Raw genomic sequence first — 57,144 nt, forward strand, 5'->3', positions numbered from 1 at the left:
ACACCTTTTTTCTGCCAACTATCTGTTCTTGCTTCGACTTCTTGATCACTGATGGTTTTACGAACCTTGCGTCCGGATAAATGCCAATCAAATAATATCTGGGCGAATTCCTCACGGATATTAGCAAAAGCTGGGTCTTGGCCTAAATCATTTAATTCAAGCGGGTCGCTAACCATATCGAATAATTGTGCTGGATATCCAAGGTAATGGATGTATTTCCAATTTTCTGATCGGACCATCCAAGCCTTACAGCTATTTACATCTAAACCTAGTTCAAGTCTTGCGCCGCGATGGGAATAATCCAATTCACAAATTGCGTAGTCGCGCCAATTTGCAACTTTACCATCTTTTAATAGCTGGAGCAGGGATCGTCCTTCCAACCTTGGATTTGGAACTGAGCCTCCTAGACTGTCAACAAAGGTGGGAATAAGGTCGATTGCTTCGACAAGCTCATCTATCACTTGTCCTTCTGCTAAATCGGGGCCTGCGATAATAAGGGGGATTTTGGTCGAGCAATCATGAAAGAGTTCTTTTTCACCAAGCCAATGATCTCCCAAGTAATCTCCATGATCCGATGTAAAAACGATTAACGTATCGTCTAATCGTCCGTTCTTTTCCATAAAGCCAAAGAGGCGGGCTAGCTCGTCATCTAATTGCTGGATCAATGCCATATAAGCAGGAATTACTGTTTCTCGTGTTTCCTCGCGGGCGAAGTTACGTCCTTCGGCATGGTTCATAAATGCTTTTACCACGGGATGCGGATTATCTAGTTCATGATCTTGTCGATTAGCCTTAGGGATATCATTTTTGCTGAAGTTCGAAAAATAAGGCTCCGGCGCCATATAAGGCCAATGAGGTTTGATATAGCTAAGATGCAAGCACCATGGTTCATCACCTTGTTCTTCCATAAATTTCATAGCTTGATCTGTCATCCAAGGTGTTTCTGAATGTTCAGCCTTAATACGTGCGGGTTTATTGCAGTTACGCATATACCAACCCGACAGAATTTCACCATTTTCGCCTTCCGCCGCATTTGCCCAACTATGCCAAGGGTTTTCACCATCGTAACCTTGATTACGTAAATACTGGTTATAAGCCAAATCAGGGTTGGTTAGCTGGTCTGGATGCAGACCATCATCGCGGATATAAGGCTCAAATCCAGCTTGTGCAGTAAGAATGCCTTCGTAACTATCGGGTTCAATGGATAGTTTTTCCATACTTGCCATATCTGCAACCATATGAGTTTTACCCGCCAACGCGACCCGTAGCCCAAGAGGACGTAAATAATCGCCAAGTCCCCATTCGCCGACTGATAATGGAATTTGATTCCAGGTTGCACCATGTGATGTGACGTAGCGACCTGTATAAAAAGAGACACGGGAAGGGCCACAAATAGCGGATTGCACATAAGCATTGGTAAATCGGGTGCCACGTGCAGCTAGTGCGTCAATGGTTGGTGTTTTTAAAGTTTTATGTCCCGCGCAGCTAAGATAATCCCAGCGGAGTTGATCTGCCATAATAAAGAGAATATTTTTAGTTTTACTCATTTTTCTTTTATCCCGTATCCCGATAAAACTTTATGGGACAGAAAATAGGAAATAAAATCCATTCCGACCAGCAGATATTGAATTAAAATAATCTTTAACGGGAAAACAAATAAGTAAGGTCATTTACTTGCAATCAAAAATAAGTATAACAAGCAACACTTAATAACTAATCCCAATCTATTGGAGACACCAATGTCTGAAAAAACTACCGAAGTTCGTTTTGTCGTATGGCAGTTTGTGCGTTTGATGGTGCGATTGGAAGAGACTGTTGAGGCTGGTGCCGCAGGTGAAGTAAAAGATCTCTATAACAGCTGGGAAGATGTTTGGGTTGATCTGGATGCGAAGCTCGTTGATTTGGGGCGTAATGACCCGGAAGCTTTCGCCGAACTTATGATGGATCAAGAGGTTGTAACGGAACTGACCGCAGTTGAATGTGGTATCGTAGCAACCCAGCTTAAAAATGTTGTCGATGATTTGATTGAGAAATTGAAACATACAGATGACACAGAAGAAGTTGAAGATTTCTCTTTTGAACGTGATGATCTGACATCACTTGTAAACGAACTCAAAGCGTTATCCAAAAATTTGTAATAAGCTTTATGTAAGAAAATGCTGCGCTATCTCAATTATTGCAGATAGTTGCATTTTTTATTTTGAGTTTTTCCTCCAACGTGTTGAAATCATTTTGACATGAAAAAATAATATTGTTGTTCCACAGAGATGATATGGCTCTGTGAGCAAGAAAATTATATGTCAAAAGATCTAACTTTACGTAAGGAGTTTAAGATATGGGACGAGTTGCCGTTGTTACAGGTGGTACACGAGGAATCGGTGAGGCCATTTGTGTCGGATTAAAAGAAGCAGGTTATACTGTGGCTGCAAATTATGGTGGAAATGCGCAAGCGGCCGCCGAATTTACAGATAGAACAGGTATTTCTGCATATAAATTTGATGTATCCGACTTTGAAGCCTGTAAAGAAGGGATTGCGGCAATCGAGGCTGATTTAGGACCTGTAGAAATATTAGTAAATAACGCGGGAATAACCCGTGATGGCACAATTCATAAAATGACGCCAGATAACTGGCAGCAAGTCTTGGATACCAATCTTGGTTCCTGTTTCAATATGTGCCGTAATGTTATTGATGGTATGCGTGAACGCGGTTTTGGTCGCATCGTGAATATCGGATCAATCAATGGTCAAGCAGGTCAATATGGTCAGGTTAACTACGCAGCCGCGAAATCAGGTATTCATGGTTTTACTAAAGCCTTGGCACAGGAAGGGGCCGCAAAAGGGGTGACCGTAAACGCAATTGCACCAGGATATATTGATACAGATATGGTACGATCTGTGCCGCCTGTGGTTTTGGAAAAAATCGTTGCAAAAATCCCGGTTGGTCGTTTAGGTAGTGCACATGAAATTGCCCGTGGTGTCCGGTTCTTGGTCGCTGATGATGCCGGTTTTGTGACAGGGTCCACGTTGTCCATTAATGGTGGCCAACATATGTACTAAAACCAATGAGAGTTAATTGGTGAAATCAGAAAAAATATCTAAGCCATCTATTGGTATTGGGGTGGTGTTGCTTTGGGAAAATAGTGTTCTATTAATCCAACGCGGCACTCCGCCCAAACAGGGGGCATGGTCTATTCCTGGCGGTAAGCAGGAACTTGGGGAGACTATGAAGCAATCTGCCGTCCGCGAAGTTAAGGAGGAAACAGGGCTTGTCATTGAGGAAGAAAAACTTAAGCTTCTTGATGTAGCAGATATGATACAGCTTCCTCATTTTCATTATAGTTTAATTGATTTTTATGTAACTGAATTTTCTGGCGAGGTGAAAGTCGGTTCAGACGCCATGGATGCGCGCTGGGTGAAACTCACTGACTTGCCTGATTATCAGATGTGGGATGAAACCGCGCGTGTTATACGCTTGGCCATTGAAAAATTGTCTCAATAACTTTTCTCCTTGTTAGATATAAGAAAGCTCCTTAAGTAAGAAGTGGTATTTTCAAGGGGGATTTTATGTCTGAACTTCAAGCGACATTGATCGGTGGCACAGCGATCCTGCTATGGGGCGCGTTAGCATTGTTTACGGTGTGGACCGGCTTGGTCCCACCATTTTTGCTTGTTGGGATGACCTTCACACTTGCCTTCGGGTTGATGTGTGCAAAATGGCTGATATTTCGTGAAAACCCGCTTAAATATTTGCCGAAACAAAAAGCTGTGTGGATTTTAGGTGTTGCCGGATTATTTGGCTATCACGCTTTGTATTTTGTTGCATTACGTAATGCACCTGCAATGGATGCAAGTTTGATTGCTTATCTTTGGCCATTATTGATTGTTGTGTTTTCCGCGCTGTTACCGGGCGAAGAAAGATTGCGTTGGTTTCATATTGCAGGTGCACTTTGTGGTTTGGCGGGGTGTTGGATTTTAATCAGTGATGGTGGACAGGTCAGTTTTAAGGCTGAATATACAGTCGGCTATTTGGCGGCTATTGCCTGTGCGTTAACTTGGTCCAGTTATTCGGTGATCAGTCGAAAGTTTTCTCATGTGGCGACAGATACGGTCGGGTGGTTTTGTATGGTGACAGCTATTCTTGGTTTTGTTTTCCATGGATTGTTTGAAGAGACGATTTTGCCGACCGATACGATACAATGGTTGGCAATTGTTGGTTTGGGGTTAGGACCCGTTGGTATCGCGTTTTTCACTTGGGATATTGGAGTGAAAAAAGGAAATATCAAACTTCTGGGAGCATCTAGTTACGCAACGCCTTTGATTAGCGCCGTTTTATTGATCCTTGCAGGACGGTCTGAGGCGAGTTGGGCGATCGCAATCGCATGTTTAGGAATTGTCGGCGGTGCTGTTCTTGCAGCAAAAGAAATGATTTTTGGTAAAGGTAAATCAGCTTAATGTATGATTTAGTGATTTTTGATTGCGATGGTGTCTTAGTTGATAGTGAGGCGCTGGTCGCAGGTATCTATAGTGATTTTTTTAAATCCCATGGGATTGATATCACAGCCCACGAACTTGGCGAGCAATATGCAGGCAAAACGGATTTTAACCTGATGCAAGATATTCAAGCCCGTTTCAAAGTAACCTTGCCTGAAGATGCCCAAGCAAAGGTATCTTCTATTGCTAAGGCGCGTATGGAAACGGAACTTCAGCCGATTGATGGTGTGAAATCATTGTTGAAAAACCTTCCTTTCCCCAAATGTGTCTGTTCCAATAGTGGTTATAAAAGATTGTTATCTTCACTGGATATTACAGGTATCCTTGAATTGTTTGAGGTGGAGCATATTTTTAGTTCCAGTTTTGTTGAGAAACCGAAACCTGCACCTGATCTTCATATACTTGCTGCGTCTAAAATGGGATATGCACCAGAGAAATCACTTGTCATAGAAGATAGCGTGACCGGTATTCAAGCCGCTAAAGCCGCTGGTATGGATGTATTTGGTTTTACGGGTGCCGGACATGTCAGTGAAAGACAGGCGGATTTATTACGCGAGGCTGGTGCTCATAAAGTATTTACCCATATGGATGAGTTACGCACTTATCTGGTTGTGTAACTATTTTAATAATTAAGTTGTTAACTATCGTCAGATGCTTCTTCCATAAGCCAGTCGTGGAATGCTTGTACTTTTGCTCTATGAAAATTGTTTTCTGGACATACAAAGTAATACGCGAAGTCCCCCGGCAAGGTAAGTTCAAATGGTTTTACCAGAAGGCCGCGTTTCAAAGCATCTTTTGCAAGGAAGCTTCGACCCAGAGCAACGCCTTGACCATCAATCGCAGCCTGTAATACCAAATCAGAATAGTTGAAACTCATCCCGTGACTGGCATCCACATAATCTGCCACACCTGCAGCTTTCAACCACATACGCCAATCTGTCTGCATCTCATCATGCAATAAAGTATGGAAATAGAGATCACTTGGCTGGCGAAGGGGATGTTCGCCTTCTTCTAAAAGTTTAGGACTACAAACGGGAAAAATGTCCTCTGTCATAAAATGTACAGAGGTCAGGCCTGGATATTCACGACCGTCCCCCCAGCGAACAGCAACATCGACATCTTCACGTTCAAAGTCGGTGAGTTCAAAATTGGCGGAAATACGCAAATCAATATCAGGATGTTTCGCATGAAATCTTCCGAGGCGTGGCACCATCCATGTCGCGGCAAAGGATGGCATACAAGAAACTGTTAATGTACCCGTGCTGTCTTGTTCATGGAGCTTTTCCACTGCGTCACGAATAGTCTTTAAGGCTTCCCGAACGGCAGGTAAGAAAATCTGACCTTCTTCAGTTAACATCAATGCACGGTTCATACGTTTAAATAACGGCACGCCAAGGGATTGCTCTAACGTCTTAATCTGATGTGAAACTGCTGCTTGCGTAACGAAAAGCTCATCTGCAGCCTTGGTAAAGGAAAGATGTCGTGCGGATGCTTCGAAAGCTTTTAATGTATTTAACGGGGGAAGGCGTTTGGGCATGGGGCACCTGATTTGTGTAACTACTTTGTTACTATCGCATAAAAAAAACTAATGCGACACAAAAAAAATTATCTCTTGTAGAAAAAAATGAAAAAGCCTAAATACAGCTCATCAGAGACAACAGACGGGCTTGTCGAGAATATCCAAGTCGGTCGAACTTTTAAAAATGTAATTATATAACCCAAATTATTTACCGATGAAATCGGGTTTGGGTTTTGATGGAGAAGTTAAAATGGCTACAAACACACAATTCGTTGATACATTGGGCGGCACATCTGGTCTATTGGTAGACACAATGGCTGACATCATGTCCGGTTTTGGTTCTGCGGTTGCATCTGTAGTTGCTGCAGCACGTACATGGCAAGCTCGCGTTGAAGAGCGTAAGCATCTTGCTTCCTTGGATGCACGTTTGTTGGACGACATGGGCATGACACGCGCAGATGCATTGCGTGAAGGTAACAAGCCTTTCTGGATGTCTTAAGGATTACACTTTTCATAAGTGACCCCTGAGGTTCATTTTCCCCTGAATGAACCTACTCTGGAACCTGTCATCTCCCACTTGAATTTTATGCGGTTGGTAGCATTGAATTCTCGGCAGGTTCGGAAAATTCAAGCGCGGTGGATCGACTTGTCGGCACCGCGCTTTTTCTTTTTGTTTCAACTGTTTCATCTAAATCAACAATGTTATGCCAAGAAACGGGCGGACAGAGGGTTGGGAGTGATATATAACATTAATAATATTTCATAGATTTCTAATTAAGTATAAATACGAACGGGATTGGCAATGCAAAATGCAGCATTTTATTTACTTACAATTTTAATATGGGGATCAAGTTGGTTTGTAATTACTTTCCAATTAGGGGAGGTGCATCCCGTTGTTTCCGTGGCTTATCGTTTTGCATTGGCGGGAGTAATTCTTTTTGCTTTTGTCCATTTGTTTTCGCGTAAAAAAGAAGAAAAACAACTTAGCGTTAAAGATCATTTATTCATGGCTGCCCAAGGCTTGATGTTGTTTAGTTTTAACTATTCAACTTTCTATGTGGCGACTGGATATTTGCCTAGTGGATTAGTTGCTGTTGTTTTCTGCACAATTTCGATCTTGAATATCGTCAATCAAGCGATCTTCTTTAAGAAAAAAGTGGATGGTCGTGTTTTGATCGCCAGTATTTTAGGGCTGTTTGGTATTGGTTTGGTATTCTTACCGGAAGTAAAAATCTTATCCTTCGAAGATGATTCTATGTTTGGTCTTGCCTTATGTTTATTAGCGACCTTATTTGCATCCTTCGGTAACATGTTGGCGATGCGAAATAACAATGCTGGTATTTCTGTGAACACCTATAACAAATGGGGAATGACCTATGGCGCCATCGGGTCATTTGTTATTGTTTTATTGGCCGGGATTGAATTTAAGATCGACACCAGTTTCGATTATCTATGGTCACTTTTCTACTTAGCAGCAGTTGCATCTGTTATTGCATTTGGATGTTATTTGACACTGGTAAAAAATATTGGGGCTGATCGGGCAGCTTATGTGGCGGTATTATTCCCAATCGTTGCTTTGGGGATTTCTACCTTTTACGAAGGTTACGTCTGGACCTTGGAAGCCCTTGCGGGAGTCATCCTTATTTTAGTTGGCAATATGTTGGTGATTAGTAAGCCGGGCCAAATTAAAAAATGGTTACGCCTTAAGGCATCATGATCAGCGTTGTTTCAGGAAGAGTTTTCCGAAACTATTCATTACGTCAAACACATAGCTAAAGATATTTTGGAAGGCAAAGACGTCGGGTTGCCCCGGTAAACGTCGTCGAATGTCTTCCAAGCTGCTTTTCCCATCAATAGTACGTAAAATCAGGGCGGCATGTGGTGGTAGGGTCGGTTGAAACTTTAATCTGTTTAGCGTGAAGTTCGGTTGAACGCCTTGTGGCATGGATCGAAATTGCTGTTCTGTTTGGCTATCGCGATATACAGGTATCATATTCATATTATTCGGTTTTGCTGTGATTGCTTCCTCACGCAAGTTTGGAACACAATACAAAGTATGTTTATGCATATTGCCAGATAGAAGTTCACAAAATTGGGCACGCTCTTCTAACGATTTCTCCTTTAAAACTTCTCTTGTCTGGTCGGGTAGAGGATAAAAATCCGGATTGTAGGGAGCAGGGTCAATATAGGTAACCAGTTTTAATCCTGCATTTGATAATTCCTGATTGAGTTCCGGCACCGTATAAGAGCGATCTTGCGAATGAAGCAACAAATCAAAAATCCCTGTATCTGAGACTTCATGATCATTGATACCATCATTTTGATTGAGCCAGTTTGTGGTAGGGAGCTTTTCCAGTATTTCTTTAGTATGTTCCACACGATCATATGAAGACCCATCCGATGCAACCATTCTTAATGCTTCTTGCATTTGATACACACCGGTCCGTCCATAGGTACCATAGACCATTAAGCCGAAACCGCCGTCTGGCTTCAACGCTTTTGCTAAAGCCTTAAATCCATCTTGTGGGTTAGGCAGATGATGTAATACGCCACAACAATCAATGTAATGAAAATCACCAAGATCTGCTGCGTCTAGCAGAGAGCCTGTATGAAATGTGATGTTTTTAAGCTTTCGCGCTTTAACCCGTTTTTCAGCGATGACACGTGATGCTTTGGAAAGATCAATATAATGAATATCAGCTGCAATATTCTCATCAGTTAATTGTTGGGCAAGCATTACAAGCGCATCCCCAGTGCCACCACCTGCAATTAGGACACGGAAATTACCGTTTTCGTCTTGGGGCAGTTTACCGTTGAATAACGTATGTCGTAACTCAACGAGATGTCCGGGGGATCCGGTGATCAATCGTTTGCGCTCATCTTCTGGGCGACGCTCTGGATAAGGCAAATCTTCGTATTGAGTTTTGATCGCTTTGGTCGCTTTTTTTGCGCCTTTACCTGATAGCGTTTGCTTTTTCTTCGCCATGGGAAGTTTAATCCATTGTGATGATGACTTTGCCTGTTGCCTGACGGCTTTTTAGAAAATCTAGTGCTTCAGCCGTTTTTTCAAGGGGGAAAGTCGCGGAGACATGTGGTTTGATTTTGTTTGTTTGATATAATTTGTTTAGGCGTTCAAAGGATTTTGTAACTTTCTTGGGTGTATATTTAATGTAATCCCCCCAATAATATCCTTGAATATCGATATTTTTGACCAATAGATGATTAGCTGGGATACGTGGTACATCTCCTGAAGCAAAGCCAACAAGTAAGATACGTCCTAACGAATTCATCACACGAAGAGACTGATTAAAGGCATCGCCGCCAACTGGATCATAAACAACATCGACATTGCCAACTAATTCTTTTACGCGTTTTTTGATGCTTTCATTTTTATAATCAATGATATGATCCGCGCCATTCTCTTTGGCCAAGGCACATTTTTCTGAACCGCCTGCTGTAGCGATAACAGTTGCTCCCATTGCCTTACCAAGTTGTACTGCTGCCAATCCAACGCCACCTGCGGCGCCATGAACCATCAAGGTTTCACCTTCTTGCAATCTTGCACGATCAAAAAGTGCAAGTTCTGAGGTCCCATAGGCGACAGGATAGGCCGCTGCCTCAGGTGCGCTTGCGCCTTTCGGGGCTTGCCAGATATTAGAGCAATGTGTGACCAGTTCTTCGGCATACCCACCTGCATTGACGAAAGCGACCACATCATCGCCAACATAAACACCATCCGCATCGTCTGATACTTCGATCACTTTACCCGTGGCTTCCATGCCCGGAATAAAAGGTAAGGGAGGAATTGATTGATAGGTGCCTTTTAGGACAAGCAAGTCCGCAAAATTTAATGCAGCGGCTTTAACTTTGATACGCACTTCACCAGATGCCAGTGGTCGGGATGGTAGATCAATCATCTTTAACTGATCAATGCCACCATGTTCTGTGATTTGTAATGCGCGCATAAAAGATTAAAACCCTTAGAATGTGAAGTTTTCACCAGCTGGACGTATTTCACCGATCTGGAAGTCTCGACGGTTTGTCAAAGGAACAGAAATATATTGTGCGGCCTTTTCAAGAGAATCCCCGTCCAGAACACCAATTTGACGTAATGTTGCGGTGAGCATGGCTTCGGCGCCACGGGTGGAACCATCATCGCATTTTAGCGCAATACCAAGGCCATATTCTGGAAGGGCAGCACTAAAGAAACCTTCTGCACCTGTTTTTAGAAATACTTTATCTTTTAGTATCTCCATCATGCCGGTGCAATAACGGCCCGTGCCAGCCACATTAAATGGATGCTTGAACACGGAAGAGGCAATGCGTTGGCATGCTTCTGCTTTTGCAGGTGGTAAATCATCAGGAACTGCAAAGCGGGCAAATCCATAAGCCGTATTTTCAAGTGGTACTGCCCAAGTTGGTGCAGAACATCCATCTCTATCTACCGCTGCGCCATTTAATGAAATACCACACATAAATTCCATTGTGCCTTTGATGCGTTGTTGTACAGCATGTGTTTGTTCCACATACCCCTTTGTATCAACACCAAGCTTTTTTGCTAACGCTAGCATACCAGCATGTTTACCGGAACAGTTATTATGCAGTTGATTTGGCGCTAAACCTTTTGCGGCTAGTTCGCGCGCAGCTTCATCAAGCATTGGCCAATGTGCGCCACATTCCAAATCATCTTCATCTAGTCCCATTTTTGCAAGCATGCTTGCTGCAGTTTTAGTATGAACTTCTTCCCCGCCATGAGACGCAACAGACAATGAAATTTCATCGTCACTAAAGCCAAATTCGTCAGCTGCACCTGTTTCCAGCATCGGTAGCGCTTGGAACGCTTTTACAGAAGAGCGCCCATAAACAGGCTGGGTGATATCACCCCATGCGGCTTGAACATTACCTTGAACATCAACAACAGCGATGCTGCCACGATGACGACTTTCGACAATGCCACCACGTGTCACTTCGACCAAAACCGGGTTGCAGCCGGAAAAATCCAGTTTCAAATTGGCACGTTTTTCATCAGGCAAGTTATCATTGCTCATGTCTTTAGGCTCCATCACCGCGAGAATTTAGTGGTTTTTGTTCTTTTATTGCTTCGAAAGCTTTTTATTCATTGGCTAGAACTTGCCTTTTTAGGGCAAAATATGCAAGAACCCTCTGCAAGAAATCATTTCCTTTTATATTGATATAGAATTCAGGTCTGAAGGAGGCCTTATCCTTATGCGTGGTTATTTCGGTTTAGGTGTTGAAGGTATTTCCAAACCAAGAAATGTTGGCAGTCTTTATCGTTCTGCCCATGCCTTTGGCGGTAGCTTTGTGTTTGCGGTTGCGCCAGCGGTGAATGTGCGTGAGGTTTATCAATCTGACACATCCGAAGCCGCAAAGCATATGCCACTTTATGAATATGGAAATGCGGATGATATTCAACTGCCAAAAGGCTGCAAATTAGTTGGTGTAGAATTATGTGATGATGCGGTTTGGATGCCAAGTTTCCGCCATCCATTGCAGGCAGCATATATCCTTGGCCCAGAACGTGGTTCTCTGTCCCCTGAAATTCAGGAAAAATGCGATCACTTGGTGAAGATTCCGACTAAATTCTGTGTGAATGTCGGGATTGCAGGGGCGATTATGCTTTATGATCGCCAAATTAGTCTGGGTCGTTGGGCCGATCGTCCTATCCGTCCGGGTGGTCCGACAGAAGCTTTACCTGAACATGTGCATGGCGGTCAGATCATTCGATCTCGTGAATATACATATGATGATAAGGGCGAATAGGTTTCTACTTTCCTTCGACCATAGAATCGCCATAGTTTATGTCTAGATTTTAATTTAATCGCCTCCCTTTGATTCGAATTGAATTTGGGGGCGTTTATCTATGAAATGTTTGGATGGAGACTTCAACGCATGATGTCACGCGTATTAAAAGCAACTACATTGCTTCTTGGAACAGGCCTTTTAGTAGCATCCCCGGCTTTGGCTGCGGGGGATAAAGACCTTGGTGTATTTAAGAAATGGCAAGCACATTCTTATACCGAAGGTGGTGGCAAAGTATGTAATATGTGGTCCCGCCCAACCAAACATGAAGAAGGCGGTAAAGCACGCGGTGAAATCTTTGCCTTTATCACTCATCGTCCAAATGACAGTCGTTACCATGAAGTAAGCCTTGGTATGGGGTATCCTTTGAAAAAGGACTCTCGTGTGAAGGTGAAAATTGGCGGTAAGAATTTCGAATTCTTTACCCATGGGTCCGTGGCTTATGCCTTTAAGAAAGATGATAAGGCGATTGTAAAAGCTATGCGCGGTGGGAATACAATGGTTGTTTCTGGCGTATCGCAACGTGGTACAAAGACCAAAGATACCTATTCTTTAAGTGGCTTTAGTAAAGCAAATAATGCCGTGAATAATGCGTGTAACGTAAAGAAGCCTTAGTTCCTTAAGGCTTCATTTTATCTTTAAAATTTAATCTTCAACCGTTAAGGCTTTGTCCAATTCAGCTTCAAGTTTGATGAAGTTTTCCGGAATTGGTAAGCCTTCGGCGCGCATCATTGAAATCTTCTGACGCAAGCGGATCTGAATTTCATGCACGTCATCTGGTTGCTTATTCATTTCTTCGATCAGAAGGTTGGCTTCTGCGGTATAATCAACTGTTTCTTCGGTCATGAAGGTATCTCCTTGTTTATATAGATATAATACCAACCCTAGAAAGTTTTGGGAAATGATTTAGAACAGTTTTTCAGAAACTTTCATAATTGATACTCAACGCTTTAAGTAATAACGCTTTCTTTTTTATGCTAATAATGTTACATACGCGCCAACTGAGAAGATGTTGGTAAATGCCTTATTGTAATGCGCGAAACAGATGCGCCACTTCTTGGTTTTCAAAAATTGATATATGATGGATCGACTTAAATGTTTCGGGCTGGATGAACAGCACCGAACTGGAATTATTGAAAATGTCTGAAGCTGAAATTTTAAACGTTGAAGAAGCGCCTAAAACTTCCTGTCCAAAGGTTGCGCCTGCTCATAAAGAAGGGCAACAGGCAGAAGTAGACACGCGTAAAAACCTTATTGGCATGGATAAAGAGGATATGCTGGAAGCTGTCCTTGAAATGGGCGAGGCCAAATTCCGTGCGAAGCAACTCTTCCAGTGGGTTTATAACCGTGGTGTGACTGATTTTAATGATATGACCAATATGGCGAAGCCTTTGCGCGCTAAAATGGCTGAACATTTTAAAATTGAACGCCCAACGATTTCTGTGCATCAAAAATCAAAAGACGGCACTCAGAAATGGTTGCTGAAATATGACGACGGGAATGAAGCAGAAACCGTTTATATCCCCGAAGATGATCGCGGTACCCTTTGTGTGTCTTCCCAAGTTGGTTGTACATTAACCTGCACCTTCTGTCATACAGGTACGCAGAAACTGGTTCGTAACCTGACGCCGGGCGATATTGTAGGGCAGGTGATGTTGGCGCGTGATGCACTTGAAGAATGGCCAGCATCCAGTATTGACCGTCGTTTGACCAATATTGTGTTTATGGGGATGGGGGAACCTCTCTATAACACAGATAACGTGATCAAAGCGTTAAAGATTTGTATGGATGGGGAAGGCATAGCACTTTCCAAACGTCGTATCACTGTCTCTACCTCTGGTGTGGTGCCGGATATTGCCCGTATCGGTGATGAAACAGGCGCACTTTTGGCGATTTCCCTACATGCCACAAATGATGAATTACGTAACAAAATCGTGCCGATTAACCGTAAATGGAATATCGAAAAGCTTTTGGAAGCAGTGCGCAATTATCCAGGACTTAGCAACTCTTCCCGTGTGACATGGGAATATGTGATGTTGAAAGATGTGAATGATAGCGAAGATGACGCACGTCAGTTGCTTAAACTTCTTAAAGGCATTCCATCAAAAGTAAACTTGATCCCGTTCAACCCGTGGCCCGGTTCTGAATATGAACAATCCACACCGGAACAGATCAAAAAATTCGCTGATGTAATCTGGAATGCAGGCTATAGCTGTCCGGTACGTAAAACACGAGGGGAAGATATCTTGGCGGCTTGTGGCCAGCTAAAATCTGAAAGTCAACGCGTGCCACTACGCTTACAAAAACAGTTTGAAGCACAACGCCTTGAAAAAGAACGCGAAGCGGGTTTGCCTTCAATTTAATGTATTTTGGTTTAAGTCAAAAATGTCAGTAACTGAAATTCTTAATCGACAGTTAAATATTATAAATCTAAGCGTAAATGAGTTTTCGGCTAATAAGATTGGATTAGGCAGATTAATTAACGTTCTAGAAGGAACCTGTTTAGTCATATCGGATTTTGAGACGATATTATCTGATCGAATTATGGAGATTAGTAGTCAATTGGAAAGTATATATGCATGTGCTTTAGCAGAAAAAGAGAGTGGTCGAAATTATGATGACTATCTACAGAGCAATGCAGATGAAATTAAAAAAAGTATTGAGCAACTAGAGGCTCTTCTGCAATAGGGAATTTTCTGGCGATATTGAAGAAACAGGGCTTGTTCAAAGCCGCGTTTTCCCTATACTCGCCTTCCAGTTTTAAGAGACAGCTTTCGGGCTGTTTGGAAATCTCTTTTTGAGGGGCTTTAAGCATATGTCTAAAGATGTGAAAAAAGTTGTCCTTGCCTATTCCGGTGGTCTGGACACATCTATTATTCTTCGTTGGTTGCAAGACCATTATGGTTGCGAAGTTGTAACTTTTACCGCTGACCTTGGTCAGGGTGAAGAGTTGGAACCGGCACGCCAAAAAGCTGAGATGATGGGTATCAAAGATATCTATATTGAAGATTTACGCGAAGAATTCACACGTGACTATGTCTTCCCGATGTTCCGTGCGAACGCACTATATGAAGGCACATATTTATTGGGCACTTCTGTGGCACGTCCATTGATCTCCAAACGCCAAATTGAAATCGCGTTGGAAACAGGTGCAGATGCTGTATCCCACGGGGCGACAGGTAAAGGTAACGATCAGGTTCGTTTCGAACTTGGTTATTACGCGCTTAAGCCAGATATCAAAATCATTGCGCCTTGGCGTGAATGGGATTTGACCAGCCGTACAAAGCTGATCGATTATGCTGAAAAGCATCAAATTCCTGTTCCAAAAGATAAGCGTGGCGAAGCACCATTTTCACAAGATGCGAACCTGCTTCATATTTCTTCAGAAGGTAAAATCCTTGAAGATCCATGGGTAGAAGCAGAATTGGATCATATCCTATCCCGTATGGTTTCTCCATATGCGGCACCGGATAAGCCAGAAGAAATCACAATTGATTTTGAAGCTGGTGATCCAGTTGCGATCAATGGTGAGAAAATGTCCCCTGCGACCTTGCTTGCGAAACTAAACGAACTTGGTGGTCGTAATGGTGTTGGTTGTATCGATATCGTGGAAAACCGTTTCATCGGTATGAAGTCCCGCGGTATTTACGAAACACCGGGTGGCACAGTGTTGTTCCACGCACGTCGTGCGATGGAAAGTCTGACTTTGGATCGTGGCGCAATGCACACCAAAGATGAATTGATGCCGAAATATGCTGAGCTTTTATATAACGGTTTCTGGTTCTCTCCAGAACGTGAAATGCTTCAGGCGGCAATTGATAAATGTAATGAAAAAGTGACAGGTACAGTTCGCATGAAATTGTATAAAGGCAATGTGATGATCACAGGCCGTAAGTCACCATATAGCTTGTATAACGAAGGCATGGTTACATTTGAAGAAGATGACGTTTACGACCAACGTGACGCAGAAGGCTTCATCAAATTAAACGCCTTGCGTTTACGTCTTCGTAATATGCATGGTAGCGATTAAGTTAGTCACATTGCTATGCTATGATGTATGAAAGGCGGGGAGCAATCCTCGCCTTTTTTAATGGGTGATATATCGTGTTGTGAGCGTTGTTGCATTTCGAACAAAGCAAATATCATCGTCATTCCATCGCATGCATTTGTTTTTGGTTTCTACGCAGACAACACCGATGGGCTGCAAGTTTTTATGTAAGGTATAATCAAGCAATGATTGAATACCATAAACGTCAAAGTAGTTATCGACTAGCTCTCTTAAAGCGTGATGATTACGCACATCTGGTGCATTAAGAAATACATTTTCACAAATTTCTTTAAAGTAACCTGGGCAATCTTTGAGGTCATCAGCAACAATAAAATTATCTATTTCCACATCATAAAATTTCTGCGGAACTAATTTGTCTTTTGCCTCATTGAAATACCAAACACTTACATAATCAGCATCAAGTTTTTGTGCTAAGGTTATGCAAAGCGTTTCATAAAGTTCATCTTGGGAATAGTAGCCATCTTTTCTAATTTGGTCGAGTAAAGTAACGAGTTTATCCATATTTTTCTTCCCCAAAGTAGAATAATTCTAAGGCGGAAGTTTTTGGAAGTCTATAATTATGTCCGTAAATAACGCTATTGTGACTTAAAGAAGCGTTATCATGAGGCTATAGGCAATTAGCCACATTACAATACCAATGCCGAAATCAAGGATTTTCCATGAGATGGGTTTTGCAAAAATTGGCGCTAACCATGCCGCACCATAGCCCAAGGTATAGAACCATGCCATTGATGCAATCACCGCACCACCAGCAAAATAGATGCGTTCATCTGTCGGATGTTGACCTGCAATGCTGCCTAACATCACCACTGTATCCAAATATACATGTGGATTAAGCCAAGTTAGGGCCGCGACAAGTGCAATTGCTTTCCATAAGGATTTAGGACTACTTTCTTTTGAGGCAGAAAGACTTTCTCCCTTAAATGCAGACCGAAAGCTGTTAAAACCAAACCAGATGAGGAATAAACCACCGCCAATTGCAGCAATTTTTGTGAAAGTTGGATTACTGGAAACAAGTGTTCCCATACCGGCTGTTCCGGCGACAATTAGAAGCGCATCCGATAAAAAACAAAATGTACTAAGGGCAAAGACATATTCCCGCTTCAAGCCTTGCTTAAGGATAAAAGCGTTTTGGGCCCCAATTGCGATGATCAGGCCAGCACCAAGCAAGAAGCCCTGAAGGGCTGCTGTATAAAGCGGAGACATATTCTAATTCCTTGAAAATTATTCAGGTAAGATCAATGAAAAACTGTCATAAAGGCTATCGGGAAGATTGTCATCTCCAAATGCATAACCTTCACGTCGCGGGTCTGTACCAGAGCGATAGGAGCCGTTTTTTAATCGTTCAATAATATGGACCCCACTTACCATCTGACGCGTGGAAACCTTGTAACCCCGGTCCCGCATATCTTCTACTAACTCCGGGACAAAACCATTTTCTTCCAGTTCCAGTTTTGTGTTCCGGTGCAAAAAGCGCGGCATATTGGCTGCTTCCTGTGCAGTTTGTTGCCAATCAAGCATAGCAACAAGGCTTTGGGCGGTATAGCCGATAATGCGGCTGCCCCCAGGAGATCCGGTAAGAACCTTTAGGTTACCTTCTTTGTCTAACACAATTGTTGGCGCCATTGAACTACGTGGCCGCTTTCCTGGCTCAATACGATTGGCAATTGGTTGACCATTTTTAAAGCCCGTGATGGCAAAATCGGTCAATTGATTGTTTAACAGAAAACCTCCGACCATTTGATGAGATCCAAAGGCTGTTTCAATACTGGTCGTCATGCTTGCAGCATTGCCATATTTATCAACAACGACTAAATGAGTGGTAGAGGGGAGCTCAATTGCATTATCAGCAGCTCGGTTATAAGCATGATCCAGAACGGGTTGTCCCGCTTCTGCTTTTACTTTTGGGTGGCGGGAGAGGTCCATTTCAAGTGCACGTGTGTGAAGATAAGCTTCGTTAATAAGCTCATCAACAGGAACTTCCACAAAATCTGTATCGCCGATATAATGATTACGATCTGCAAAAGCTAACTTCATAGCTTCTGCAAATAGCTGAATTGAATCCGCACTTGCTGGTTTTTGTTGATCTATATTGGTTGCGTCCAAAATTCCCATGATCTGGGCAACAGCGATACCACCAGAAGAGGGCGGAGGCATGCCGCAAATATCGTATAGATCCCTATATTCCAAACAGGTTGTGTTACGTATTTTAGCCTTATAACGGGCCATATCAGATAGATTCATGCTGCCTGGATTTCCGGGGGCTTGTTGTACAGCGCGGACAATTTCTTTGGCAATATCACCTTGGTAAAATGCGGCCAGACCGTTATCCGCCAGATGGTGCAAGGTATCTGCATAAGCTTGATTTTTTAAAATTTCACCAATGGCTGCTGGTTGGTTATTCGTCCCATAGAAATAGGTATGAGCTGTCATACCTGATGTGAAATACTTATCATTGGATAAAAGCTGATGTAAACGCGGACTGACAGGAAAGCCATCTTCAGCCAATTTAATTGCAGGCGCCATGATTTCGGATAATGGCAGGATTTCGTATCCTGAGTTTTGCGCCTCCTGACGCGCAAGTTCAAACATACGTAATAGGCCTGGAACGCCAACAGAGGCACCACCAACCACGGCTTCCATAAATGTTTTTGCATCTCCATTAGGGTAGAAGAAGAATTTAGGGTCGACGCCAATTGGGGCTGCTTCCCGACCATCAAACGCTTGAATTTTTTTTGTGCTTTTATCCCAATGAAGTAAAAAACCGCCTCCACCAATACCGGATGATTGGGGTTCAACTAAGTTAAGGACAAGCTGAGCTGCTAATAATGCATCAATTGCGCGTCCACCTTTTTTCAAGATTTCTGCCCCGGCATAAGATGCGGCTGGATGCGCTGTTACAATCATGAAATCGTTTGATGTGGTTACAGGTTTAGCAGATTGACCTGTATAGAGCTCGGGTGCGATCGTTTCTTTCCCACCAGTTTTATCTAATGGGTTAACCGCATGATTTTGGGATAAGGTTTGATTGAGGTTTTCAAAACTTTCACTTAACAACGCCCCGCCAAGCAGACTGCCTCCACCAATAAGGAGTGTAAGTGCTGTTGCTGCAAAGAGACCTCGTTTTTTGAATTTCATCAACTTACCCCTATAAAACCACATTGATTTATACCTATATCATAAGTGTGGCGGAAAAAGGGTGAATATCAAGAGAAATTTACAACTTATCGAGTAACTCTTCAAAGCGTTTGATAAATGCGTCCTTTGCCTGTTTAGGGGATTGTAAATTAATTTTATAATCATCTATTATTTTTGGCTTTCGCCATAGTTTGTTTGCCTCAGAAGTCGTGAAACCTGCTAGTTGTATGGCTTCAAAATATGCAGAAGCCCGATCTGCCCGTTTGATTAATTTTTCAATACTCTCCGGAATTTTGGGCGGGAGGCCAAAACGGATATGTATTGCTGTTTGGAGGCGATGTTCCAAATCTCTATAATTAATTCCAATAGCGGATTTAAATGGTGAAATCATATCACCAACCACATATTCGGGGGCATCATGAAGTAAACTTACCAATCGCCATTTTATCGGCAGATCTGGTTTTAATCTGCCAACAAAATCTTCTACGACTATACTATGTTGAGCAACAGAGAATGCATAAGCTCCCTCTGTTTGACCATTCCATCTTGCTACCCTGGCAAGACCATGGGCAATATCTTCAATTTCAATATCCACGGGGCTAGGGTCTAAAAGATCTAATCTACGACCACTTAACATACGTTGCCAGGCGCGTGGTTCCAATTCAGCTTTTCTCATTTTAGGAACCAGTTTTAAGATTTAAATTAGGGCGCTTGATTGATCTTAGCGGCGTACCTTCTTGTTCCTCAATATGGGGTAACAAAAACTCTAGATAATGTGCACAAGTCATCATTTCCGTGGCATTGGCGTGTAAGGCAATATCATTACCATCATAAATAGCCACATGACCTGGCCAAAACAAAAGATCCCCAATTTGAATGTTATCTAGTCCATCGACCTCTTCTTCAAAGAAAGCCTCCTGCATATCTGTATCGCGGGGAATAATGTGGCCTGCTGCATAAGCCGCCATTTGAATAAGGCCTGAACAATCAACACCAAGATGTCCGTTTCCACCCCAAATATAAGGACTGTTTAGATAAAGTTTTGCTGCAGCTTGAAATGGTAAAGTGTATTCATTTAGGGAGATCAAATGTTTTGAATATACCCATCCACCACAGGATAACTGGCTGAATTTTCCATCTGTATTAATGACCTCTACTTCACTATTGAGTGACAGTTGGTCTATGATCAGCGTTTTTAGACTTGCTTCTTTAAAAATCGAACTACGTAATACATTAACGCGATGGGTCAAATTAGGCTTTTCTTTAGTAAAGCATTTTGCTTCGCAATAACCTACATATCTGTCCCGTAAGCTTTGGACCCAGCACCAACCATTTTTTTCTTCGAATATGTGAACTTCTTCACCTCGAAGTAACTCTTTATCTACCGGATGTTCACAGCCAGGGCCACGTCTTAAACTGGCAATAGATACAAGGGTTGTTGCCATTTCTGCTTGGATAAAGCGAGATGCATCTACCTTGCCTTTCAAAGTAATATCAGCAAGATCAGGACGCCATGCATTAAGTCTCTTATCCAATTGAATTGTCATGAATATATATATCCTTCATGAAAGTATGTAGAAGGATAAGTATCACAATCTCTTTGGGGATAATCAATAGGTGAGGGCGTTTTATTTAATAGTCTGAAAATTTTACGGTAACCATGGTGCCAACATTTTTTCGGCTTCTAAATTCAAGTTCTGCACCCATTTCATCCACTAGTCGCTTTACGATAGGTAAGCCTAGGCCACTTCCTTGATCACCACGTTTTTCCATATCTTCGATTTGTGCGAAAGGCTCCATGATTTTCAAGATATCTTCAGCAGATACACCAAAACCGTTATCTTTCACGACAAGGATTAAAGCACCTTCTTCGCGGTCAACGATTGCTTTCACACATACATGACCGCCTTTGGGGGTAAACTTAATGGCATTGGAAACAAGATTATGAAGGACTTGACGCAATCGCGCCGGGTCGGTTTTAAGAATTGGAAAATCTTCGTCAATTTGGAATTTTATATCAACTTCCAACTCATCTGCGAGGGAAGATAAGCCTGTTATAGTAGTACCAATAACATCATTCACATCCACGTCTATCTTTTGAGCTGGAAGTGGTTGCGCATTTACCAGATTTTGATTCTTACTTTCGGTAAGTTCGCGTTCACATATCTGCAGAAGATGTTGTGTTGATTCATATATGAAGTCTGCATATTCTTTATACCGTGGATCAGAATGAGCACCAAATTGCTCATTTTTGAGGATCTCAGAAAAACCCATCATAGAATTAAGCGCATTTTTGATTTCATGAGCAATTTCACCCATGCGCTGTGCATTTGACAGGCGGACACGTTTATTTTCTTCGATTGCAGCTTCTAACGCAGTCTCGGCTTTCTTTAGAAGTGTCTTTGATGATTTGTCAGTCATCTACTCAATCACAGTTTTATAATTAGCTTATATTAATATAAGTCTTTGACAAGAAATGTCTATTAATTAAAGCCAAGAAGTTATTCCAGGTTAGGATCCCACCTCTTCACGATGGCGTTTTTTTAATATCCATGCTGCCACAGGTATCCAAGCCAACCCAGCGATAGGATAATATGCCAGTTCAATAAAGTCTGAATCTACTGGGATAAAACCACCAATATACCACGCAAGAAGAATATAAAAGATGATCCATGAAACCAGCAAAAATGCTGTTACAGCTCTATAACCTGCAGACATAGTCGTCCTATAAAACGAATTAAAATTTAGTCGAATAATTTATCAATATCATCCTGGGAAATCGAAGTTTCCTCAGGTAGGGCAGGGCCGTTTAACAAAGCTGCATCACCTGTTGGTTCATCATCTTTTGCAAAACCAACGGCCATATCTTCAATTTCATCGCGACCCCATAACTCTGTCAGCGCATCAACACGTTGCTCAACAAATTTCATGGAGCGAACAATCTTAGTTACGCGTTGACCAGTAATATCTTGGAATGTACATGCTTCCATTGCGTGCATCGTGTTTTCAGAAATCTTATCACATAACTCATTACGTTTCGCGTCGTCAGATGCATCGCGCAAACCATCGATGACACTTTCAATATTCTCGACTGATTCAAGAATTGAGTTTGTTGCACTTTCTGTTGCACCAACGATCTCATCTAGTTGATCAGACATGCTTTCAAAGCGAGTTTGGTCATTTTCACGTTGTACCATATGGGCAATTTCTTCACGAAAACGACGGATATATTGTACAAGGCTTACAATTTCCGCTTTTAGTTTATCATCATTTTCGTTGATATTTACCGTGGCTACCATTTTAACTCTCTGTCAAATCTTTATATTTTATTGAATCGATTGCTTACTATCACTTTCTAAAACAGACTTGTCAAACTAAGAGAAGGCTTTAAATGTGATAATTGTGAATGTGTCTTTTACGCCAGGTAAAATTTGAATCGCCTCGTTCACAAAATGACCGATATCTTCATCTTTTGGCAAATAACATTTCATCATCAAGTCATAATGCCCGGACGTGGAATATACTTCTGATACTTGCTCAACTTCGCTTGCTGCGTCAGCTACTTCATATGCACGTCCTAGCTCAGCTTTCACTTGGATGAAAATTGTTTGCATAAGTTATCCTCGTCTGATCAGAAAATCATATTTAAATTTATTTAAAGCTTCTTAAAAGGAAGGCTGGTACATTCGGAGTTTGCCCAAATGGCATATCAAATTCAGGTTCAATTCCGATTTCGAAATCCTGATCACGATATTTTTTGCCTCTTTTACGGTTTCCGCGATCTTTGCGGTTATTGTTAGAAGCTTGCTTGGTTATAGCAGTATCATCTGCGTTTCTATCCTCTTTACTGCGGGGTTCCATCCCTTCCAGAACGGGAAGTGCAGAGCCAACAATTTTCTCAATTGCGGATAATAATTTCTCATCATGATGAGTTACTAGCATATAAGCAGTACCTTCGCGTCCAGCACGACCTGTACGTCCAATACGATGTACGTAATCTTCGGCATTCACAGGAACATCGTAGTTAAATACGTGACTCACTGCCGCGATGTCTAAGCCGCGAGCAGCAACATCGGAACAGACCAGGAATTTTACTTCACCAGTTTTAAACTTTTCTAGCCATTCCATACGTTTATGTTGATCCATGTCACCATGTAGGGCGCCAACAGAAAAACCTTTTTTCTCTAAACTCTTATGCAGGTTTGATACATCACGTTTACGGTTGCAGAAGATAACACCATTTTGAATATTATCTTCCTTCAACCATTTCTCCAGAACACTACGTTTCTGGCGTGGCCCTACATGGGCAATACCTTGTGTAATTGTTTGTGCGGTGGAAGAAGGCGGATCCACTGTTAATTCTTTTGGGTTTGACAAAAATTTGTCAGCCAAATTACGGATTTCCTTTGGCATTGTTGCGGAAAACATAACTGTCTGCCGCATGGAAGAAACCATACCAATAATTTTTTCCACATCAGGAATGAAGCCCATATCAAGCATGCGATCTGCTTCATCAATTACCACAATTTTGGTATCGGACAATAATACTTTGCCGCGATCGATATGGTCCATAAGACGGCCAGGAGTTGCAATTAACACATCAGCACCACGATCTAGAACTTTTTCCTGTTCGTTAAATGATACGCCGCCAATTAATAAAGCCATTGATAGCTTATGATACTTACCATATGTCTCAAAATTATCAGCTACTTGTGCGGCAAGTTCGCGTGTAGGTGCCAAGATAATGGATCGAGGCATCCGCGCACGCGCACGGCCATGTGCCAAGATGTCAATCATTGGTAAAGTGAAGGATGCCGTTTTACCCGTCCCTGTTTGTGCACATCCCAAAACATCCCTGTTCATCATAATGAAAGGAATAGCCTTTTCTTGGATTGGGGTCGGGGTTGTATAACCTGCATCGCTTACCGCACGCAGAACTTCAGGACCAAGTCCTAAATCTTCAAAGCTTGTCGCCATAAAGTCTCGCTTCTAATTGATGATATAGCCGACGCCATCAATGAGGAGGCGGATATATATCTTGAATATTTCTGAAATACCTAACTTACAGTTTACACTGAAAGCGAAGGGGATACTAGGGTCTGGTGGCAATCTGTCAATCTTTCCTGCAGAAAAAACAGTGATATTCATGTTTTTCCTATATAAATATTGTCAAAACGTTGCTTTTTCGCAACGTGCCCAATAGGTTATCTAGAGAATTTGACAGAAGTTCTTGTGTTTGAGGAGGTTCATGAAATGTTAATGAATACTAATTCTTCATCTTTATTAGTTGTGGATATACAGGAGCGGCTCCTATCCGCAATGTCCGAACCTCGAAAAGTTATTGATAATACTCAAATTTTACTTCAAACCGCCCTGCAACTTAAAGTCCCTGTCTATGTGTCGGAACAATACCCAAAAGGGCTTGGTCATACGGCACAATCATTGGAAGGGTGTCTTAAAGAAGCAAACGCGCAAGTTTTTGAGAAAATTAATTTCTCCTGTTATCGAGAGGCCAATATCCGAGAAGCGATTAGTCAGAAATCTGAAAGAAAACAAATCGTCATTTGTGGAATGGAGGCGCATGTCTGTGTTTTACAGACAGCAATTGAATTCCAGCAAGCTGGATATAATGTGTTTTTGGTAACAGATGCAATTTCGTCTCGAACCGAAGAAAGCAAAAAAATTGCCTGTATGCGTATGCAAGAAACAGGTGTGACATTGGTATCCACTGAAATGGTAGCTTTTGAATGGATGGGCAAGGCAGGTACAGATAGTTTCAGATCTGTATCTGCGCTGATTAAATAAATAAGAAAGAGATGAAATGTCTAAAACGCCTTTGGTAATGGTGCCGGGTTTATTATGTGATGAACGTCTTTGGGGACACCAACTTAAGTATCTAGCTGATGTTGCAGATATGCAGGTGGGGGATACCATACAAGATGATAGTGTTGAAGGTATGGCTAAGCGTATCTTAGACAATGCGCCGGACAAATTCGCATTAGCTGGCTTGTCTATGGGCGGGTATGTGTCTTTGGAAATTTTACGCCAAGCACCTGAACGCGTGCTGAAACTCGCGTTAATTGATACTTCTTCCAGACAAGATAGTGATGAGCAAAAACGTCGTCGTCGTGGATTGATTTCTTTAACTTCAAAAGGCCGTTTTAAGGGGGTGACCCCACGTTTATTACCTATGCTTATACATCCTGATCGCATGGAAGATGAAGCACTAACAACAACGGTTATGGATATGGCTGCGCAAGTAGGGCAAGAAGCTTTTGTGCGTCAACAAACAGCTATTTTAAACAGACCAGATAGTCGTGATGATTTATCCGGTTACAATATACCATCATTAGTTATTTGTGGTCGGCAAGATGAAGTTACGCCTTTGGCGTTATCTGAGGAGTCATCTAGTTTGTTACCAAATTCGCGTCTTTGCATAATCGAGGAATGCGGACATCTTGCTACTTTGGAGCGCCCATTTGCGACGACTGCGTTAATGCGAGATTGGCTAGAAAACTGGTGAACCAAAAGTTTTAGCATCGTGTTGCAGGTATACCACAACCATTGAATGGATTGTTGCTTTTATATAAAATACTATGTGCAGCAAGGCCAATAGCATCTTTAAATTCATTAGATGTAGCCTTCACAGGTTGATTAAACTCAGTTGTAATATAGCTCCATGCTTTATCTTTGCGACAAAATGCAAGCTGAGCGGACTTAATTGAGTTTGCATCAGATGAATTTTGTAATGAAGGTGTATCTTCTGAGCAAATATCCCATGCAGAGGTGTTTTTTGTCGGATTCACATTGATGACAAAGGAAATTTCTTGTTGGTCTTTGGCATCGATCGCAGACACAAAAGTCGCATGCCTGAAGCGATGCATACCTGAATATTGTTCAGTCATAACTTCGATTATATCAGCGCGCATGTCGTTATTGGAAACCCCTTTCGCATTCAATACCATAGGGTATTTTTCTTTTAGAAAAGCGAAGTCGGAGTTGTTAAAACGACTGGTGATACTTTGATTATATGAAATCGTTGTTGAAAAGCAGCCGGAAAGAAATGTAGCGGATACTGCGAATATCCCTATTGTAGTTATAAAAGAACGCATAGCATCTTCCTTCAATTACCCATATTAGTAAGATATGGGTAACTTATTATGAGATCACAAGTCTAAATCTTCAACAAAGGCTGCATTCTCTTGAATGAAATCATAACGTTTTTCTGGCTTTTTACCCATAAGGCTATCAACCATATTCGCAGTTCTTCGTGATTCTTCTAACTCATCCTCATTTCTACGATTAGGCACCTGAACCTTGATCAATGTACGCTTGCTTGGGTCCATTGTGGTCTCTTTAAGTTGACCAGGAGGCATTTCACCTAGACCTTTAAATCGACTAATATCGATTTTTCCGCGACCCTTAAATTCAGTCGCGATTAACTCATCTTTATGATCGTCATCACGGGCATACATAGTCTTACCACCTTGAGAAATCCGATATAGCGGTGGCAGCGCCAAGAATAAGCGACCTGCTTCCACAAGGCCGGCCATTTCTCTATAGAAATATGTCATAAGCAGGGAGGCGATATGTGCACCATCCACATCCGCATCAGTCATGATGATGACACGTTCATAACGTAGATTTTCAAGCTTGAAGTCACCTTTTGTACCGCATCCCAATGCTTGACCAAGATCTTTAAGTTCTTGGTTTGCTTGCAATTTATCTGCGCTGGCACTGGCAACATTCAGGATTTTACCACGTAGAGGAAGGATAGCTTGATTTGCACGGTTACGTGCTTGTTTAGCGGAACCACCCGCAGAATCACCCTCTACCAAAAATATTTCGGTGTTATCTGATGATTTACTAGAACAATCAGCCAATTTGCCAGGAAGACGCAAACGACGCGTGGGTGTCTTGCGGCGTTGTTCTTTTTTAATACGACGGTTTTGACGCTCAGCAACGCGCTCAAGAACATATTCTAATAAGTCGTTGGCACTGGCAGGGTCTTCTGTAAGCCAGATGTCGAAGCGATCCTTAATCGCAGTCTCAACCAATTTAGTTGCTGCAGGTGAAGCTAGTTTATCTTTCGTTTGTCCTTGGAATTGTGGATCGCGGATAAATACAGAAAGTAAACTACTGGCTTCACCCATCACATCTTCACCAGTGATTTGAGAGGCTTTCTTATTGCCAATCATCTCACCATAGGCACGTAAGCCTTTACCGATGGAGGAACGCAAACCAGCTTCATGACTGCCACCTTGTGGTGTTGGAACAGTGTTACAATAAGAGCTGTTAAAACCATCACCATCATGTGTCCAGCTAATGGCCCATTCAACGCGCCCTACATCGTCTTCTTCACGCATTTCACCAGCAAAGGGACGTGGTACGACAGTGGCACGTTGGCCAATAGATTCTTGCAAATAATCAACCAAACCACCAGGGAAATGTAAGCTGTCTTTTTCTGGTGTTTCATCACCGTCTTTGATCAATTCAGCTGCACAAGTCCAACGAATTTCAACACCTTTAAATAAATAGGCTTTTGAGCGAACCATACGATGCAAGGTTGCTGGTTTGAAATGTGCGGTTGCGCCAAAAATCTCATGATCGGGTAGGAAGGTAACGCTTGTTCCTCGACGATTTGCAATTGCACCCATATTTTCAAGGGCAGTTGTAGAATGACCACGGCTATATTTTTGACGATATAGTGTTTTATCGCGCGCAACTTCGATGACCAGATACTCTGAAAGGGCATTTACGACGGAAATACCAACGCCATGCAAGCCACCTGACGTTGCGTAAGCTTTGCCTGTAAATTTACCGCCTGAGTGCAAAGTCGTTAAAATAACTTCGAGAGCTGATTTATCTTTATATTTTGGATGTGGATCAATCGGAATACCACGTCCATTATCTCGAATAGTCACGGACCCATCAGCATTAATCATCACTTCGATACGTGTTGCATGACCCGCCACGGCTTCGTCCATGGAGTTATCGAGAACTTCAGCGACCAAATGATGTAGGGCACGTTCATCGGTTCCCCCGATATACATACCCGGGCGGTGGCGAACTGGTTCCAGGCCTTCTAGAACCTCGATATCTTTTGCTGAATAGCCCTCTTGGGTTTCAGCAGTGGCGGTATTAAATAAATCAGACATGCGGTATATTATAGAGACGCTCTACTAGTAGACAAGCATCATAATGTGTAAAAATTGTTAAACTATACACTATCTTGTGGATAACCCTCTTGTGAGCCACTTATTCCCCCGATAGTATCCTTATTAGTTCGGAAGGCTAGGGGGATTCTTTAGAGAATGAAAGAAAATCACGATGGATAATGTGACAGAACCGAAAGGTGAACTTGTTTTAAGAACATTGGCTATGCCAGCAGATACGAATCCGGATGGCGATATTTTTGGTGGATGGCTTCTGTCTCAGATGGATATTGCTGGTGGAATTGCAGCTAGGCAAGCTACCAAAGGACGTGTGGCAACGGTGGCAGTGGATGCTATGGTGTTTCATAAACCCGTTTCAGTGGGAGATGTGATGTGCTGTTACGCGTATAAAGAGCGAATCGGGACAACATCCATAACATTTAGTATTCAAGCATGGGTATTGCGCAGTCATGGAAGCAATGGTGTTGAGGCACGTGAACTTGTAACAGAGGGCAAGTTTACCTTTGTTGCCTTAGGCGAAGATCGCAAAAAACGAGTGATTGAGAAATAGAGAGATTCATTCAAAGCGCGACCGGCGAGCTAATACATACACTAGTTATGCAACATCGCGCTTTTGACCCATTTGTCTTCTGCAACATAGCGCGGCCAATCTTCCCAAAAACCTTCAAAAACACCAGTTTGTTGATGAGTGAAACGGCCATGTGTGCGTTTTAACAAGATATGTCGAACACTAAATGTATCGCCTTGCCGGAAACAGATATACCAAACACCAATTCCTTCAAAATCCATATCAATAGGTATATCATCGGGATTAATTAATTGTTTTCTTTCATATTGATCGAAAACAACAGGGCCTTCTTCTGGCATATTTAGGTCATAAACGGAATAAACCATGACATCTGCAAAGCGCGCCTGCTTACGGATTTCTGCGGCCAGGCGTTCTTTTAGATGGTCTCTGTAATTTTTGGTATCTTCGCCCATAAAGGTAAAACCCTAACATGCTGAAAAATGATGCATTTAATCTAGGTGATTCGCTAATCTGATTTCAATAGTCAGAATTGAAAATATGAAAGAGATACGCCTAACGTGTTCGGCGTAAATTCATACTGATCCGATGTTTTGGTGCTTTTGACCCACCATTTCCACCATCATCGGGTCCTTCGGGATCGTCATCTGGTTTCATGTCGGTTAATAAAACTTTCGGCTGTGTCGAAGCTGGTCTAGATTTGTAAGTCTTGCTTTGTTTATGGGACCGCAACATAGAATGATCCATTGTTGGACGACCATATAAATAGCCCTGACCGAAATCGATTTCCAAAGATTCCATCAGGCGGGCTTGGTCTGGATCTTCGATCTGCTCCGCAATCAATTTACAGCCCAATTGTTTACCATTTTTTATAATGGATTTCAGCATGGCCATATCGCGTGGATTTTCCGCGGCCTCACGCACAAATTTGCCGTCAATCTTTAGATAGTCGACTTGTAGATCATATAAAGACTGGAAAGAGGTAGAACCAGCACCTACATCATCCAGACAAACTTCGATACCTTGTGCACGGAAGTCTTGTAAGGTTTTGTTAAGTTTTTCAAAATTACTAACTGCCACTGTTTCGGTAAGTTCAAGCATCAATTGTTTTTTTACATTTTCAAATGGCTTTAGAACTTCCTTAAAACCATCAAGGAATATCTTACTGGACATGGAACGCGCAGAGATATTAATCGCAACTTTGGGGCGCCAGCCAGATTTGGCATGATTATCCAGATCATCCAATACTTTTTGAGCTAAGGCTAAGTCAAAATCTTCGATTAATCCGACTTCCTCAGTAAAGGTAATAAATGACTGTGGAGAAGAGAGGCCTGTTACGCGTGTAAGCGCTTCCAAATGATGTGGTTCTTCCATGTATAGATCTACAATTGGCTGATACACCACATCGAAGTTTTTCTTTTCAATGATTTCACGCACGTTGCTGATACGAGATAATGTATCAGACATCATTTCTTTCGCACTGCTTTGTAGGGAAGAGATTGAGAAATTCGCAGGGTCTTCTTCAACAAACTTCTTGATGGAATAAGAAAGTGCTTTTGCCGCATCTTCTTCATCCAACTCACCTGGATCGAAATCAATGGCAAAAGATTTTGCTTCTGTTGCACCGTCCAGCTCTTCTTCAACTATTTCATTGATGCGTGAACGTACTTCTTCTTCTGTAACATTAGCACCATGAAGCAAACCGAATTTCTCAGTATCGAATTGTGTTGCTGTACCGCCATCAAGTGATATTGCACGCATATAAGCAGCGATTTTATCAAGCGCACGTGATAGGGCAAAAGGGTCACCTGTTTTACTGATCTCTTCCAAGCCATCGATCACAAACATGGTCAGCTTGCTTTCTTGCCCCATCCGATTGGAAGTTTCCAATTGTTCTTTCGCAGCATCTGCAAAAACCTTTTTATCCAAAAGGCCTGTTTCTTCATCTTTTTTATGATGACTACTTGCACCGACAGATTTCGGTGGGATGGTGAAAGCTAAATTAATCGTGGAGGGACTGTCTGGCATAATAAAGCCACCAACCATCAATGTGATTTCGTGACCACTAGCTGTGTTCAATTTAAGTGGGCGCGGATCAATACGATGATGAATAAAGAGATGCTTTAAAATTTCTTTAAAATAATCACGATCCGCAGCCACAATAAATTGAATAAATTTTTCACCCAGAAGGGTATATGCTGGGCCTTTTCTGAGGGCGCTAGACGCACCAGCAGCATAAGTGATCGTACCTGTACGGTCGACTTCTAAAAATAAATGTGCAGAAGCAAAAGCGAAGGCAATATAGCGGTCACGATTTTGTTTGATTGTTGAAATCAAATTTTGCGTGCTTGTTGCCAAAGATGTTTTTTTGGATGCGCTCATTCTCTGCCTTAAATTATTATTTAGAATGTTTGCCATGTCAGATAATTACGTTATCTAACATTTGAAATGAAATTTCAATTCAATATTACTATAGTAGTCACAAATATTAGTAAAAGTTAATTATAATATGTCTTAAAATACAGCCTATCTTACAAGTGGTAATCCAAAATGGAAAGTCCCGATCTAATGGAAATGACTATATTTTGTGCAGCCTGACATCGTATAAGTGACAGCGTATATAAGGTAGGAATGGTTAATAAATCGTTTATAGGATTATTTTTTTAAAAGAAAAACCCGGCCAATTTGACCGGGTTTCCTCTGTATCTACGATAGACGTAAGCCGATATTAGCAGCTGTAGTACATGTCGAATTCTACAGGATGAGGTGTCATTTCGAAGCGTTGTACTTCTTCCCACTTCAAGTTCATGTATGCATCCAACATTTCTTTGTCCATTACGTCGCCTTTCAGCAAGAACTCGTGGTCTGCTTCAAGTGCTTCTAGAGCTTCACGTAGGGAACCTGCAACTGTTGGAATGTCTTTCAATTCTTCTGGTGGCAAATCATATAAGTCTTTATCCATTGCTTCACCTGGGTGAATTTTATTTTGGATACCGTCAAGACCAGCCATCAACATAGCTGTGAACGCCAAGTACGGGTTTGCTGTTGGATCTGGGAAGCGTACTTCAACACGTTTGCCTTTTGGATTTGCAACATATGGAATACGGCAAGAAGCAGAACGGTTACGTGCGGAATAAGCCAACAATACTGGTGCTTCGAAACCTGGAACCAAACGCTTATAAGAGTTTGTGGATGGGTTTGTGAACGCGTTCAATGCTTTCGCGTGCTTAATGATACCACCGATGTAGTATAGGCAAGCTTCAGACAAATCAGCATAACCAGAACCAGCAAACATGTTTTCGCCGTTTTTCCAGATAGATTGGTGACAATGCATACCGGAACCGTTGTCATTCACGATCGGCTTAGGCATGAAGGTTGCTGTTTTACCGTAAGAATGTGCAACCATGTGAGTTACATATTTAAAGATTTGCATCTTGTCGGCAATGTCGATCAATGTGGAGAATTTCATACCCAATTCATGCTGGGATGGCGCCACTTCATGGTGGTGCTTTTCCATTTCCAAGCCCATTTCGATCATAACGGAAACCATTTCCGCACGAATATCTGTGCCAGAGTCAACTGGTGCAACTGGGAAGTAACCACCTTTATGACCAGGACGGTGACCCATATTGCCACCTTCATATTCTGAATTGGAATTGTATGGGCCTTCTTCGGAATCCAAAGAGTAAGACATTTGTTGTTGTTCTGTGGACCAACGTGCATCATCAAAGATAAAGAATTCTGCTTCTGGGCCAAAGTATACTGTATCGCCGATACCTAGGGATTCTGTATAAGCCAAAGCTTTTTTCGCGATGGAACGTGGGTCACGATCATATGGAAGACCTGTGGAAGGTTCCAAAATGTCACAGAAAAGGATCAATTGAGGTTGTGCTGTGAATGGGTCCATAACAGCTGTTTCTGGATCTGGCATCAAAATCATGTCTGATTCATTGATTGCTTTCCAACCAGCGATGGAAGAACCGTCGAACATTACGCCATCTTTGAAGATGTCTTCGTCAATGGTGCAAACATGCTGTGCTGTATGCTGCCATTTACCACGTGGGTCTGTGAAACGGAAGTCCACATATTCCACGTTATGTTCTTTGATCATGTCTAGTACTTTTTGAACCGCGTCAGACATATTTTTATCCTCTTAATGTTAAGTGTGGTTGCCCACATTTGACCCTGTTCGTCTGGGTCGGGTTTTACCTTAACTTATCCTTAGATCCCACAAGGATAAGTCACTGTTCGTATTTCTATAATTAGATCGCATCCGATCCTGTTTCGCCTGTGCGAATACGGATCACTTCATCAATTGTAGAAACAAAAATCTTACCGTCGCCAATGCGACCTGTATGTGCAGCATTCTGGATAGCTTCAACAGCATTCGCAGCCAGCGCATCATCCAAAACGATTTCCAATTTTACCTTTGGTAGGAAATCCACAACATATTCTGCACCACGATATAATTCGGTGTGACCTTTTTGACGACCAAAGCCTTTTGCCTCAGTAACTGTAATACCTTGGATGCCTACGTCATGTAGGGCTTCTTTTACTTCATCAAGCTTAAATGGCTTGATAATCGCTTCGATCTTTTTCATTTACATTGTCTCCAGCTAGCCGGGCCAGTTCTTCTGTTCGTCATATAATCTTGAAAGAATATCTTTCAAATTTTCTCACTATATGGCAAGTCCTGTGCCAGTTTTTATCATATATTAAATTATTGATTTATAATGATAAATTTTTGTGATGGTTAAAATATGTGCAGTGTATTGTGCCTAAAAATTAATCATTTGTTCAATTTTTACTCAGAATATCTTTTTGCCTGATGATTTGACTCATAGGTTGCGAATAAAATCATCAATTCTCTTTATCGCCTCTTGAATATTCGCCAAACTATTGGCGTAGGACAGGCGGATATATCCTTCGCCATAGTCGCCAAAGCTCGTGCCGGCTATAGAGACGACATGGGCCTCGTTAAGAAGGCGGTTTTGCATTTCAAGCGCGCTTAACCCGGTTTTCTTAATATTTATAAATGCATAAAAAGCGCCCGCAGGTGTGATGCAGCTGAGTTTAGGAATTTGATTAATCGCTTTGGCGATATAAATCCGTCTTTCATCAAAAGCATGGAGCATATCGTCAACGGCATCTTGTGGACCATTTAAGGCTTCTAATCCTGCATATTGTGCGGCTGCATTGATGCAGGAATGGCTGTTGATGCAAAGGCGTGTTGCATGGTCAATTAACTTATCAGGCCAAACGGAGAAACCCATTCGCCATCCGGTCATGGCATATGTCTTGGACCAGCCATCAAGTAGGATGGCTCGATCCCTTAGATGCTCATATTCTAAAATGGACTTATGTTTCTGCCCATTATAAAGCATGCGACTATAAATCTCATCCGACATGATTGCCACATTCGGAAAAGCTTTTAAGCCTTCAGCCAGTTTATCTAACTCTTCTATCGGTGTAACACCGCCTGTTGGGTTGGCAGGGCTATTGATGATAATAAGGCGGGTTTTGTCTGTAATCCGTGACAGTAAATCATCCGCAGAAAAAGCAAACTGATTTTCTTCCAATAAAGGGTAGGGGCATGCGGATGCACCTGTATAATTTATTGCGGAGGCATAAATGGGAAAACCCGGATCCGGGTATAAAATTTCACCGCCCTTTTCACCGAATATTAAAATAGCGAGCCACATGGTAACTTTGCCGCCTGGGACAATCAGCACATTGTCCAGGTTAACATCTGTTTTATATTGGCGGTGTAAATAATGTGCCACGGATTGACGGAGTTCAGGGATACCATTGGCTGCAGTATATCCGTGGGCGCCATTTTTTAAGGCCTGAATGCCTGCCTCAACAATATGATCAGGGGTAGGGAAGTCAGGCTGGCCGATGCCAAGGTTGATCATATGATGTCCCGCTGCTTCGATCTCAGCTGCTTGGGCCATTACAGTGAACGCGGATTCGGTCCCAAGGCGGGAAAGATTCTCGGCAAGTTGCATAATTTACCCCTGTCTTTTGAATATGTTGTTATAATGTTAGGGGTAAGCTAACTGCTTTTGAACGAAGAATGAAAGAAAAAGTGGGGAAAAATAATTTTTCCGTTATAGAATGCATAAAAATGTAAATTCGTCTCTTGACGTTAAGGGGCGCAGCAAGTAAAAGCCCTCTCACGCGAGCGATAGATGCTCCGAACAAATATACAGTGGTGGCTATAGCTCAGCTGGTTAGAGCGCCGGATTGTGATTCCGGAGGCCGTGGGTTCAAGTCCCATTAGCCACCCCACTTCTCCCATAAAAAATAAAGATTATTTTTCGACATTCAATTTTATATTGAATTGATTTTTTGTGTTTGATTCTATCTCTACTGCCAGTTTTTTGTACTCTGCTGTGATATGTTAACTTAAGATAGATTTGTCATAAGCTTTTTTTTGGGGGGTATTTCATGACTATCAAGCATGAATGGCGCAAAGCGGAGAAGGGTGTTTATTTACCTAAAGCCAAACCTGTTTTGGTTGATCTGGCACCTATGAATTATATTACTATTGAGGGTGCAGGAAGTCCTGAAGAAGAACGGTTTGGTCGTTGTATCAGTGTGTTATATCCTTTGGCTTATGCGATTAAAATGAATTTAAAGAAACTAGATAATCCCCCGAAAGGTTATCTGGATTATACCGTCTATCCACTGGAAGGGTTTTGGGATTTAAATGAGACGGCACAACAGAATTTCACCGGACAAGTGAATAAGGATGATTTTGTTTACAAATTAATGTTGCGCCAACCCGATTTTGTAACTCGTGAATTTTTTGATGAAATGAAACGGGTGGTTAAAGAAAAACTTTCCAGGAAGGGGGAGGAGACAGATTTTGTGGAGCATGTTGTCTTTGAAACGATCTCAGAAGGTCGATCATTACAGATGTTACATGTGGGCAGGTTTGCAGATGAAGACCAAAGCTTTAAAATCATGGAAGATTATGCTGATGAGAATGGTTTGACCCGCCAATCAAAAGCTCATAAGGAAATTTATCTTTCTGATTTTAGAAAGGTACCAGAAGAAAAGTTAAAAACTGTGCTGCGTTTCAAGGTGGTTTAGGCAGATGGATCAAAAAGTTCAAAATCTGTTAGAAGATATAAAATTAAATTCTGACGAAAAATTTCAAATGGTGGAAGGGATAAGATCGCTTTTCCTGAAATCGGGTGCTGACTTTAATGAGGCTGTAAAATATGGCGGGTTAACTTATAGCCTTGCAGATGATCTTGCGGGAGGCATCTTTATTTATAAAGAGCATATTTCTATTGAGTTTAGTCATGGAGCTAGCTTCTTAGATGAGAACAAAATTCTTGAAGGCGGTGGTAAATATCGTCGGCATATCAAAATCAGAGAAATGCTTGATCTTGAGAATAAGCTGGTCGCATCATTTATTCAGCAAGCTATCAAATATTTAAATTAATTATCGATAAACGATAATTATATATTGTAATAAGATAATTTTTATATTAACTTTTAATCCTTCAAGAGATTAAGAGATATATGATGATGTCAAGAATTCAACGAACAAGTTACTGGGTGAGTGCGGTGTTAAAAGTGGCAAGATGGATCTTGCCGATTGGTATTTGTTATCATTGGTTAACCATTGAAACTCCATATGGCTATCTAAGTTCACTTGGTATTGTCGAATTTGATATGCAACTGTCTTCGTTGACCCAATCTCCCTTAAGTATGGATACGCGTATGTTTGCCATTGCGGCAAGCCTTGCGATAGCAATGATTTTGATTTACGGGCTGAATTTACTCATTCAGTTATTTAAGAATTATCAGCGTAATGAAGTATTTAATCAGGAAAACAGCATTCTAATATCCAAGTTAGGGCGCGTGATTTTCTTTTGGGTGATCGGTGGTTTTATATATAGCGGCGTGATGTCTGTGATTTTATCCTTCAATAATCCACCGGGGACACGCGTATTGCAGTTAACGTTTACAGGTGTTGATGCTTTTACCCTATTTGTTGGTGTGATCGTTTTGATCATTTCATGGGTCATGAAAGAAGCATCTGATATTGCCTATGAACATGATCAAACGGTTTGATGGATAAGCAGATGCATATTCGAATTGAACTGGATGTTTTGATGGCACAACGTCAAATCCGTTTAAAGGATTTGGCAGCTCAAATCGGTATCACTGAAGCAAATTTGTCAAAGCTTAAAACTCAAAAGGCCAAGGCAATCCGTTTTTCAACCTTGGAAAAGATATGTGAAGTTTTGGAATGTCAGCCGGGGGATATTTTGAAATATGAAATGAATTCCAAGAAAAAATAGCTCACTTACCTCTTACTTTCTTATGTGCTTGACGTGAGGGCGGAAAGAGGCCAGCATATTTTGAATGTGCTGCCTTCTCCTATCTTACTTTCTATTGAGAGTGAGCCTCCACGGGCCTCGATGATTTTCTTGGTAACATACAAGCCCAGGCCAATGCCGACATATTCATGTTTGGCTTTATAGGCATCATCCCCCAACATAAAAGGTTGCCCTATTTGTTCTATCGTCTGTTCAGACATACCAGAACCGTTATCTATGACTTTAAGCTGCAGGGTATCTTTATTTTTTAAGCTCCAATCAAACAGAATCTTGCCAGTTTGTTTATCGACATGTTTGTACGCATTGCTCAACAGATTCAAATGTATCTGTGTTTGCATTTTCTTATTTGCATTAAGTTTCGCGGGAACTTCCGGGGATACATTAACTGAAAATTCAACATTGCTATCACTTTGGCTTCTTTTAAAGCGTTCAACGATTTCTTTTGAGAAATCGGTGACGTTATAGTTTTCAGTGGCATAGTTAAACTGTTCAGATTCAAGTTTGGATAATTCCAGAATATCATTGACCATATCCAATAAAAGAGAACCGCTAGCATGAATGTCTCTCAGATATTCCATATATTTTTTATTTTTCATTTCTCCATGAATTTCATGCTGCATCATATCGGAAAAGCCGATAATGGCATTCAAAGGGGTGCGTAACTCATGGCTCATGGATGCAATAAAGTTGGATTTTGAGAGGTTCGCTTTTTCAGCAAGAGTAAGGCTGTCTTGCAATTTGGTTTCTGCTCGTTTTTGTGCAGAGATATCCATTGAAATTGTAATAACTGCTCTGACTTTACCATCTTCATCAAAGATAGGAGATTTAGTCGTTACAACATCATATTCATGGCCGTTTACATCAGGTATTGTTTCTTCGTAGTTCGTTAAGGCTCTGCCGGTTGAAATAACGGTCTGGTCGTTATTTGTCGTGTATTTACCATAGGTTTTATTAACAAGTTCAGAAGCTGTTTTACCAATGGTTTCTGAAGAGGGGATTTTATAAAGCATATCGGCTTGGTACTGATTAACAAAGATGTATCTGTAATCCGTATCTTTTATACTAACTGTAACAGGTACCGAATTCAGGATTGTTTCAAATAACCCGCCTTCACCAAGGTAATAGGGGTATCTGTTTTTTTGATCTAATTGCTTCTGACGGCGTTCTTTTAGCCTTACAAAGGTATAGCAAGTTAAAAAGCCGCCCAAAAAAGCGATAGCCAGTAAAAGATATATGAAGTTAATTTCCAGCATGTCTATGTTTATAACGCGTCTATCATTAGATTGCTACGAAACTATATTCCTGTATGTATTGAGATTATGTCTTGGAGCGGATTAGTTTTTTATCTTATTGATAGCTTGGGATGAAATAAGGCGCATCTTTCATCATGCTTTTATATGTGCCATCACTTATCAGTTGTAAAATTGAGTTAGAAAAACTGCTGGATAAGGCAGCCCCTTCTTGTGTGAATTGAAAAACAAAGGCGCCCCCCCAAAAATCTATAACATCTCCATGATGGAGATCATCTAATAAACCTTGTTTTTCTAGGATGGGGACCCAGCCAGTTTGAATGATTCCTGCATCCGCGCGTTCACCTGAAATCATCTTTGGTACCTGATCATTTGTATTGGTGGTTGAACGGTTGATCTTGGGGTGATGTTCCATTGCCTGTGGTACACCATAGCCACGCGCATTAACGACTGATTTACCTTCTAATTCCTTAACTGAGCTCAGTTTTGGCTCTGATTTCCTCGTGTAAATATAATATCCGCCCATAATGATAGGCATGGAATAGATCGGAAGTTCTTTTGCGCCAATCGCTTTGACTCTTTCCGGATCTTCAACAATGATAAATGGCCAAAGTATATCCACTTGATTGTTATAAAAAAGTTGTGCGCATCTTTCAGCTGGAGCAAATTTAACCGTGAACTGATGTCCGGTTTTACTACTAACTTTATCAATTACTTTTTCATAGAATTCAAATAAAGGCTGAGGGCCTTTTTTATCGGCTGTCATACCACCTGGAATATCTACGGTGCATGTCTGAAAAGTTTTTGCATTTGCGGCCAAAGAAGTGAAGCACATCATTATGGCTGTAAGCAGGAGTGACTTTTTAAGAAGACTCTCTTTTATCCCTAACATCCCTGTTTCCATTCGAATTTTATATTTATGGAAATATGATAACGTTAGAAGATGATCAAGGGAATAAAAAAGCGCTACTCAGGGAATAGCGCTTCGGTTCATTTATGCTTCTTTTAGATGTTCATAACTATCTTTGAAGCGTTTGAATTTATGTGAGCCACAAGTATATGGGCTATATTTTGCTGGGTTATCCTTACTAAAGCAGTTGGGTAAAACTTCCACGACAGCATCAAAATCCATATCTAAAAAGAAAGGTAGAGAATAACGGTGATTACCTCCCTTATTGATGACGCGATGGACAGTAGAAATATATCGATCATTAGTTAACGTCTGAACAAGGTCTCCGATATTGACAATAAATGTGTCATCAATCGGAGGAGCGCTGATCCAATCGCCATTTCGGTTCATGACTTCCAATCCACCTTGATTGTCTTGGCATAAGATAGTTAAGAAACCGTAATCAGTATGGGCGCCAATACCGATCTCGTCTTTTGAGATCGTGTCTTTTTGTGGGGGATAATGAAGTAAGCGCTGGATAGTTATTGGATTTTGTTGAAATTTCTCAAAATAATCCATTGGTAAATCGAGACTTAAAGCTATTGCGCCTACAAGTTTTTTTGATAATGCCATCATAGCTTTATGATATTCTTCGAAGACAGCGATGAAATCAGATGGTTCATCTGGCATAAGATTTGGGCCATGAAATGGTGAAGTTTCTTCTTGAGATACGCCCAAATCAAAACATTCTTTGAAATCCCGTGTATGTTCGGGATCTACATTTTCTGCATAGGTGGGAATATACCCACGTAGGGTTTTTCCAGAATACTTGATATTTAGCTCATTTTTCTTCTCAAATGGGAGATCAAAAAACTGCTTAGCTTGCTCATATGCTTTAGAAATTAAGATTTTAGATATCCCGTGGTTCTTGACGTAAAGGAAACCAATATTCTCGCATATGAATTTGATTTCCTCTGCGACTTTATCTGGGGCGCTACCATCCATCAGGGGGGCTAAGTCGACGATCGGGATTTCGTCAAAGGCGATAGTATGGCTATTTAACTCCCGGTTTATGTCTCTCGACATTCTTGCATCCTCTTATTGTTATGGTGAGGATGAGAATGTGCCTTATTTAGAAGTGTTCAAAATATAACAAATCCGAAAAATGAAATTACATTTCCGATTTTCGTATATTTGTTGGTTGTAAGCCATATAATTTGGCAAAACATTTACTAAAGTAACTGGAAGAAGCAAACCCACTTGCCTGAGCGATAACAGTGATTGGAAGACGGGTTTCAACAATCATTTGGTAAGCGTGGTTCAATCTTGCCTCTCGGTAATAGGCATTAGGTGTTTTATTCAAATATTTCTTGAAGACGAGTTCCAAGTTCCGGGCCGTTGTGCCTACTTGAAAAGCAAGTGTTTCAATATCTAGGGGGGTATCAATGTTTTTCTCCATAAGCTCAACCGCTTGCCCAAGATAAGCCGATTGCATACGTAAGGATAAGTAGCGTTGGCTGTTTCTTGTTTCTTCTGGAGAGCGAAATTTCTCGTATAAAAATCGATCAGATACTTTTTGAGATAGAGCTTTTCCAAAATCTTGCCGAATAAGATAGATCATCATATCTAGGGCAGATAAGCCACCAGCACATGTGAGGATGTTGCTTTCTATGGTGAAAACATCTGCAAGAACAGAGATATTCGGGTGAAGTTCTTTGAAAAGTTGTGCATATTCACCGGCCAAGGAACATCGCTTGGTATTCAGTAGCCCAGCATGTGCAAGTAAAAAGCTACCACCAGAAAGCGCGGCAATCGTTTTTCCAATTCGTGCTTGTTGACGCAAAAAAGATGAAAAAGCCGGGTTTTTGTATAAAGCTGCATTTTGATAGGCGCAGATAATAATTGCGTCAGATTGACTGGCTAATCGGAAACTCCCTTCAACTTGAACAGAGATATGATTGTAACTTCTAGCAGTGGATTGTGTTTCTGAAACGCTAAGAATATTGTAGCTATAGCACTCCTCAGCAGAAAGATCGTTAGCCACAGCCAAAGCTTCCATTGATAAGGAAAAAGATGTGGGGGCAAATCCATCCGCCAAAATATAGCTGACTTTTTTCATATCTATGCCTAAGAGATAGTAGTGTCGATAGGTTAATCTAGGTGAGTAAATTTTGTTTGATGTAATTTGACCGAATTGGTTCGTTCTCTTACCGACAAAGAGGTGGAGATTTGCTTTTCTTAAATGCCTAAACTTGCTAGGTGTATGGACATCAATACAAGAACTTAATTTGGGGAAAGTTATGAAAAAGATGATGAAGTTTTTTACGATTGCCTTGTCTGTGATGACTTTAGGGCTGCAAATTAATCATGTGGGTGCTGAAGAGTTACCAGATTTGAAAGGGCGTGTGATCGTTGCTGTTACGGAAAACGCCTATCCACCTTTAAATTTTCTAGACCCGAAAACTGGCCAAGGTATTGGTTGGGAATATGATGCATTTAATGAAATAGCAAATCGCCTTAACGCCAAAGTACAGTGGGAGTTAAGCAGCTGGGATGTGATGATTGAAGCTGTTCGTAATGGTCAATATGATGTCGGGATGGATGGCATCACCATTAATGCTGAACGAGAAGAACAGATTGATTTCACGGAAAGCTATATGACGTCGGAAATGTTCATGTTGGTGCGTGATGATGAAGATCGTTTTGCGACAGCAAGCGATTTTGCTGCCAAAGAAGATGCATTAGTTGGGGCACAGCCTGGCACTACAGGTTTTTATACGGCCGTTTATTCTATTTTGGATGGCGATGAGGCAAATTCGCGGATTACATTGATGGAAACTTTTGGGGCAACAATTCAAGCGTTACGAACCGGTGATGTCGATATGGTTTTGACAGATGCAACTGCTGGACAAGGGTATATTGATGCATATCCAGGGTTGTTCAAAATGGTAGGAGGTGCCATAGGATCAGAAGATTTCGGATTTATCCTAACACCAAACTCGGATCTACGAGAGCCAATCAATGCAGCGATCAAGCAAATGAAAATGGATGGTAGTTTTGAAGAGTTAAATAAAAAATGGTTCTTTGATTACAAAATTGGTCAATAAACCATTTTGGAAATACAATATAAGCGGCTAACCAGGATCAGATAAATGAAAGCTTCCAAAAGTAACAAAGAGCAGGAGTTTCCATATTGGTTAGCTGCGATAATTGTAATTGGTTTTATATTTACGATTTATATTGTCACTAACGAACTTTACACAGCAATATTCAATACTCTGTATAGAGGCGCATTAATGACTATTTTTGTGACCTTAGTGAGTTTTACGCTCGCCAGTATTCTGGGCTTGATTATTGCTGTTGCAGGTTTTTCAAAGTATCGTTTAATACGAGAAGTGGTGCGTTTTTACACAGAAGTAATGCGTGGAGTACCTGTACTGGTACTGTTGTTTTATATTGCGTTTGTGGCTGCTCCATCATTAGTTGATTTAGCTAATTGGATATTATCCTATCCAATAGACGCAGGTTGGATGAAAAAAATCCTCGTACGAGATTTTTCTCTAACTTGGCGTGCGATTTTTGCACTGATGCTCGGCTATAGTGCATATATTGCTGAAATTTTCCGTGCAGGGATTCAATCGGTGGAAGAAGGGCAAATAGAGGCCGCGCAATCGCTTGGTATGAAACGTTGGCAGATTTTCTCTTTCATTATTTTCCCGCAAGCCATTCGTACAATCCTGCCGCCCTTAGGTAATGATTTTATTGCGATGGTTAAAGATTCTGCGTTGGTTTCTGTGTTGGGCGTTGCAGATATTACGCAGCTAGGAAAAGTATATGCATCAGGGACATTTAGATTTTTTGAAACCTATAACATGGTGACCTTTATGTATTTGGTCCTTACAATTGGCTTATCACTAATGCTGCGCCGTTTAGAAAAGCAGCTTAGTGCTAAAAATAAGCAGAAAGCATAGTTATTTATAATCCAACAATGATTCCAATAATGAAGGAAACATTGCCATGCTCATCAAAAAGCGGGCAATCTAAAGATTCAAATCGTTTATGATTTTTGCCAAATGCAGCCAAAGAACCTTCACATCTAATTGGTTTTTTGAGATGGCATAACCCATCTAGATATTTAGCAAGACTTATAAGTTCTGGCGTTTCGCCCTCAATGCTGAAATGGCTGCCAGCTTGATTTTTGCCGACTAAATTTCTGACTTCTTCGCCATTAAGGCGATACAAATACTTCCCATTGTCAAGACATTCAATTAGGAAAAGGTTAGGGGCAATATGCCAGTTTTCCTCAATACAGAAGTCATCGCGATGAGGTAGCTTCGAAGTGAATGATTGCCACCATTCGTATAATTGACGTGCTTGAATTGAAAGAAAGTCATCACAGGATTGAATATACACCCTTGAAACATCTTCAAAATTTTCAACGCATGTATGGTTCATGTTCAAAAGTTTAATCTTGTCGTGGATGTTAAGTGATAACATTTTGATGATGTTATGTTTTAATCAGAAAATCAACCTAAAAATGAAATTTTACTTTAGAAGACAAATTACACCGATAATATGGGATATTTGCCCTGTCTTATCTACAAGCGGGCAATCGAAAGATTCAAACTTAATGTAACTACGATCCAATAAAGATAGGTCCCCCATACATCTTGCGGTGGTTTTTTGGTCAACCAGTTTCCGCATGTAACTTGCAAAGGCTGCATTTACAGGCATATCATTTTTTTGTCCGAGTTTCAGACCACGTTGGTTATGTCCTAAAATTTCGACAACTTGCTCTCCATTTAAGCGATAATGGAAAGTGCCGTCATTTTGAATCTCAATAAGATAAAGATAGGGGGCTAATCCCCAATGTTGAATGATATCGAAATCTTTACGTTGAGGGAATTTAGGTTGGTATTTTGAGTACCAATCAAATAATTCACGTGTTTGAGTAGCGTTGAAGTCTTCCGCTTGTGGTCCGAAATATCTGTCGAAATCCTGCTGGGTTTCGCGTGTCATTGTGTAATTGGTTTCGTTATGCGTCTCAAAAGGAGGCGTATTTTTGGCTTCGCCAATCATCGATTTATCCCTTCTTCTATTAGGGATTGTATCAAGCATTTATAAAAATTTAAAGAAAATTTTAGATAAATTTAATTTTTTGATCATTAAATGAATTTACATATGTATTTTAATTCACAACTTAGTTGTGATTAATAATATGAATCTACTTGATTATTTTCTACTTTCTATAGATGATCTTTCAATAGAATATATTACAAATATATCAGATATAATTGAAGGATATGGGGCGATATCATGAATACGGCGTCGACAATTGTGGAAAAAGCAGCAGAGAAATCTGAAGCTCAACTAAGCTTTTGGCAAGAGATCGTAAAAGATCAGTATGGTGTTGAGGCGGAACTATCTTTGCTGGATGGAGAATATGACTTAAATATTTCCATGAAAGTTGATGGGCAAAATTGGGCTGTTTTAAAGGTAATGCGTCCCGGATGTGATCCTGATTTTGTTGATATGCAATGTAAGGCTATTGCGCATGCTTTGGTGAATGATGAGACTTTACCTTTACCTGAAATTTTATCTAGTAAAGGTGGAAAGCAGTTTTTTTCGGTAATGGGGCCTGATGGCGCGGAACAACTTGTTTGGGCTATTAAATGGCTAGATGGAAACTTATATGGGAATGTGACACCACATTTATTGCCAACCCTTTACAATGTAGGACAACAAACTGGTTTGTTGGATAAAGCCTTATCAGATTTTGCACACGACTATATTAACCGTGATTTAAAATGGGATTTGCAACAAGCAGGTTGGATTAAAGAGTATTTCAACGACATCAAGAACAAGCAGGATCAGGCGCAAATTGTGGGTATTGCTGCCCAATTTGAACAATACCTTTTACCTCGTTTGAATAAGTTATCAAAAGTTGCCATTCATAATGATCTAAATGATTACAACTTAATGATCTATCATGTGGGGCAGGGTGAATATAAAACGTCTGGCATGATTGATTTTGGCGATATGGTACAAGCACCACGTGTTTGTGAATTGGCTATTGCTGGTGCGTATCTGGTTTTAGGTCAAAACAAACCTGAACATGCATTGGCGTCTTTTGTTGCGGGATATCATGAAGCCTATGGTCTAAGTGAAGATGAAATTACACTGATTTATCCTTTGTTGTTGACGCGATTGGCAGTAAGCGTAACCAATTCAGCGATTATGAAGCAGGAACGTCCAGATGATCCATATGTGGTGATTTCTGAAAAACCAGCTTGGGATTTCTTGAAACTGGCCCGTCAAATTGATCCAAAATGGATAGAAGCCCATTTACGAGTGGCATGTGGTTATTCTCCTTTAAAAGAAAGCCATGCTATTTCCAAATGGTTGACAGCAAATAAAGATAAGTTTCATCCGATGATGAAATGCGATTTATCTAAAGCGGGAGTTATTGATCTTTCACCAAATGGTGCTGGAATGGCTGTGCCACAAAATCCATTTGATCTTAAGGAAGGTGAAATTGAAAAGGCAATTCAGCAGCAAGTTGGAGATGTTGAAATTGTTATGGGGCGTTATGCCGAACCAAGATTGATTTATACAGAACCAGCTTTTCAGGATACCGACTATAGCGGATGCGATAAGCGCACCGTTCATATGGGGGTAGATGTAATGGTACCGCCAGGAACGGAGCTTTTTGCCCCTTGTGAAGCTGTCGTGGCTGACGTGGATATCAGATCCGATCATTTAGATTATGGCGGCGTTTTGCTGCTAAAGCATACGATTGATACAGGCGAAACTTTCTATGCACTTTATGGGCATTTAGCCCATAATGTTAAAGAGCTGGTGAAGGTTGGAGATAAAGTTAAACCGGGTCAAAAAATCGCAGAAATTGGAGATGAAAGTGAAAATGGTGGATGGGCACCACATTTGCATCTTCAGTTGGCAGTCACTGATTTTGGTAAAGGCTGCGATATTGATGGTGTGGTCAATGCGGATGATCTTGAAATCTGGAAAGGTTTCTTCCCAAATCCTGCTGCCATGTTGGGATTAGATGATGAGGTTCTTGCGGCAGATATTATAGATCGTGATGAGTTGATCGCGGGGCGTAAAGCCATGTATTCTCCAAACTTGAAGTTATCTTATAAGAAGCCAATTCCGATGATCCGTGGTTGGAAGCATTTTCTATTTGATGAGGTTGGGCGTGTTTATCTGGATGCATATAATAATGTGCCTCATGTTGGTCACGCACATCCACGAATTCAAAAAGTTGCCGCTGAACAACTTACCAAGATTAATACCAATACACGTTACTTGCATCCAGAACAGGTTGCTTATGCGAAGAAGCTAACCAGCTGGATGCCAGATGAGTTAGATTGTGTCTTCTTTTTAAATTCCGCAACCGAAGCAAATGAGCTGGCTATGCGGATTTCCCAACAAATTACGGGTCAAAAAGACACTATTGTGATGGCAACAGGATATCATGGGCATACCAATACCGCATTGGCGTTGAGTGAGTATAAGTTTAACGGGCCGGGCGGTAAGGGGCCAGAAGACTGGATTCATATCGTCCCTGTGGCAGACGTATACCGTGGTGTTATCAGAGAGGATCATCCAGAGCCAGGTCCAGCATATGCAAAATATGTGGAGGAAACGGTACAAGCTATTGAAGCTAAAGGTAACAAAACGTGTGCCTATATTTGTGAAACTTTCCCAAGTGTAGGTGGGCAAATTGTGCTACCAGATGGATATCTGGATGCTGTCTACAAAGCCGTTCGTGCATCTGGCGGTATTTGTATTGCTGATGAAACTCAAACAGGGTTAGGCCGTATTGGTAGTCATCGATTTGGGTTTGAAACTCAAAATGTCGTGCCTGATATGGTGGTGCTAGGAAAACCGATAGGAAATGGTCATCCGTTAGGGGCACTAGTGACCAAGCGGGAAATTGTCGAAAAATTCTCTAACGGGATGGAATTCTTCTCTACATTCGGCGGCTCAACTCTGTCTTGCGCAGTAGGGCATGAATTGATGAATATTATGGAAGATGAAAAGGTTCAGGAAAACTCTTTTGAAACGGGGAATTACTTGATTGAAGGCCTCAAGCAGCTCGGCGAGAAATATGAGCCAATCGGTGATGTCCGCGGTTCAGGTCTTTTCTTAGGAGTCGATCTGGTTACAAGTCGAGAAACACGTGAGCCAGCAACGGATATGGCCAACTATGTTTCCAATCGTCTGCAACAACAACGTATCCTTATAGGGACAGATGGCCCATATGATAACGTATTGAAAATTCGTCCACCTTTGACATTTGGTAAAGAGGATGCGGATTATCTGCTTGCTGCTATGGATAAAATTTTCCAGGAAACGGCTTGTCAGATATAATTTATTTTACGGTTGTAAAATTATTGTTGACGGGAATTATTTTCTCCTCTAGTTGATTAATAGATCAATTGGAGGAGAAGCCTATGAGCGCGCCGGTAAAGACCTATAAAAATGTAGATGCTTTCATCGCTGATAATCGCCCGAATATTCCTGTAAACTGTGTGTATCCGCATTTGGTGCGTCAGATGGCACGTGATTTTCTGGATGGATTTAATGGCACGCCTATGTATGCGGTGAAGGCCAATCCATCTCCATTGGTTTTGAAAGAATTATATGCTGCCGGCATCCGTCATTTCGATACTGCATCCATGGATGAAATCAAGCTGATCAATAGCATGTTTCCTGATGCAACATGTTATTTTATGGCGCCGAGTAAGTTCGTTGGTGCTGCTAAAGAAGCATATGAAAAATATGGTTTACGTAATTTTGTGGCCGATCATCAAAGCGAAATTGATCGCCTACTGAATGATACCGGGGATGATGCAAATATCTTCATTCGTTTGAAGGCGCATTCAGAAGAAGCTGTATATGAATTATCTTCGAAATTTGGCATGGAAAATGAGGATGCGGTGAAAGCCTTACAATATCTTTCAAGCAAAGGGCGTAAGGCAAATATTTCTTTTCATGTAGGATCTTTATGTACACATCCAGATGCTTTTCCGCGGGCGGTGGCAAATGCCGCTATGGTGGCGAAAGAAGCAGGGGTTGAACTAAATGCTTTAGATGTGGGGGGAGGTTTTCCATATAAATATCCTTCAATGGAAACACCGCCTTTAAAGGATTTTTTCGACGCTATCGATGAAGCAGTTAAAGCAGCAGATTTACCAGAAGATTGCGAAATTCTATGTGAGCCCGGACGCGCTTTATCGGCGAATGCACAAAGTCTATTATTGCAGATTATTATGATCAAAGGTGATCAGCTTTACTTAAATGATGGAATTTATGGAAGTATGAGCGAGGTAGGGATGACGGAACTTGTGCGTTATCCATATCGTTTAGTAAGTTTTGATGGGCCACGTGCCAATGAAACTAAAGGTTTTGGTACCTATGGGCCAACCTGCGACACCTTAGATGTTATGAATATGCATTTTGAGTTACCGGTGGATGTGCAAGTAGGGGATTGGATCGAAATCGGTATACTTGGCGCCTATAGTAATGCAGTTGCCTCAAACTTTAACGGCTTTTCTGCTGACAATTGGATGGTGGTTGAAGATGATAACGCTTTTCCGCCAACCTACTATCATGCGCCAGTGTAAAATATCCCATATAATTTAGAAGTCTGACCTGACTTATATAACTAAGGCTCGAATATAAATTCGAGCCTTTTCTTTATCTTTCTGGGTCTACTCTTGATTTATAATCTTCTGTGACTCGTGTTGTGGAGGCAACTGCAGGGAATGCTTCCCCTTCCAACTCACAGTTTTCTTTTTGGTTGCTGACGATGGATCGTAAGATACCATCTCTAATGTCATAAATAACGCCGTGTACAGAAAGTTGTTGTCCACGTTTCCATGCATCTCTGACAATTGTAGTGTTAACGATATTGCGTGTTTGTTCCACTACATTGAGTTCACATAAAAGATCGGTTCTTTTTTCGTCCGGACAAGCAAGCAATGCATCTTTGTAGAGCCTTTGCACGTCTTTAATATGTCTTAACCAGTTGTCAATCAGGCCTTTGTGTTCGGTGCAAAGGGAGGTATGCACGCCACCGCAACCATAATGACCTGCTACCACAACAGACTTTACTTTCAAAACTTCAACAGCATATTGCAATACGGATAAACAATTAAGGTCACTATGTACAACGACATTTGCAATGTTGCGATGCACGAAAACCTCACCTGGGGGTAGGCCTAAAATCTGGTTGGCGGGTACACGACTATCTGCACATCCAATCCATAGGAATTCCGGTGATTGCCCTTTACTGGATCTTTCAAAAAAGGTTGGATCTTCAGTATTTACCGTTTCAACCCAATCCTTATTCATATCCAGAATTTTATTGAGTGTCTCCATTAGTATTTTTCCCCATTAGTTTACGACCCTTAATTCTCTCAACCATAAAGATTGATGAAGAATGTAGCAAGTAATGGAAACTAGAATTTTAGAAACGATCCCCTCTAAGTACAGTTACTTCATTGATAACAATAATCCCGATTTTATCTTCGATAATAGGTGAAATTTCCTCTAGAAGTTCATCAAGTTTGTTATCATCGATCACAAGGTAAACTACCCCCATACTTCCGGCTTCTGTCGGAAGCTTGTCCTTTCTCCAGGAACCGCTTTCGCCGGCACCCGCAATTGCAGGCACCGCTGTATATCCAGAGATATCGAATTGATCTAACAAGTCTAAGAAGCGTCGTAGAAATGCCATATCGATGACAACTGTGACCTGTTTTTTCTGATATGTGTTCATTTGTGTTTACCTCAAAGCATGCTTGCAATCGTAATATATGTTGGGATGCCGATTGAAATATTAATCGGGAATGTTATTGCTAGTGACAGGGTTAAGTAAATAGATGGCTTTGCTTCCGGCAAGGCAATACGCATTGCTGCGGGTACAGCAATATAGGAAGCGCTGGCTGACAGAATTGAAATTAAGACAATATCACCGGTCGAGAAGCCCAGAAGTTTTGCTGCTAAGCCGCCAACAAAGCCGCCTACAAACGGCATATACATGCCAAAGAAGATCAATGGGATTTTGAATTCTGATTTGATTTGACGTAATTCACGTCCTGCGATCAGGCCCATATCCAGCAAGAACAAGCACAAAATACCTTTGAATGGCACATTTAAGAAGCCTGCAATTTCCTGATAACCTTTTGGACCGGTAATCATACCAATAAGGAATGACCCGAGAAGCAAAACGATTGAGGAGTTGAAGACAATTTCACGACCAATTGAGCTGTGCATCGAGTTAGTTTTATCTTTATCTGACTTTCTATTTGCTAGATAAAGGGCAGCTAGAATAGCAGGTGCTTCCATCGCTGCGGCAGCAGCAACCATATGACCTGAATAGGCAATGCCAAGCGTATCCAATGTAGTGATAGCCGCAACAAATGTAACAATAGAAATAGAACCGTAATGAGCTGCGACCGCCGCGCGATCTATACGGGCTAGTCCTGTGAAAGTTCTTAAGAAGCCGTAGGCAATAAAAGGAATAAGGGCACTAAGTGTTATACCCAATAGAATAACCACCACTAAATCTGCACCAAGGCCATTTTCGACAGCAGCAACACCGCCTTTAAAGCCAATCGCCATCATTAAATACAAAGACATTATTTTTGCGATACTTTGTGGGATTGAGAGATCTGATCGCACAAGAGCAGCAAATAGACCTAGCGCAAAAAATAAGATTGGAGGGGCTAACAAATTGTTAGTGATGATCGATAAATCCATTTCTTAAACCTTATTCAAAAAATCTTTTTATTCGCATCATCCTCATTCCGACTTTTTAAAATAGGTCAGAAAAATGAAATTCATTTGTAAATGAGTTGATGCATTTACTTATTTATAAAGCATTCAATACTTGTTGTTATTAAATTTGCGCACTATTTTGTCTAATCAAAAATAAAATTCAAGAGATTTGGATCAAGAATATGCCGATTAAAGCGTCAATTATCCCTGTAACAGCTTTTCAACAAAATTGTAGTTTAATTTGGTGCGAGGAAACCAAAGAAGCCGCGGTGGTTGATCCAGGCGGTGATCTTGCTTTAATTGAAAAGGCAGTTGAAGAGGCAGGTGTTAATCTGACAAAAATTCTTTTGACGCATGGTCATATCGATCATGCAGGTGGAACAGCAGAGCTTTCTGAAAAAAGGGACTTGCCGATCATTGGGCCCCAAGAAGATGAGAGATTCTGGATTGACCAATTAGAAGAACAAGCCACGATGTTCAATTTTACACCATCAAGATCGTTTGAACCAACACGTTGGTTAAATGATGGCGATGAGGTGAAAGTGGGGAATGTGACTTTAAAGGTCGTACATTGCCCCGGACATACACCGGGTCATGTTGTTTTCATAAGTGAAGAAGATAAACTGGCAATTGTGGGTGATGTGTTGTTTCAAGGTTCCATTGGACGTACAGATTTCCCAAAAGGAAATCATGAGGATCTGATCAACTCAATCACTAAAAAGCTATGGCCATTTGGTGATGATATTGTCTTTATCCCCGGGCATGGTCAACTTTCCACCTTTGGAGATGAGCGTAAAACCAATCCTTTTGTGAGTGATCGTGTGCTGGCGAGCTAATTATAGTCCGGCTTCTTTTCTTAATTCCCATTTTTCATGATCTTCGCCTGCAGGAATGATATATTTTCCAAAGGAGAAGTCTTGGTCTTGCTCCAGAAGCTGAATTTCTGGTGAAAGCCCTTCTTTTTCTTGCTGGAAAAAAATATAAAGAGACGTCATTGCTAATTGGTCCACATACCAATTGGTGCCAGCTAATTTTTCCCAAAGAAGCTTTTGCAAAATTGATGCATAACGTTTAACCGCTTCGTTATTCGTCCAATAAATAAATGCTGCATGATGACGAAGCCACGGAATTAAGGTGCGCATAGCGAAATAGGAAATATCTTTCAGAGATGCTTGTTCAACCAATTTTTCAAATTCGTTTATTTGTATCAGATCGACATCCAGCATGATGATATTTGCAGATGTCTTTTCTAGAAGTTCCGGTAAAACAAGAAAGCGCCCACAAGCATAATAAGGACTGGAAGCGCGTTCGGTTTGTGTTTCAATGGAATAACTGATTTCCATCTGTGACAAGCTTTCCACCTGTCCTTCTTCTGGATTAACAAGATGCAAATGAACAGGAGCCTTATCATTAACTGCTTTAAGGAAATCTGACCCAAATTGACGCCAATAGATGCCATTACAGGATGTAAAGATAATATTTTTTTCGTCGGCTGAAGGTAGCTTTATCCAATCAATATGCCATTCACCTGTTTTGTTTGGTGTTGGGAAGTTAATTTCTGCATCAGCGACTTCCTTAAGGCTATCCAACATTTGAAGCATACCGGGAATGAGCAGAAAATGCGGGAGTTCTTTGAATTGTTCCACATTGTTCATTAATCCGACTTCAGCAATTTGAAGTTCTTGAATCGCTTTATCTATGTTTCCTGCTTTTAAAAGCATTGCTGCACTAAAGAAGCGTAGCGCCGTAAGCGGGATGCTGGTTTCTTTAGTTGCCGTGGTGAATTCAATCAGATTGTGATGTAATTGATCATCCTCATAGATATTATCACGCCAAAACGCCTTGAATATTAATTGGGCTGTATCACTGAATAATTTTTCGCGTTGGTCCATCAATGTGGGAAGAAGCGGGTGTAATACGCCTTGGAATCCATTTAAGAATAGATCCGCCCATATCTCTTGATTATTTGGCGATTGCATTGCTGTTTGTAGCTTCTCTTCAAACGACATATCACTTCTTCTCGGCTTATCTTGCGTTTATCAATAGCGCAGAGTTTAGGTGATTTTACTTTGACTGAAAAGCTGTTGATAGTTGAAAAAATAGGGAGCCGAAGCTCCCTGAATTTATTTAGCATTATTATTTTTTTGGTGTGGAGCTTTATGCGCGAATTTTCGCGTATTCTGGATCGTAGAGACATTGTTCTGTCACCACGCCTTTAACTTTTTCACCATGAATAGAGAATTCAACTTCTGTACCCACTTCTGCTAAATCAGTGCGGATATAGCCATAAGAGATCAAGTGGCCTAGCATATGGCTATAACCGGAAGAAGCCGCAGCCCCAACAAGTTCACCATCTTTATGAATTGGTGCTTCCAAAGGCGCGTCAAATGGACAATTATCCAGCTTGAAAGTCACAAGACGTTTTTTCACGCCTTCTGCTGCTTCTTTCGCCAACGCTTCTTTACCAATGAAATCTGCGTCTTTATTTAGACTCACAAAGCGATCCAAAGATGCCATCAACGGGGAGAATTCTTTGGTAATGTCCGCTTGCCAGGAGAGATAACCTTTTTCAAGGCGCATACTGTCCATCGCAAATGCACCAAAGTCTTTGAGGCCCATCGGTTCACCAACTTGACAAATTAGCTCATATACACCGCCAAGAAATTCCATCGGTACATGAAGCTCCCAGCCAAGTTCACCGACGTAAGAAACACGTAAAGCAAGCATTTTAGCCATACCGATTTCGATTTCTTGATGAGACATCCATGGGAAGTCTTCGTTAGACAAGCTTGTGCTGGTTACTTGGGATAAAATATCACGGGCTTTAGGTCCTGTAAGAACCAATGTACCATAGCGCGCTGTTTTATTTTCAAGGGATAAACTGCCATCTTCAGGAAGATGTGCTTCTAACCAATCCTTATCATGCCATTCAGCACCACTAGCACCGATCAGAATGTATTTTTCTTCTTCCAAACGCGTAATGGTGAATTCCGAAACAATACCACCTTGCTTGTTTAGCATATAAACCAGACGTACACGCCCAACTTTTGGCAGGGTGCCGCAGATCATCTTGTTAAGCCAGTCAGTTGCACCATCACCTTCCAAGAAGAATTTAGAGAAACCTCCCATGTCGCAAATACCTGCATTTTCACGGGTGTTTTTCACTTCTGTAGCCACCGCATTATACCAGTTTTGCTCTTCACGCTTGAAGCTGAGTTCTTGCTTCATTTCTTCGCCTTCAGGCACAAACCATGCGGCACGCTCCCAACCATTCGCCGTTGTGAAATACGCGCGTTTGGCCTTCAACTTATCATAGACAGGTGTTGTTTTCGCAGGGCGTCCGGCTGGGCGGCTTTCACCTGGGAAACCAATTGCATATTCATGTTGATAAAGCTCAATCGCTTTCTTGATAACATAATGATGGTTTGCATGGTCTGTGTAACGACGTGGATCAATAGACCACATATCCCATTCAGATTCACCTTCGACGATTTGCTCCGCCAAAATCTTACCCGCGCCGCCACCTTGGCATACGCCAAAGCTGAATGAACAAGCGTGGAAGGCATTGCGAAGACCATGAACAGGGCCCACATATGGGTTGCCGTCAGGCGCGTAAGGTATTGGACCGTTAATTACATTCTTAACGCCAACGGTGCCAAGAATAGGCACGCGGGCCATAGCTTGCTCAATATACCATTCCAAACGTTCCAAATCATCATCCCAAAGCTGATACGCAAAGTTATCAGGCAAGCCATCTTGCCACATTGCGGTTGCTTTCCATTCATATGGGCCGAGAATCAGGCCATCGCGTTCTTTGCGTAAATAATAACTGTCATCTGGGTCGCGAAGAAGAGGGAGGTTGTCACCGTAATTCTCAAGTTCTGCGATACCTTCAGTTACCAAATATTGATGGGACATGGAAATTACAGGAATTTCAACCCCCATCATTTTAGCAACTTCACCACCATAATAACCAGCCGCGTTTACTAGGATTTCACAAGTGATTGTGCCTTCTTTGGTACTAACTTCCCACTCACCATTTGGTAATTGCTTAACGGCATCAACAGGATTGAAACGATGAATCTCTGCCCCACCATCACGGGCGCCTTTCGCCAATGCCTGCGTTACTTGTGAAGGATCGATGTCACCATCATACGGATCCCAAAGGCCTCCTTCCATGTTGTGTAATTCCATGAAAGGATGACGTTCTTTCATCTCATCAGGTGTAAGCATTTCATATTCAAGACCATGGGAATTTGCCATTGCAACCACATGTTTAAATTCATCCATGCGATGACGGTTGTTCGCTGTGCGAATTGAACCCGTTACGTGATAGTTAAATGGATAATCAACTTCATCTGCCAATTTAGAATAAAGTTTTGTCGTGTAACGTTGCATCTTCATGATGTTCAGATTGCCGGAATAGGTAGGCACGTTACCCGCCGCGTGCCATGTGGAACCGGATGTTAATTCATCTTTTTCCACCATAACCACGTCATTCCAGCCCATTTTTGTAAGATGATAGAGGGTACTACACCCGACAACACCGCCACCAATCACGACTACTCTTGCATGTGTTTTCATTTTTTTAGTCTCCACTTATCGCCTTATGCTTTCGGCTTCATATATTCTCGATCCAGCTTGATCGGTAACTCAGAACGGATTTTTTGATCAATCTCATCACTGACGTGATCAGGGAAATGAGAAGATAGAATTTCATCAACTTTCTTATGGGCACGCTCTTCAATAGATGTTGAACCGAATTCTGCCCATTCTTTCGGACTGGAACGATCGCCGATTTCCGGATATGCGTAATCTGATTGCATACGCTGAATTGTTTGATCATGACCTAGATAATGCCCGGGTCCACCGATGCAAACATCACGAATGGCTTCTAAAGATAAGCTATCTTCATCAACCTTAATACCACGAACTGTGCGAAGCGCAGCGCCAATAGAATCATTGTCTACAACAAGACCTTCTAGGCTTGCGCCCAATAAGCTGGCATGCATACCTGCGGATTCATAAACCATGTTCAGGCCAGAATTCGCAGCAAGTGTATGGTTGTATCCTTTTTCATATCCCGCTTGTGCATCAACAAGCTTGGAATCTGTAATACCACCCGGTGCACCACCTGTAAGATCATAATATTGCGCCATTTGTGCGCAACCTGCAGTTAGAAGTGCTTGTTCACCTGAACCACCGCTCATAGCACCTGTACGAAGATCAGATACAAATGGCCATGTGCCAAAGATTGCTGGTGCACCCGGTTTGATAAGGTTCACATAAACCAAACCTGCCAAAACTTCTGCAACTGCCTGAACTAAGGAGCCAGCCAAGGCAGCAGGGCTTGTTGCACCAGCTTGTCCTGCTGATAATAACAAGATCGGCATGCCTGCACGAACACCAACTTCCATCGTCGCACAAGCATCTTCCGCAAATTTCATTGGCGGCACTACAAAACAGCAAGACATACTAACAAAGGGACGTTCACGCCATTTATCTTCGCCACCTGCAATTTCGTAAAGCATCTTTAGAGAGGCTTCCAGATGTTCCGGTAAAACCCAGCTTGCACCTACATGTTTTTTAGTTCCCATAACGGATGCGTAGGTCGTATTCACATCCATTTCCATGGCATCAGGCAGGTCGCGGGGAACCACGGTTCGTTGGAAGAAATGAATATTTTCCATTTTATCCACGATACGCGCCATGTTGTAGAGGTCTTTTAAGGTAGATTCACGATAATCACGTGTATCATGATCAACCATATGTACGGCCGCGCCTGCGGTACCAAAATGTACTTTGCTGCCCCATGGCTCTAGATCAAATTTTGGATCCTGTGCATGAAGCGGGAAACGACGCGCACATTTACTTAATGTATCTTCCACCATTGAACGTGGAATAAGGATGCGACCATCTGCTGTTTCCGTTGCGCCAGCATTTAGGAATAACTCACGGCATGACGAGATTGCATTTGACATCCCGATTGTTTCAAGCGCTTTCAGGGCTGCTTCATTAATTTTGTCCATATCAGATTGTGAAAGTGGTTTGTAATTCCCACCTTCCAAACCTGGCTTGATTGGACGAATATCTTCGG

59 protein-coding genes and 1 tRNA gene (2 of these 60 only partly in view) are annotated in these 57,144 nt (G+C 41.5%); 25 read left to right on the forward strand and 35 right to left on the reverse strand.

The annotated features are described in order from the left end of the window. Positions 1–1,547, reverse strand: the 5' portion of a protein-coding gene (locus ACOQOA_RS02275) for a sulfatase-like hydrolase/transferase (protein ID WP_420547043.1). 19 nt of this gene lie to the left of the window's left edge; only the first 1,547 of its 1,566 coding nucleotides appear in the window; it begins with the start codon at positions 1,545–1,547; its stop codon lies off the left edge, out of view. Positions 1,548–1,739: 192 nt separating this feature from the next. Between ACOQOA_RS02275 and ACOQOA_RS02280 the strand changes: the two genes are divergently transcribed. From ACOQOA_RS02280 to ACOQOA_RS02300, 5 genes are all read left to right on the forward strand, one after another. Continuing rightward, a complete protein-coding gene (locus ACOQOA_RS02280) occupies positions 1,740–2,138 on the forward strand; it encodes a hypothetical protein (protein ID WP_420547044.1) in 399 nt (132 codons plus the stop codon). Between the two features lie 197 nt (positions 2,139–2,335). Then, on the forward strand, positions 2,336–3,058 hold the full coding sequence (gene phbB, locus ACOQOA_RS02285; RefSeq protein WP_155156868.1) for an acetoacetyl-CoA reductase: 723 nt from the start codon (positions 2,336–2,338) through the stop codon (positions 3,056–3,058). A 19-nt stretch (positions 3,059–3,077) separates the two neighbouring features. Continuing rightward, positions 3,078–3,500 (forward strand): NUDIX hydrolase, encoded by a 423-nt coding sequence (locus ACOQOA_RS02290; protein WP_420547045.1) that lies wholly within the window; start codon positions 3,078–3,080, stop codon positions 3,498–3,500. A 65-nt stretch (positions 3,501–3,565) separates the two neighbouring features. Continuing rightward, entirely contained in the window at positions 3,566–4,453 is an 888-nt protein-coding gene (locus tag ACOQOA_RS02295; RefSeq protein ID WP_420547046.1) for a DMT family transporter, read from the forward strand. Next, on the forward strand, positions 4,453–5,109 hold the full coding sequence (locus tag ACOQOA_RS02300) for an HAD family hydrolase (RefSeq protein WP_420547047.1): 657 nt from the start codon (positions 4,453–4,455) through the stop codon (positions 5,107–5,109). Before ACOQOA_RS02295 ends, ACOQOA_RS02300 begins: the two co-directional genes overlap by 1 nt. 20 nt (positions 5,110–5,129) lie before the next feature. Here ACOQOA_RS02300 and ACOQOA_RS02305 read toward each other — a convergent pair whose 3' ends face one another. After that, the gene (locus ACOQOA_RS02305; RefSeq protein WP_420547048.1) at positions 5,130–6,029 is read right to left on the reverse strand and encodes a transcriptional regulator GcvA; all 900 of its coding nucleotides are present in this window, start codon (positions 6,027–6,029) and stop codon (positions 5,130–5,132) included. A 232-nt stretch (positions 6,030–6,261) separates the two neighbouring features. On the opposite strand from ACOQOA_RS02305, the gene ACOQOA_RS02310 reads away from it, so the two are divergent. Further along, complete coding sequence (locus tag ACOQOA_RS02310) at positions 6,262–6,510, forward strand: DUF1127 domain-containing protein (RefSeq protein ID WP_420547049.1); 249 nt, start codon at positions 6,262–6,264, stop codon at positions 6,508–6,510. 303 nt (positions 6,511–6,813) lie between these two features. After that, positions 6,814–7,728, forward strand: a complete 915-nt coding sequence (locus ACOQOA_RS02315; protein ID WP_420547050.1) for a DMT family transporter — start codon at positions 6,814–6,816, stop codon at positions 7,726–7,728. Here the strand turns inward: ACOQOA_RS02315 and ACOQOA_RS02320 are convergent, their stop codons facing one another. From ACOQOA_RS02320 to ACOQOA_RS02330, 3 genes are read right to left on the reverse strand one after another with little or no spacing between them, the layout of a single operon-like run. Next, positions 7,729–8,997, reverse strand: a complete 1,269-nt coding sequence (locus ACOQOA_RS02320) for a class I SAM-dependent methyltransferase (RefSeq protein ID WP_420547051.1) — start codon at positions 8,995–8,997, stop codon at positions 7,729–7,731. A gap of 7 nt (positions 8,998–9,004) precedes the next feature. After that, complete coding sequence (locus ACOQOA_RS02325) at positions 9,005–9,976, reverse strand: NADPH:quinone oxidoreductase family protein (protein WP_420547052.1); 972 nt, start codon at positions 9,974–9,976, stop codon at positions 9,005–9,007. Between the two features lie 15 nt (positions 9,977–9,991). Beyond that, positions 9,992–11,059, reverse strand: coding sequence for an asparaginase (locus ACOQOA_RS02330; protein ID WP_420547053.1), 1,068 nt, complete (start codon positions 11,057–11,059; stop codon positions 9,992–9,994). 178 nt (positions 11,060–11,237) lie between these two features. On the opposite strand from ACOQOA_RS02330, the gene ACOQOA_RS02335 reads away from it, so the two are divergent. Both ACOQOA_RS02335 and ACOQOA_RS02340 read left to right on the forward strand, forming a co-directional pair. Then, on the forward strand, positions 11,238–11,792 hold the full coding sequence (locus ACOQOA_RS02335; RefSeq protein WP_420547054.1) for an RNA methyltransferase: 555 nt from the start codon (positions 11,238–11,240) through the stop codon (positions 11,790–11,792). A gap of 129 nt (positions 11,793–11,921) precedes the next feature. Then, positions 11,922–12,446: an invasion associated locus B family protein gene (locus tag ACOQOA_RS02340; protein ID WP_420547055.1), complete on the forward strand. Its 525-nt coding sequence runs from the start codon at positions 11,922–11,924 to the stop codon at positions 12,444–12,446. 30 nt (positions 12,447–12,476) lie between these two features. Here the strand turns inward: ACOQOA_RS02340 and ACOQOA_RS02345 are convergent, their stop codons facing one another. Further along, a complete protein-coding gene (locus ACOQOA_RS02345; protein ID WP_155156846.1) occupies positions 12,477–12,677 on the reverse strand; it encodes a hypothetical protein in 201 nt (66 codons plus the stop codon). Between the two features lie 293 nt (positions 12,678–12,970). On the opposite strand from ACOQOA_RS02345, the gene rlmN reads away from it, so the two are divergent. The 3 genes from rlmN (at position 12,971) to ACOQOA_RS02360 (ending at position 15,861) form a co-directional block, all read left to right on the forward strand. Continuing rightward, on the forward strand, positions 12,971–14,194 hold the full coding sequence (gene rlmN, locus ACOQOA_RS02350) for a 23S rRNA (adenine(2503)-C(2))-methyltransferase RlmN (RefSeq protein WP_420547056.1): 1,224 nt from the start codon (positions 12,971–12,973) through the stop codon (positions 14,192–14,194). Positions 14,195–14,216: 22 nt separating this feature from the next. Continuing rightward, complete coding sequence (locus ACOQOA_RS02355) at positions 14,217–14,519, forward strand: hypothetical protein (protein WP_420547057.1); 303 nt, start codon at positions 14,217–14,219, stop codon at positions 14,517–14,519. A gap of 127 nt (positions 14,520–14,646) precedes the next feature. After that, complete coding sequence (locus ACOQOA_RS02360; RefSeq protein WP_420547058.1) at positions 14,647–15,861, forward strand: argininosuccinate synthase; 1,215 nt, start codon at positions 14,647–14,649, stop codon at positions 15,859–15,861. A 57-nt stretch (positions 15,862–15,918) separates the two neighbouring features. Here the strand turns inward: ACOQOA_RS02360 and ACOQOA_RS02365 are convergent, their stop codons facing one another. The 10 genes from ACOQOA_RS02365 to ACOQOA_RS02410 all read right to left on the reverse strand — a co-directional run bounded on the left by ACOQOA_RS02365 (position 15,919) and on the right by ACOQOA_RS02410 (position 24,015). Continuing rightward, complete coding sequence (locus tag ACOQOA_RS02365) at positions 15,919–16,401, reverse strand: GAF domain-containing protein (protein WP_420547059.1); 483 nt, start codon at positions 16,399–16,401, stop codon at positions 15,919–15,921. Positions 16,402–16,485: 84 nt separating this feature from the next. Next, positions 16,486–17,106, reverse strand: coding sequence for a LysE/ArgO family amino acid transporter (locus ACOQOA_RS02370; RefSeq protein WP_420547060.1), 621 nt, complete (start codon positions 17,104–17,106; stop codon positions 16,486–16,488). 18 nt (positions 17,107–17,124) lie between these two features. Then, entirely contained in the window at positions 17,125–19,038 is a 1,914-nt protein-coding gene (ggt, locus tag ACOQOA_RS02375) for a gamma-glutamyltransferase (protein WP_420547061.1), read from the reverse strand. A 79-nt stretch (positions 19,039–19,117) separates the two neighbouring features. Further along, positions 19,118–19,714 (reverse strand): hypothetical protein, encoded by a 597-nt coding sequence (locus ACOQOA_RS02380; protein ID WP_420547062.1) that lies wholly within the window; start codon positions 19,712–19,714, stop codon positions 19,118–19,120. A 1-nt stretch (position 19,715) separates the two neighbouring features. Continuing rightward, positions 19,716–20,585: an NlpC/P60 family protein gene (locus ACOQOA_RS02385; RefSeq protein WP_420547063.1), complete on the reverse strand. Its 870-nt coding sequence runs from the start codon at positions 20,583–20,585 to the stop codon at positions 19,716–19,718. Positions 20,586–20,670: 85 nt separating this feature from the next. After that, positions 20,671–21,459, reverse strand: coding sequence for a sensor histidine kinase (locus ACOQOA_RS02390; RefSeq protein ID WP_420547064.1), 789 nt, complete (start codon positions 21,457–21,459; stop codon positions 20,671–20,673). A 90-nt stretch (positions 21,460–21,549) separates the two neighbouring features. Continuing rightward, positions 21,550–21,756: a DUF2842 domain-containing protein gene (locus ACOQOA_RS02395; protein ID WP_420547065.1), complete on the reverse strand. Its 207-nt coding sequence runs from the start codon at positions 21,754–21,756 to the stop codon at positions 21,550–21,552. Positions 21,757–21,782: 26 nt separating this feature from the next. Beyond that, positions 21,783–22,337: a protein phosphatase CheZ gene (locus ACOQOA_RS02400; RefSeq protein ID WP_420547066.1), complete on the reverse strand. Its 555-nt coding sequence runs from the start codon at positions 22,335–22,337 to the stop codon at positions 21,783–21,785. Between the two features lie 75 nt (positions 22,338–22,412). After that, entirely contained in the window at positions 22,413–22,652 is a 240-nt protein-coding gene (locus tag ACOQOA_RS02405; RefSeq protein WP_420547067.1) for an Lrp/AsnC ligand binding domain-containing protein, read from the reverse strand. Positions 22,653–22,689: 37 nt separating this feature from the next. Further along, the gene (locus ACOQOA_RS02410) at positions 22,690–24,015 is read right to left on the reverse strand and encodes a DEAD/DEAH box helicase (RefSeq protein ID WP_420547068.1); all 1,326 of its coding nucleotides are present in this window, start codon (positions 24,013–24,015) and stop codon (positions 22,690–22,692) included. A 282-nt stretch (positions 24,016–24,297) separates the two neighbouring features. Here ACOQOA_RS02410 and ACOQOA_RS02415 point away from each other — a divergent pair, with 282 nt between their 5' ends. After that, positions 24,298–24,843 (forward strand): hydrolase, encoded by a 546-nt coding sequence (locus ACOQOA_RS02415; protein WP_420547111.1) that lies wholly within the window; start codon positions 24,298–24,300, stop codon positions 24,841–24,843. Between the two features lie 16 nt (positions 24,844–24,859). Further along, a complete protein-coding gene (locus tag ACOQOA_RS02420) occupies positions 24,860–25,561 on the forward strand; it encodes an alpha/beta fold hydrolase (protein WP_420547069.1) in 702 nt (233 codons plus the stop codon). A 10-nt stretch (positions 25,562–25,571) separates the two neighbouring features. On the opposite strand, the gene ACOQOA_RS02425 is transcribed toward ACOQOA_RS02420, so the two are convergent. Beyond that, positions 25,572–26,150, reverse strand: coding sequence for a hypothetical protein (locus tag ACOQOA_RS02425; RefSeq protein WP_420547070.1), 579 nt, complete (start codon positions 26,148–26,150; stop codon positions 25,572–25,574). 54 nt (positions 26,151–26,204) lie between these two features. Further along, a complete protein-coding gene (parE, locus tag ACOQOA_RS02430; RefSeq protein ID WP_420547071.1) occupies positions 26,205–28,196 on the reverse strand; it encodes a DNA topoisomerase IV subunit B in 1,992 nt (663 codons plus the stop codon). Between the two features lie 172 nt (positions 28,197–28,368). Here parE and ACOQOA_RS02435 point away from each other — a divergent pair, with 172 nt between their 5' ends. Next, positions 28,369–28,764, forward strand: coding sequence for an acyl-CoA thioesterase (locus tag ACOQOA_RS02435; RefSeq protein WP_420547072.1), 396 nt, complete (start codon positions 28,369–28,371; stop codon positions 28,762–28,764). 41 nt (positions 28,765–28,805) lie between these two features. Here the strand turns inward: ACOQOA_RS02435 and ACOQOA_RS02440 are convergent, their stop codons facing one another. The 5 genes from ACOQOA_RS02440 to ACOQOA_RS02460 form a co-directional block, all read right to left on the reverse strand. Then, positions 28,806–29,195 (reverse strand): hypothetical protein, encoded by a 390-nt coding sequence (locus ACOQOA_RS02440; RefSeq protein ID WP_420547073.1) that lies wholly within the window; start codon positions 29,193–29,195, stop codon positions 28,806–28,808. Positions 29,196–29,295: 100 nt separating this feature from the next. Next, positions 29,296–31,122, reverse strand: a complete 1,827-nt coding sequence (locus ACOQOA_RS02445; protein ID WP_420547074.1) for an EAL domain-containing protein — start codon at positions 31,120–31,122, stop codon at positions 29,296–29,298. 346 nt (positions 31,123–31,468) lie between these two features. Beyond that, positions 31,469–32,881 (reverse strand): type I glutamate--ammonia ligase, encoded by a 1,413-nt coding sequence (glnA, locus tag ACOQOA_RS02450; RefSeq protein WP_420547075.1) that lies wholly within the window; start codon positions 32,879–32,881, stop codon positions 31,469–31,471. A 121-nt stretch (positions 32,882–33,002) separates the two neighbouring features. Continuing rightward, positions 33,003–33,341, reverse strand: coding sequence for a P-II family nitrogen regulator (locus ACOQOA_RS02455; RefSeq protein ID WP_420547076.1), 339 nt, complete (start codon positions 33,339–33,341; stop codon positions 33,003–33,005). A 237-nt stretch (positions 33,342–33,578) separates the two neighbouring features. Continuing rightward, positions 33,579–34,748, reverse strand: a complete 1,170-nt coding sequence (locus ACOQOA_RS02460; protein WP_420547077.1) for a pyridoxal phosphate-dependent aminotransferase — start codon at positions 34,746–34,748, stop codon at positions 33,579–33,581. Between the two features lie 206 nt (positions 34,749–34,954). Between ACOQOA_RS02460 and ACOQOA_RS02465 the strand changes: the two genes are divergently transcribed. From ACOQOA_RS02465 to ACOQOA_RS02485, 5 genes are all read left to right on the forward strand, one after another. After that, positions 34,955–35,031, forward strand: a tRNA-His gene (locus ACOQOA_RS02465). 159 nt (positions 35,032–35,190) lie between these two features. Further along, positions 35,191–35,838, forward strand: coding sequence for a GyrI-like domain-containing protein (locus ACOQOA_RS02470; protein WP_420547078.1), 648 nt, complete (start codon positions 35,191–35,193; stop codon positions 35,836–35,838). 4 nt (positions 35,839–35,842) lie between these two features. After that, positions 35,843–36,196, forward strand: a complete 354-nt coding sequence (locus tag ACOQOA_RS02475) for a DUF1801 domain-containing protein (RefSeq protein ID WP_420547079.1) — start codon at positions 35,843–35,845, stop codon at positions 36,194–36,196. Between the two features lie 80 nt (positions 36,197–36,276). Next, positions 36,277–36,831 carry a DUF2975 domain-containing protein gene (locus ACOQOA_RS02480; RefSeq protein WP_420547080.1) on the forward strand — a complete coding sequence of 185 codons (555 nt, stop codon included), beginning with the start codon at positions 36,277–36,279 and terminating at the stop codon, positions 36,829–36,831. Positions 36,832–36,842: 11 nt separating this feature from the next. Next, a complete protein-coding gene (locus ACOQOA_RS02485; protein ID WP_420547081.1) occupies positions 36,843–37,061 on the forward strand; it encodes a helix-turn-helix domain-containing protein in 219 nt (72 codons plus the stop codon). A 20-nt stretch (positions 37,062–37,081) separates the two neighbouring features. On the opposite strand, the gene ACOQOA_RS02490 is transcribed toward ACOQOA_RS02485, so the two are convergent. The 4 genes from ACOQOA_RS02490 to ACOQOA_RS02505 all read right to left on the reverse strand — a co-directional run bounded on the left by ACOQOA_RS02490 (position 37,082) and on the right by ACOQOA_RS02505 (position 41,358). Beyond that, positions 37,082–38,353 (reverse strand): PAS domain-containing sensor histidine kinase, encoded by a 1,272-nt coding sequence (locus ACOQOA_RS02490; protein ID WP_420547082.1) that lies wholly within the window; start codon positions 38,351–38,353, stop codon positions 37,082–37,084. A 94-nt stretch (positions 38,354–38,447) separates the two neighbouring features. Next, positions 38,448–39,242, reverse strand: a complete 795-nt coding sequence (locus ACOQOA_RS02495) for a substrate-binding periplasmic protein (RefSeq protein WP_420547083.1) — start codon at positions 39,240–39,242, stop codon at positions 38,448–38,450. 102 nt (positions 39,243–39,344) lie between these two features. Then, positions 39,345–40,325 carry an isopenicillin N synthase family dioxygenase gene (locus ACOQOA_RS02500; RefSeq protein ID WP_420547084.1) on the reverse strand — a complete coding sequence of 327 codons (981 nt, stop codon included), beginning with the start codon at positions 40,323–40,325 and terminating at the stop codon, positions 39,345–39,347. Positions 40,326–40,410: 85 nt separating this feature from the next. Continuing rightward, positions 40,411–41,358, reverse strand: a complete 948-nt coding sequence (locus ACOQOA_RS02505) for a GlxA family transcriptional regulator (protein WP_420547085.1) — start codon at positions 41,356–41,358, stop codon at positions 40,411–40,413. A 181-nt stretch (positions 41,359–41,539) separates the two neighbouring features. Here ACOQOA_RS02505 and ACOQOA_RS02510 point away from each other — a divergent pair, with 181 nt between their 5' ends. Together ACOQOA_RS02510 and ACOQOA_RS02515 are read left to right on the forward strand one after the other, a co-directional pair. Next, positions 41,540–42,346, forward strand: coding sequence for a transporter substrate-binding domain-containing protein (locus ACOQOA_RS02510; protein ID WP_420547086.1), 807 nt, complete (start codon positions 41,540–41,542; stop codon positions 42,344–42,346). A 45-nt stretch (positions 42,347–42,391) separates the two neighbouring features. Continuing rightward, on the forward strand, positions 42,392–43,210 hold the full coding sequence (locus tag ACOQOA_RS02515) for an amino acid ABC transporter permease (protein ID WP_420547087.1): 819 nt from the start codon (positions 42,392–42,394) through the stop codon (positions 43,208–43,210). A gap of 4 nt (positions 43,211–43,214) precedes the next feature. Here ACOQOA_RS02515 and ACOQOA_RS02520 read toward each other — a convergent pair whose 3' ends face one another. Next, complete coding sequence (locus ACOQOA_RS02520; RefSeq protein WP_420547088.1) at positions 43,215–43,694, reverse strand: PAS domain-containing protein; 480 nt, start codon at positions 43,692–43,694, stop codon at positions 43,215–43,217. A 90-nt stretch (positions 43,695–43,784) separates the two neighbouring features. Further along, positions 43,785–44,318, reverse strand: coding sequence for a PAS domain-containing protein (locus tag ACOQOA_RS02525; RefSeq protein ID WP_420547089.1), 534 nt, complete (start codon positions 44,316–44,318; stop codon positions 43,785–43,787). Positions 44,319–44,555: 237 nt separating this feature from the next. Here ACOQOA_RS02525 and ACOQOA_RS02530 point away from each other — a divergent pair, with 237 nt between their 5' ends. Further along, complete coding sequence (locus ACOQOA_RS02530) at positions 44,556–47,633, forward strand: aminotransferase class III-fold pyridoxal phosphate-dependent enzyme (RefSeq protein ID WP_420547090.1); 3,078 nt, start codon at positions 44,556–44,558, stop codon at positions 47,631–47,633. An 83-nt stretch (positions 47,634–47,716) separates the two neighbouring features. After that, complete coding sequence (locus ACOQOA_RS02535; RefSeq protein ID WP_420547091.1) at positions 47,717–48,889, forward strand: type III PLP-dependent enzyme; 1,173 nt, start codon at positions 47,717–47,719, stop codon at positions 48,887–48,889. Positions 48,890–48,962: 73 nt separating this feature from the next. Here ACOQOA_RS02535 and can read toward each other — a convergent pair whose 3' ends face one another. The 3 genes from can to ACOQOA_RS02550 all read right to left on the reverse strand — a co-directional run bounded on the left by can (position 48,963) and on the right by ACOQOA_RS02550 (position 51,029). Next, the gene (can, locus tag ACOQOA_RS02540) at positions 48,963–49,646 is read right to left on the reverse strand and encodes a carbonate dehydratase (protein WP_420547092.1); all 684 of its coding nucleotides are present in this window, start codon (positions 49,644–49,646) and stop codon (positions 48,963–48,965) included. An 88-nt stretch (positions 49,647–49,734) separates the two neighbouring features. Next, a complete protein-coding gene (locus tag ACOQOA_RS02545; protein ID WP_420547093.1) occupies positions 49,735–50,046 on the reverse strand; it encodes a DUF190 domain-containing protein in 312 nt (103 codons plus the stop codon). Between the two features lie 11 nt (positions 50,047–50,057). After that, complete coding sequence (locus tag ACOQOA_RS02550) at positions 50,058–51,029, reverse strand: sodium-dependent bicarbonate transport family permease (protein WP_420547094.1); 972 nt, start codon at positions 51,027–51,029, stop codon at positions 50,058–50,060. Between the two features lie 200 nt (positions 51,030–51,229). On the opposite strand from ACOQOA_RS02550, the gene ACOQOA_RS02555 reads away from it, so the two are divergent. After that, positions 51,230–51,883 (forward strand): MBL fold metallo-hydrolase, encoded by a 654-nt coding sequence (locus ACOQOA_RS02555; protein WP_420547095.1) that lies wholly within the window; start codon positions 51,230–51,232, stop codon positions 51,881–51,883. On the opposite strand, the gene ACOQOA_RS02560 is transcribed toward ACOQOA_RS02555, so the two are convergent. The 3 genes from ACOQOA_RS02560 to ACOQOA_RS02570 all read right to left on the reverse strand — a co-directional run. Continuing rightward, positions 51,884–53,056 carry a hypothetical protein gene (locus ACOQOA_RS02560; protein ID WP_420547096.1) on the reverse strand — a complete coding sequence of 391 codons (1,173 nt, stop codon included), beginning with the start codon at positions 53,054–53,056 and terminating at the stop codon, positions 51,884–51,886. It lies immediately after the preceding gene. 148 nt (positions 53,057–53,204) lie between these two features. Further along, entirely contained in the window at positions 53,205–55,631 is a 2,427-nt protein-coding gene (locus ACOQOA_RS02565; protein ID WP_420547097.1) for a GcvT family protein, read from the reverse strand. Positions 55,632–55,654: 23 nt separating this feature from the next. Then, on the reverse strand, positions 55,655–57,144 hold the 3' portion of the coding sequence (locus ACOQOA_RS02570) for a trimethylamine methyltransferase family protein (protein WP_420547098.1). It continues 73 nt past the right edge of the window; the window shows 1,490 of its 1,563 coding nt (coding positions 74–1,563); its start codon lies off the right edge, out of view; its stop codon occupies positions 55,655–55,657.

This window comes from Curvivirga sp., from assembly GCF_965219885.1.
Taxonomy (GTDB): domain Bacteria; phylum Pseudomonadota; class Alphaproteobacteria; order UBA8366; family Aestuariispiraceae; genus Curvivirga.

Bases quoted from the DNA above. Each gene is read 5' to 3' on its own strand.
- ACOQOA_RS02355 (WP_420547057.1), top strand. From the start codon at position 14,217: ATGTCAGTAACTGAAATTCTTAATCGACAGTTAAATATTATAAATCTA.
- ACOQOA_RS02550 (WP_420547094.1), bottom strand. From the start codon at position 51,029: ATGGATTTATCGATCATCACTAACAATTTGTTAGCCCCTCCAATCTTA.
- ACOQOA_RS02295 (WP_420547046.1), top strand. From the start codon at position 3,566: ATGTCTGAACTTCAAGCGACATTGATCGGTGGCACAGCGATCCTGCTA.
- ACOQOA_RS02390 (WP_420547064.1), bottom strand. From the start codon at position 21,459: ATGACTGACAAATCATCAAAGACACTTCTAAAGAAAGCCGAGACTGCG.
- ACOQOA_RS02345 (WP_155156846.1), bottom strand. From the start codon at position 12,677: ATGACCGAAGAAACAGTTGATTATACCGCAGAAGCCAACCTTCTGATC.
- ACOQOA_RS02520 (WP_420547088.1), bottom strand. From the start codon at position 43,694: ATGAACCATACATGCGTTGAAAATTTTGAAGATGTTTCAAGGGTGTAT.
- ACOQOA_RS02310 (WP_420547049.1), top strand. From the start codon at position 6,262: ATGGCTACAAACACACAATTCGTTGATACATTGGGCGGCACATCTGGT.
- ACOQOA_RS02435 (WP_420547072.1), top strand. From the start codon at position 28,369: ATGGATAATGTGACAGAACCGAAAGGTGAACTTGTTTTAAGAACATTG.
- ACOQOA_RS02470 (WP_420547078.1), top strand. From the start codon at position 35,191: ATGACTATCAAGCATGAATGGCGCAAAGCGGAGAAGGGTGTTTATTTA.
- ACOQOA_RS02320 (WP_420547051.1), bottom strand. From the start codon at position 8,997: ATGGCGAAGAAAAAGCAAACGCTATCAGGTAAAGGCGCAAAAAAAGCG.
- ACOQOA_RS02335 (WP_420547054.1), top strand. From the start codon at position 11,238: ATGCGTGGTTATTTCGGTTTAGGTGTTGAAGGTATTTCCAAACCAAGA.
- ACOQOA_RS02440 (WP_420547073.1), bottom strand. From the start codon at position 29,195: ATGGGCGAAGATACCAAAAATTACAGAGACCATCTAAAAGAACGCCTG.
- phbB (WP_155156868.1), top strand. From the start codon at position 2,336: ATGGGACGAGTTGCCGTTGTTACAGGTGGTACACGAGGAATCGGTGAG.
- ACOQOA_RS02325 (WP_420547052.1), bottom strand. From the start codon at position 9,976: ATGCGCGCATTACAAATCACAGAACATGGTGGCATTGATCAGTTAAAG.
- ACOQOA_RS02500 (WP_420547084.1), bottom strand. From the start codon at position 40,325: ATGTCGAGAGACATAAACCGGGAGTTAAATAGCCATACTATCGCCTTT.
- ACOQOA_RS02365 (WP_420547059.1), bottom strand. From the start codon at position 16,401: ATGGATAAACTCGTTACTTTACTCGACCAAATTAGAAAAGATGGCTAC.
- ACOQOA_RS02280 (WP_420547044.1), top strand. From the start codon at position 1,740: ATGTCTGAAAAAACTACCGAAGTTCGTTTTGTCGTATGGCAGTTTGTG.
- ACOQOA_RS02525 (WP_420547089.1), bottom strand. From the start codon at position 44,318: ATGATTGGCGAAGCCAAAAATACGCCTCCTTTTGAGACGCATAACGAA.
- ACOQOA_RS02475 (WP_420547079.1), top strand. From the start codon at position 35,843: ATGGATCAAAAAGTTCAAAATCTGTTAGAAGATATAAAATTAAATTCT.
- ACOQOA_RS02490 (WP_420547082.1), bottom strand. From the start codon at position 38,353: ATGCTGGAAATTAACTTCATATATCTTTTACTGGCTATCGCTTTTTTG.
- rlmN (WP_420547056.1), top strand. From the start codon at position 12,971: ATGTCTGAAGCTGAAATTTTAAACGTTGAAGAAGCGCCTAAAACTTCC.
- ACOQOA_RS02545 (WP_420547093.1), bottom strand. From the start codon at position 50,046: ATGAACACATATCAGAAAAAACAGGTCACAGTTGTCATCGATATGGCA.
- glnA (WP_420547075.1), bottom strand. From the start codon at position 32,881: ATGTCTGACGCGGTTCAAAAAGTACTAGACATGATCAAAGAACATAAC.
- ACOQOA_RS02445 (WP_420547074.1), bottom strand. From the start codon at position 31,122: ATGAGCGCATCCAAAAAAACATCTTTGGCAACAAGCACGCAAAATTTG.
- ACOQOA_RS02405 (WP_420547067.1), bottom strand. From the start codon at position 22,652: ATGCAAACAATTTTCATCCAAGTGAAAGCTGAGCTAGGACGTGCATAT.
- ACOQOA_RS02410 (WP_420547068.1), bottom strand. From the start codon at position 24,015: ATGGCGACAAGCTTTGAAGATTTAGGACTTGGTCCTGAAGTTCTGCGT.
- ACOQOA_RS02535 (WP_420547091.1), top strand. From the start codon at position 47,717: ATGAGCGCGCCGGTAAAGACCTATAAAAATGTAGATGCTTTCATCGCT.
- ACOQOA_RS02420 (WP_420547069.1), top strand. From the start codon at position 24,860: ATGTCTAAAACGCCTTTGGTAATGGTGCCGGGTTTATTATGTGATGAA.
- ACOQOA_RS02360 (WP_420547058.1), top strand. From the start codon at position 14,647: ATGTCTAAAGATGTGAAAAAAGTTGTCCTTGCCTATTCCGGTGGTCTG.
- ACOQOA_RS02515 (WP_420547087.1), top strand. From the start codon at position 42,392: ATGAAAGCTTCCAAAAGTAACAAAGAGCAGGAGTTTCCATATTGGTTA.
- ggt (WP_420547061.1), bottom strand. From the start codon at position 19,038: ATGAAATTCAAAAAACGAGGTCTCTTTGCAGCAACAGCACTTACACTC.
- ACOQOA_RS02300 (WP_420547047.1), top strand. From the start codon at position 4,453: ATGTATGATTTAGTGATTTTTGATTGCGATGGTGTCTTAGTTGATAGT.
- ACOQOA_RS02455 (WP_420547076.1), bottom strand. From the start codon at position 33,341: ATGAAAAAGATCGAAGCGATTATCAAGCCATTTAAGCTTGATGAAGTA.
- ACOQOA_RS02400 (WP_420547066.1), bottom strand. From the start codon at position 22,337: ATGGTAGCCACGGTAAATATCAACGAAAATGATGATAAACTAAAAGCG.
- ACOQOA_RS02565 (WP_420547097.1), bottom strand. From the start codon at position 55,631: ATGAAAACACATGCAAGAGTAGTCGTGATTGGTGGCGGTGTTGTCGGG.
- ACOQOA_RS02315 (WP_420547050.1), top strand. From the start codon at position 6,814: ATGCAAAATGCAGCATTTTATTTACTTACAATTTTAATATGGGGATCA.
- ACOQOA_RS02395 (WP_420547065.1), bottom strand. From the start codon at position 21,756: ATGTCTGCAGGTTATAGAGCTGTAACAGCATTTTTGCTGGTTTCATGG.
- ACOQOA_RS02510 (WP_420547086.1), top strand. From the start codon at position 41,540: ATGAAAAAGATGATGAAGTTTTTTACGATTGCCTTGTCTGTGATGACT.
- ACOQOA_RS02530 (WP_420547090.1), top strand. From the start codon at position 44,556: ATGAATACGGCGTCGACAATTGTGGAAAAAGCAGCAGAGAAATCTGAA.
- ACOQOA_RS02380 (WP_420547062.1), bottom strand. From the start codon at position 19,714: ATGAGAAAAGCTGAATTGGAACCACGCGCCTGGCAACGTATGTTAAGT.
- ACOQOA_RS02415 (WP_420547111.1), top strand. From the start codon at position 24,298: ATGAATACTAATTCTTCATCTTTATTAGTTGTGGATATACAGGAGCGG.
- ACOQOA_RS02460 (WP_420547077.1), bottom strand. From the start codon at position 34,748: ATGCAACTTGCCGAGAATCTTTCCCGCCTTGGGACCGAATCCGCGTTC.
- ACOQOA_RS02305 (WP_420547048.1), bottom strand. From the start codon at position 6,029: ATGCCCAAACGCCTTCCCCCGTTAAATACATTAAAAGCTTTCGAAGCA.
- ACOQOA_RS02555 (WP_420547095.1), top strand. From the start codon at position 51,230: ATGCCGATTAAAGCGTCAATTATCCCTGTAACAGCTTTTCAACAAAAT.
- can (WP_420547092.1), bottom strand. From the start codon at position 49,646: ATGGAGACACTCAATAAAATTCTGGATATGAATAAGGATTGGGTTGAA.
- ACOQOA_RS02495 (WP_420547083.1), bottom strand. From the start codon at position 39,242: ATGTTAGGGATAAAAGAGAGTCTTCTTAAAAAGTCACTCCTGCTTACA.
- ACOQOA_RS02385 (WP_420547063.1), bottom strand. From the start codon at position 20,585: ATGACAATTCAATTGGATAAGAGACTTAATGCATGGCGTCCTGATCTT.
- parE (WP_420547071.1), bottom strand. From the start codon at position 28,196: ATGTCTGATTTATTTAATACCGCCACTGCTGAAACCCAAGAGGGCTAT.
- ACOQOA_RS02330 (WP_420547053.1), bottom strand. From the start codon at position 11,059: ATGAGCAATGATAACTTGCCTGATGAAAAACGTGCCAATTTGAAACTG.
- ACOQOA_RS02560 (WP_420547096.1), bottom strand. From the start codon at position 53,056: ATGTCGTTTGAAGAGAAGCTACAAACAGCAATGCAATCGCCAAATAAT.
- ACOQOA_RS02425 (WP_420547070.1), bottom strand. From the start codon at position 26,150: ATGCGTTCTTTTATAACTACAATAGGGATATTCGCAGTATCCGCTACA.
- ACOQOA_RS02340 (WP_420547055.1), top strand. From the start codon at position 11,922: ATGATGTCACGCGTATTAAAAGCAACTACATTGCTTCTTGGAACAGGC.
- ACOQOA_RS02480 (WP_420547080.1), top strand. From the start codon at position 36,277: ATGATGATGTCAAGAATTCAACGAACAAGTTACTGGGTGAGTGCGGTG.
- ACOQOA_RS02485 (WP_420547081.1), top strand. From the start codon at position 36,843: ATGCATATTCGAATTGAACTGGATGTTTTGATGGCACAACGTCAAATC.
- ACOQOA_RS02505 (WP_420547085.1), bottom strand. From the start codon at position 41,358: ATGAAAAAAGTCAGCTATATTTTGGCGGATGGATTTGCCCCCACATCT.
- ACOQOA_RS02370 (WP_420547060.1), bottom strand. From the start codon at position 17,106: ATGTCTCCGCTTTATACAGCAGCCCTTCAGGGCTTCTTGCTTGGTGCT.